This is a genomic window from bacterium (genome assembly GCA_030699905.1).
In the GTDB taxonomy this organism is placed as follows: Bacteria; Patescibacteriota; Minisyncoccia; order Phycocordibacterales.
In genome coordinates this window covers 1-41647 of record JAUYKQ010000029.1, presented here as the reverse complement: position 1 = coordinate 41647, position 41647 = coordinate 1, and the positions used below count along the sequence as shown (strand labels likewise).

The following is a 41647-nucleotide window of genomic DNA, read 5'->3' as shown; positions in this document are numbered from 1 at the left end:
GAGAGCGTTTTTTCTCTGGCGAGACGCCGTCGCGGAAACCGAGCCGTATCGAGATACGGCGAGGTTGAGCGACAAGTCGCAGCCGAGAAAAAACGGTCGCAGTAGCCAAGTTTGTTTATATCTTTATTCATAACGGTTTATAAGCGACATAGAGCGAGAGAAAGGGGAAAATTCTGATTTTCACTTTTCCGAGCCGAGGAGCTTATATGTAATCATATTTTGAGATGGGTTCTAGTAAAGTTGAGAATGGGTGTCTATGTCCAAAAGAATGATACCGCTACTTTCTTCCTCGTAGTGGACTCTCACATCCCCGGTAATATCAATACTTCTTGTTCCCTTAAACTTGCCGACTAAAGCGTGATTATTAAGAGAGTAATGAAACTGGTCTTCAGCAAACACTTCCAGTTTGTCCCAGAACTTGTTTTGGACTTTTTGCTTTTGTTTTCGCAAAGCTTTTTTGAAGTTTCTATGGTACGAGATACGCATGAAGTATTTTAACCCATCAAAGAGCCCTTTATTTCCTCAATATTGCTAAATGGACCGATAACGTTTTTACCTTTAATCGCGTCGCTTTTCGCTTTAAGTAGAACTTTTTCCTTCTTAGTGTTAAATTCCGGAGCAAGAGAAAAAACCAATCTGCGTTCCGCGACAAAATTTTTCAAAGTGGCATTAACCACGGAACTTAAATTGAGTCCCATTTCGGACGCGATTTTGCTGGCCTCTTTTTTTACATCCCTATCTAATTTTATACTTGTTACCGTTTTCATAATACATAGTATATACTTTGTATTTTTAGTGTCAACCATTTGTGTTGCTTTTTTAGTATACAAAAATCCCTCCGACTTGCCAAAATTTTGACAAGGGTCAGAGGGACTGAGATCCAAAGGATCAAAAGAACAGAGTACCCGGGAACTACAGTTTCGGGACGACCACGCGGTGGCGACGCTTGGCAGACCAGACATTGTTGTAGGACAAGGGGCTCAGAGTCACCTTGCTGTCGCCAACCTCGCGCCGGATCACGTGCGCCACGAAGAACTCATCCTTTCCTGTTTCCACATTTCTCACCTTGAAGAGAAAGAGGAACACCGCCCAACCTTCTTCGCGCAAATAATTGTCCGCGTGATCACGGACAAACGTTTTGATCTGCGGTGTCGTGAGACAGAGCCGGTCCAAATTCTGGCCGAAACTACTGAAGATTTTTCGGTAGTCGGCATTCTCAACCTGCTCGTACACTTCAACCGAAGTGTCCGGCGTCGGCTGTTCAACTTTGTCGCATCCAAAATTCTTGAAATCTGGGCCGATCCAACTGAACACGTCGTCCGCCGTCACGAGAGTTTCGGTGCCGTTAGTTGCACCGATTACGATTACGACACTTTTGCCGGTCGAAATGTGCCTGAGACACCCGGCGTTGCCAGAGAAGACCTCCGCAAGAATCGCCTTCACCGTTTTTTTCATGTCATCATCCTTTCTTTTGTTTGCCCGATGTTTTCACAGCAGGCGGTTTTTGTATTTGCCAGAACCAACCACATTAGTAGTCATAGCCAAAAAACTTTGATTTTGAGCTTCTCAAGACCTTTTGGCTATGACCACTCGCCCACCTTCGTTAAAACTTGAGTGTGGTAAACAATTCTTACCTCCTATCAAAGAACTTTACCTACTATCATACACCTAAACGTCATATTTGTCAATAGCTAAAAACTCCTCTTCATTTAATACTTTTACGCCCAACTCTTTGGCTTTATTGAGTTTACTCCCCGGATTTTCTCCTGCCACCACAAAATCGGTATTTTGAGAAACGGCGGATACCACATCGCCCCCAGAGGCCTTAATTTTCTGCTTGGCTTCTTCGCGGGAAAGTGTTTCCAATGTGCCAGTTAAAACAAAAGTTTTACCGAAAAGCGGCAGTTTGGCGCTCTCTTTTTTCGGTTGCAATTTTATTTTTACATACTTAAGAAGTCGTTCAACCTTTTTTTGATTTTCCTTATCCGAAAACCATTCGGCTATTGAATCGGCCATTATTTCGCCTACATTTTCCAAAGCGTCAAGTTCTTCTTTTTTGGCTTTGCGGAGAACGTCAATGTCGCCAAAATGGTCTGCCAAATCCTCTGCCGTCTCTTCTCCCACATGCGGGATAGAAAGTGCGATGATAAAACGCGACAACGTAACCTCTCTGGCTTTATCTATCGCCTCTAAAAGATTGTCCGCGGATTTTTCCGCGAAGCGCGGAAGATTTAAAAGGTCTCCTTTTTTAAGCGCGAAAATGTCGTCAAAATGGGCTATGAGCCCCGCGTCCAAGAGAGCGTCAATGTTTTTTGGCCCCAGATGCTCTATATTGAAGGCCTTTTTAGAAGTGAAATGCGCGAGTTTTCGCCTATGTTGGGCGGAGGAATTTTTATTGACGCATCGCCACGCGGCCTGCCCGGGAATTCTTTCTATCCGTCCGTCCCCGCCACATTCCGGAATACGAGTCGGCCATTCAAACGGCTTCTCCTTGCCAGTTCGCATCTCTATTACCGCTTTTACGATATCGGGAATAACATCGCCAGCTTTTTGGATTATCACGGTATCACCGATGCGGATATCCAACCGTTTTATTTCATCTTCGTTATGCAAAGTGGCGCGGGAAACGGTTGAGCCGGCAACAGAGACGGGACGCAGTGTCGCCACGGGGGTGATAACGCCGGTTCGGCCGATTTGGAAAATTATGTCTTCGAGCACAGTGGTCGCTTGCTCGGCCGCAAATTTTATGGCGATACCGAAGCGCGGGGCCTTGCCCGTGTAACCGAGCGCTTCTTGATAGCTTTTTTCGTTGACTTTCACCACCACTCCGTCTATAAGGTAGTCGCGCTTGGCCGATTTCTTGTAGGCGTCTTTCCAGTAAGCAGTTACTTCGTCAATATCTTTGCAGTGCTTAAATTCGTCGTTTACTTTAAAGCCCAAATTTCGGAGGAGTTTTAGTTCTTCGGATTGGGTTTGGGGGAAAGAAATCCCTCCCTCCTCAGAAGGAGTACTCCCTTTACTCCCACCCCTCACCCTCGCTGACTCGGGAGCTCCCCTCTGGTAGGGGAGCAGGGGAGAATTGCCGATAAGAGCGATGTCGTAAATAAAAGTGTCCAGTTCGCGTTTTGCCGCCACGCGCGGGTCAAGCTGGCGGATGGACCCCGCGGCGGCGTTTCTCGGATTTGCGAAAGGCGGCTCGCCCTCGTCTTTCCTTTTTTTGTTCAGATGTTCCAGTCCGCTTTTGCTCATCCAAACCTCCCCTTCCACGATTATGTCAATCGGATTGTCTAAAAAAATAGGTACCGACTTTATGGTTTTTACGTTATGAGTTACGTCTTCTCCCACCAGACCGTCTCCGCGAGTGGCGGCGGTTTTTAAGACGCCTTTTTCATATTCAAGGACGACTTTTAGGCCGTCAATTTTGAGTTCGGCCGTGTATGTCGGCTTAGCGTTTTCTATTCCCCCCTGCTTCAGGAAACGCCTTACCCGAACGTCAAAGTCCTTTATGTCTTCTTCGGTAAAAGCGTCGTTAAAAGACCACTGCGCCACTTTGTGGGGCGTTTTTTTAAATTCTTTAAGTGGCTCGCCGGCCACGCGAAGAGACGGAGAATCCGGCGTTAAAAGCTCCGGATATTCTTTTTCAAGCTCTGAAAGTTCGCGTTTCAGTGAATCCAAGGCCTCGGCGGAAATGCTCTCCTTGTCCAAAACGTGATATTCATAACGGTATCGGTTTATGGTTTCCTTGAGTTTTTCCGCCCTTTTCTTTGTCTCTGGAGAAGGTTTTGCCATACGAAAACAGTATAACACGTCGGGAGAGGGTAATTAATATATCTTGAATTACGAAATACAGCAGGTGGCCCCCCCACGAGGAAAGCCACAAAAAAGTGACCTGAGCCCAGGGCAAGCGCCCTTGGAGCGCTTCGCCATGCCGTAGCCTTGGCGAAGGATGGGTCACTTTTTTGGGAGCTTTCCCTCGTGGGGGGAAGCAGGTGTTTCGTAATTCACAGTTCTTTAATATTCCGCTTTTATTCCCCTCTCTACCCTGTCGCTTCTCCCCGGCTGAGAACAATATGTGCGTCCCCTTGAATGTATAACCGTTTTGCCTTGTCCTCCAAAGTTTTTAACCACACTTATTACCGCGCATTCTTTTCCGTAGTTCACGACGAATTCCGTTGAAGTCGCGTATCCTCCCGGAACAGGAAACCCTTCGTTGTAATTTGTCCAAGGTACAGCCGAGCCGTTGCATACCAACTGATTGTTATAAGCAGCCGGACTCATGAAGGGACTTTCTTCCATATCGGGGTCCGGAGGAACACGGTCCCACAAAAGAGCGCATTCCATACCGGAGTCGGCGGCGTAAAAGGCGAATTGCGAATCACGACCCGAAGCCGACAATTGGACTTCTTTCAAAGAAATACCCATAATCGCCAGTCCGATTGACAAAAGCAACACGCCGGTCATAAGAGCGACGAGTAAGGTGAATCCTCTGTCTCTTAAGTCGTCGCTTTGAAAATTCAATGGAGATTGTAATTTTTTCATATTAATCCCAGTTCGTCATGTTGCTTTCAACCGTAAACGATTTTTGAGGAAAAGGAGGGGTTACCCATTTTACAACCACGGAAACCTTAACCTCCCCGCCGGTGATGCTTGTAATGTATACTTCACGCCAAAAGTTGGTAACTTCCGGAAGAGAGGAACTGTATCCGTAACGCGCGTTGTCTGAATACCATCCTTCAAAACGCAGACGGCTGTCGCAAGAGGCGGACGGGCATGTCTTGCTTGTCTTTTCTACAGTGTCTAAGGTGCATTTTTTACTGCCGTCGCTTGACGCGCAATTCTGCAAACCCACAAGCCAGTTCCTGCCCCTGAAAATATTTTCATTGCGTACGGCTTTGACAAATTCCAAAGCATCTTGGGCGAGATACGAGGAAATCATTTGATTTTTGGCTTCTCTGGCTCCGGTAAGCCCTTTCTCCGCCACCACCAGAGGCCCCGTGACAGAAAGCGCCAATACTGCCACCGCCACTATGGTTTCTATAAGAGAAAATCCTCTTTTTTTAGATTTATAAAACATATTTAAATTTAATCGGTTTCATCTCTATACCTCTGAACAACATAGGTTTGGAGGTTAAATCTTGTTTCCGCTCTGGGTCCGACTTTGGCTTTGCCTCCGACTGTCACCAATATTCTGGCGGGGTTGTTGTCATCGGAGGCGGCCCCTTCAACAAAAAAACTCAAGGTCTCAACGGTTATGTCTTCTGAAGTTAAAGACAGGCGTCCGTTTGAATCACCTCTCACAATTTCGGTTCCGGAGAGTTCATAAGAAACAATACCTCCCGAAGAAGACCTGAATACCACCGCCGGCTGGCTTTGGGTCTCGCAGTTGGCTGGCAAAGACAGGTTGCCGGACAATCCGCAATGGTAGTTACTGCCCATGCGTAAATTTCTCGCCATGCTTTCAAGAGTGAAATTCAAATTGTTCATGACGGCTTTCATGGCTTGGGCTTGTCTGTTGGCGCTTATGATATAAAGTATGGCGCCGACGGACACCACCATGACAATTGAAAAAATCGCCACCGATACAATGAGTTCCACAAGAGTAAAACCTCTACAATTTAAACGCCCCGCGCATGCCCGAGCGGGAATGTTTAATACCCTTCCCTGAAAATGCTTGTTTTTCCTGTCTCCTTCTTTATTTTTTATGTTCGGTGTCATCTGTCCCATGTTACAAAATTATATATGGGAATGTTGCCGAATATCCATTTTGGCTGATTTCCCCAAAATTCGGCAACAGTCCCTTCATTTTACCGAAATCTGACCGGTTACGAAAATTTCTACCGTTTTTTTCATGCCTTGCGTAGAAGATACTTCTACAGTCGCCTGCCTGTATCTGGAATTCAGCGGACACGTGACTCCGCTTCCGGGCAGATCACTGCTTCTGTTTGAGCGGATGCAAGCGTCCGGCTCCGGACGCTTAAACATTATATCAAGGTAACTGATGTCACATTCATTTATCCTCGTGGGCAGTGAAGCGATGACGTCCACCCCGCAAACAGAGAGCGTATTGTCGCCAATCAAGGAAAATACCTTTACGCATTCACTTGAACCGCTACAGCTTGAACCGACACTGCCATCGTATTTTCCATTGCCATTTACATCGGCAAACAAGACAAAAGAGCTTTTTGAACTGGCGTTAAAGTGGATTCCGTAGGCATACTCAAACTGCCCCGTACCAAACTGTCTGGAACTTATGCCGTAACTTTGGGCTTGTCTTATGGAAAGCGCCGTATCGTAAGCGGCATTGGTCACAAGCACCGAACCGCGAAAACGGCTATGACTTATAATCACGATGGTAATGATAAGTATCGTGATGGCAATGACAATCAGAAGTTCTATAATGGAAAAACCTCCGGTATTTTTTCTTTGGTATTTCAAAGGCGCGAACATTTAATATTTAATACCATCTCCAATTAACGCTTTCACATTAACAAATTCTTGAATTTCCGGCGAAAAACGAGCTGGAGCGCGAGCCATATTGAGATATGGCGAGCGCGAAGCGAAGTTTTGCAGCCAAAATTCATGGATTTGTGTGAAATGGTTAATTGGAGATGGTATAAGCTGTCCTTTAAACGAGTAAAAGCGCTACGTCACCAACAGAAGTTTTGACACCAGAACGGTAATATCTATTCCCCATATATAAACAAGAAACATTCCGATAATCAGAAAAGGAGCGAAAGGAATCTCACTCTTCATTGTATGATGTTTGTCGCCATAAGACAAAGCATAAAACTCGCTTATCCTGCCTAAAGAAACGACGGCAATACCCCAAATGGCGCCGATCCAGAAAGCCAGCAAAATGGCCGAAAAAGCAGGCCAGAGCCCGAGATAAAAACCCAAACCCAAGGCGATTTTTGCGTCCCCCAGTCCCATCCATCTGCCACCCGATGCAAGCCATATCAGAGCAAAAGGAGTGGCGAGAACAGGACCGGACAAAAGCCACGTTGAGAACTCCCCACCGATAAATGTCTCAAAAAAAGAAAAATGGCTCGCGGGTAAATTCCAGACCTCAGAGAAGCTCCAGCCGTTTGCGCTTAAAAACAAAAAAAGTCCCTGAAAAAAAGACAGCCCCACAAACGACCAGACCAGACCGTCGGGAATTATTTTATGACGCATGTCGTAAACAACAATGGCGATAAGCAAAGACCAGATAGCCAAGGAAGCAAGCAGGTTCAAAACGTCAAAAAAAGAAAAGGAACCGGAAAACTCTTGAGCAAAGACAAAAATAAAAACAATACCGGTTAAAAACTCTACAGCGGGGTATTGCCAGGAAATTTTTGAATTGCAAGAAGCGCATTTGCCCTTTTGAAGGAAAAAACTGAGGATTGGAACGAGTTCACTCCAAGCTAAAGTTTTCCCGCAGGAAAAACACATGGAGCGTCCGTCCGATATCTTGCCCGTATTATACCGAAGCACCACGACGTTCAAAAAACTGCCGATGACCGCGCCCAACGCAAAGACAAAAAAAAGTGAAATGAAATCCATTTTTAAATTTTAGCACTTAAAGGGACTTTTGCCGAATAGGCTTTTGAGGTGATTTTTTCAAAATTCGTGCGAGGCGAAGTTTCAAATTTTTGGCTTAATACTGGAAGTATTGGCCAAAAATTTGAAACAAGCCGTAGCCGAATTTTGGGGAAATCAGCCAAAATGGATATTCGGCAACAGTCCCCTAAAGACCACCAAAAACAGGAAAAACTCCCCGCGAGACGCGGAGAGTTTAATATAGTCCGAAGGTTAGGGCTGTACTCTGTATTCAAAATCCGATGTTACGTTGGTGCTCGTGCATTGGGTCTTAGCGAAACTGTTGCTTGCTTCAAGTCCAACCCCCAGACAATACGAGCTGTTGTCCAATGAAACATCGTAAGTGTATTCTTCGGCTTCTCCTCCGACCGGAGCGGTTGGAATCGGGTCCATATAAGTACCCAATGTCACACCGGAGCAACCATTATCAGCCAATGGGTCCAACAAGTCCGGATATTCACCACAAGAGTCAACATATTGCGCCAGAGCAAGCTGGATTTGCCCGATTTCGGCAATTCTTTTGACATCACGCGCTTTTTCGCGGGCGGCGCCGAGAGAGGTCAAGACAATTGAAGATAAAATACCGATTATGGCGATAACAACCAAAAGCTCAATGAGCGTAAAACCTTTATTTTTCATAATCATGAGTTGCAATTTTCTTAATTTTAATCAAATCTCAAATAAACCCCGTCCACGCTGCTAAATTATTATACAGGTTTTTCTCACACCGCGCGTGAATACCTTGTGGATAAACCAGAGTCGGCAGATTTCTTAAAAACCGGCGGAAATGTTGTATATGGGCAAAAGAACGGAAGTCAAAAGAAACGCCACGCCGAGACCCAAAAGAATGACAAGAACCGGCTCTATAAGCCCTATTAGAGTATCAACGGCGGTTAAAACTTCCCGCCTGTAGAATCTTGCGAGTGTTTTCAAAATATCTCCGATACTTCCTGTTTCTTCCCCCACTTTCATCATTTGTATCATGATGCCGGGGATTTCGGGGTTTCTTGACAGAGAAGTTGAAACGGGACTGCCTGCCTTGACCGCCTCAACGGCATCCAAGAGAATTTTCTCGTAGACGGCGTTGTCCACCACTTCGGCCGTTATTTCAAGCGCCTTAACAATCGGAATGGCGGAAGCAAGCATGGTATTCAGGTTGTCAGCAATGCGAGACAGATAAAGTTTTGTGTAAAGTGTACCCACATAAGGAATGGAAATCTTGCTTCTGGCCAATCCTCTTTTACCATTTTGTGTCCGAGCCCATCTAACAAAGAAAAATCCTCCTATTATTAAAGCTACCAGCATGTACAAACCGTAATTGACAAACAAATCGCTGATTCCCATGACTATTCTCGTATAAATAGGCAATTCTTGTCCGCTTTCTATCAGAATTCTGGAAAGATTCGGAATTACGGTTGTAAGCATAAGCACCATAACGCCAACAAAAGCGATTATGACAAAAACGGGATATATAAAAGCGTTTTTAGCTTTGGAAGTAAGTTCGTGCGTCCTTTCCATGTGGTCGGCGAGATAAAGAAACGTTTCGTCCAATTTGCCCGACTCTTCTCCCGCCTTTACCATGCTTATATAGAACTTTGAAAAAATTTTTGGATGTTTTGAAAGCGCTTTGGAAATGGAACTGCCACCTTGCAAGTCATCCGCCACTTCGGTCAGTATCCTTCCTATGACCGGCTTTTCGCTCTCCGCCGCCAAAAGCCGAAAAATACGCAAAGCCGATACTTGGGCCTCAAACAGCGTGGAAATTTGCCGAGACAATAGAACGATATTTTTTGAGCCCACTCTCTCAAAAAAGGAGATGCGCATGTCAAAAATCCCGCTCTTTTCTGCGGACACTATTGAAGCCACGACCATTCCCCGCCTTTGCAGTGAGGAAATGGCGACATCTTCGTTTATGGCTTCAATGCTTCCCGGCGCCTCTTTGCCGGTGCTGTCTATAGAAGTGTATTTGAAAAGCATAGAGTATAAAGTATAACGTGTAGCGTGTAGCGTGTAGCGTCAAAATCGTGTAGCGTGAAGCGTATAGCGCGAAGCGTATAACGTGTAGCGTCAGAGTATTTCTTTTCCGGCGTTACACGTTACAAGTTACACGTTTCATATTATGGCGTTACATGTTTCGTGATTACATCATCCTCTCCAGTATTTTCGGATTCGTAGAATAAAGCATGGCATTTTCGGCAGTTATTTCTCCGCTTCGCACCAGATCGGCCAGAGTACGGTTTAATGATATCATGCCCTCGTCAAGACCTGTTTCTATAACAGTGTTTATCTCGTGGCTTCTCTTTTCACGAATAAGGTTGGAAACCGCGTTGTTTGCTATAAGCAACTCGTAAGCCGGAATAAGTCCGCCGGAGATACGTGGCAAAAGACGCTGTGAAAAAATGCCGGACAAACTGGATGCCAGCTGTACCCGTATCTGGTCTTGTTGGGCGGCGGGGAAAGAATCTATTATACGGTCTATTGTCTGAGCGGCGTTGTTGGTGTGAAGAGTTGAAAAAACAAGGTGTCCCGTTTCAGCCGCCGTAACTGCCGCTGAAATCGTTTCGGTATCTCTCATTTCTCCGATAAGCAGAACGTCAACATCCTGCCTGAACATACTGCTTAAAGCGGAATGAAAGTCCTTTGCGTCTATCCTGACTTCTCTCTGGTCCACGATTGACTGTTTCTGTTCATAAACGAATTCTATCGGATCTTCAATTGTCATTATGTGTTCCGGCCGTGTCTGATTTACAAGCTCTATCATTGAAGCCAAAGTGGTGGTTTTTCCGTGTCCTATCGGACCGACAACCAGAAAAAACCCTTGTTGCTTCTGGGTGAATGTCTCCAGTATCGGAGGCAAGTTCAGCTCGGAAATTGTTTTAATCTCCTTGGGTATAAGACGTAAAACGATACTTACCGCCCCTTGCTGGAAAAAGGCATTTCCTCTGAAACGGACTTTGTCCTTATAGCCGTAAGAAAAATCAACCACCTGTTCTCGCATAAAAAGTTCTTTGTTTGCCGGAGCCAAAAGCTCGTCAAGAAAACCCATAGTGTCTTTATGGGTCAAAACCGCCTTGCTTACAAGGGGCACGAGAAAACCGGACACTCTGATGGTGGGATTCTTGTTTTCCGATATGTGCAGATCCGACCCTCCTTCTTTAATGACGTCTTCTATCAGATTGAATAATTCTTTTTTATAGTCCATGTTCAAATCGTAACCCCAATACCGCAAACAAACGAGAAGCCGTTTTAAATTGGCGAGACACGCTCTCGCGTCGCGCCGGTGTCATTTGCAGATTGGAATCGTATTTTATTTTTTTAAAATTTTTCTTACCTCCTCTACCACTTCCGAAGGGATAGTGGAGGCCTTGACTATATATCCTTTAACACCGAGCTTTTCCGCCTCTTCCATATCAGTGGGCTGGCTTTGGTTTGTCAGGGCTATAGAAGCGGCATTCGGCAAAAGGTTTTCTTTTTTCATCACTCTCAAAAATTCCAGCCCATCCATAGAAGGCATGACTATATCAAAGACCACCCCGTCGGCCTGCAGACCATTCCTTATTTTACCCAAGGCCTCTTGGCCGTTATTCGCCGTTTCCACTTCAAACCCTTCGGATTTGAATTTGGCCGAATACATATTCACCAGAAACTTATCGTCATCCACTATTAGTAGTTTTTTTCCAGTTTGCGAATCCTTCATAGATATATTGTAGCAAAGTAAATAAAGTTTGTATCCACAGCTCGGATTTTCAATGGACTTTTTCTGACTTTCAAACAGAAATTTACAATTTGTTGACTTCCTCCCATGGTATTTTCTTCTCAAACGATTTTATTATGGCATCTTCTTTCATGGTAAGCATGCCCTGCGCGCGAGCCACTTCCATAAGAGCCGCTTCTGTCGGATTTTCCAAAATGACTTTTTCAACCGCGCGATCCATTGCCAATATTTCAAACACCGCCAAACGTCCCCGCGTGCCTTTTGGACACTCTTCGCTCGGAACCGCCTCCAAGACCTCTTTTTCAAAAACAATGTCTTTTTTAAACTCTTCAGGCACATCGGCAAACTGTTTGTCTATAGTGGCCTTAATGCTTCCTTCCACCGGAATCGGCTTGCCTGTTTGGGGACATATTTGTTTTACCAGACGCTGGGCGATTGCCAATATAAGAGTCGGCGCGATAAGGTACGGGTCAACACCCATGTCTATAAGACGAGGAATTACACCTACAGAGTTGTTGGTGTGTATGGTGGAAAGAACCAAGTGACCGGTCAGAGCCGCTTGAACGGCCAGTTGTGCGGTTTCTTTGTCTCTTATCTCGCCAACCATTATCACGTCAGGGTCTTGACGGAGAGTGCTTCTGAGTCCGGAGGCAAACGTGTAGCCGATTTCCGGACGAACTTGGGACTGACTCATGCCGGGGATGTTGTATTCCACCGGATCTTCAAGAGAAAGAACGTTCTTTTTTTCCTTGTCCAGCTCGTTAATCATGGAGTAAAGAGTGGTTGATTTTCCCGAACCGGTAGGTCCCGATATGAGTATCATGCCGTACGGTCTGTTAATCGCTTCTTTTATCATTTTCAAATTTCTCTCTGAAATACCCATTTTATCCGTGGGCAAGACGCCTTTTTCCGTATCCAAAATACGCATGACTATTTTCTCGCCGTAATAAGAAGGAAAAGTGGAAACGCGAAAGTCAATTTTTCTTCCGGCGATTTTGGCCGAAAATCTGCCGTCCTGCGGTTTTCTTTTCTCGTCAAGACGCATATTGGAGAGTATTTTTATGCGGGCGATTACAGCCGCGTGCACCTTGACCGGCAATATCAAACTGGTATTTAAAATACCGTCAACCCTAAAACGAACGCGGACTTTGTCTCCCACATGTTCCACATGAATATCCGAGGCCTGTCCTTCGGTGGCGTAGTGAAGCATGGTGGCGACTATTTTAGTAACGGGCGCTTCTTCTATTATTCTGGTTTCGCCATCGGCGGTCTTTTGAACCGACGCTTGCACGACTTCTTCTTCTGACAGTTCCGACTCCAGCTCGGTAAGAGCCCTCGTAACCTCGCTTGAAAGTCCTTTGTACGTCTGCATGACTTTGTCAAAGTCCGTTTTTGTTATCAAAAATATTTTGAAAGGCAGGTTTACTTTGGCCGATATAAAATTCAAAGCGTCCCGAGCTTCTATATTGTCAGGGTCCACGATGCCCACCTCCAAAACACCGTCGGCAAGTCCGATAGGAACAAATCGGTAGTAAAGAGCCGACTCTTCCGGCACGTATTTCAGGGTCTCAAAAGGAATGTTTTGGCTGTTTAAAACCCTTTTTGGAATATCAAAATAGGAGGACTTGGCCTCTAACAAAACCGCCTCTGAAACTCCGCGTTTTATTAGCGCGTCGTCAAGATCTTTGCCACTTTTCTGAATTTCGCTTTTAATGGCGGCAATATCTTTTTTCTCTAATATTTTTTTTTCTATCAGGTTTTCTAAAAAAGTCATGAATGAAATGCAACTTAGAGCCCATAAACTTTCCTACCACAAAGATAAAAGAAGAAACGTTCGCGCCGAATTTTGTCGTCTCGTAACTTTTGTCGCCTATATCTCCAAACCGCCGGCAGTAGCGCTTTCCGTACTTGTAGCATTGACATCGCTCCCAAAGGGCGCGAACGGGTTGTTTCTTCCTAAGGGCTGCGGGTCTATAGGCACGCTAAGGTCGTTTAAACCGTCAAACAAAGGAGAATCAAAAATACTTTTGTCTATTCTTATGGCCTTCATTTCGGCAAGAAGAGCAAGAAGCTCTCTGCCGACTATTATGTCCACAGGATTAAAAACCGTTTCAGTGACAAAAGAAGTCCCGGGGGACAGTTGAGGTGAATCGGACCCTCCCCTGAAAAACAAAAAATATACAGTGAAGAGAAGTGCCGCTATCACAAATCCAAGCTGAACCTTTTTGTTTTTTATAATTTGCATAAATTTTAAAATTTTACTTCAAAAAATACGTTTCTATGTCAACTTTGTACTCATAGTCGGCTTCGCTGTCAGCCGAAAAAGAAAGAGAAACGATATTCAAAACGCGCAAGCTTCTCTCCAGAGCCATCATGAAATTTTTAAAATTGTCGTACGAACCGGAAACGGTAAAGCCCAAGTTTACCGAACCGACCCCTGTTTGACCCCCGACATTTCCGTATGTTTGCGTTTCCCCAGCCGGTCCTCCCGCGGAGGCCGATGACGGAGAGTTGTTTTCCCCCGTGCCGTTGCCCGCCAAAGAACTGTTGGAAATGGCAATATCCCTTACAGAAAGAGAGTGGGAGAAGGCGGCGGCGCTTAAATCTATGGCAAGTCGCACAGAATCAACATGGTCAGGCAAAAGCTGTTTTACTTTGTCCCTGTCCTCTTGCGAAATGCCGTTAAATTCCTCCCACAACTCTTTCCTTCGTTTTTCTATTTCCGCTGTTTTGTCTAATGCTTGAGCGTATTGCTCTTTTTCCGCTTGAAGTTCTTTTATGCTTTTGTCTTTGAATTCCGCCCCGAAAGTCGCCCCCGAGTATTTCGGGTTTACATACATAAAGAAAAGTCCGACAGAAGCCAATATTAAAATTGCGGGTATTATGATGTTACTCTTCATTGATTGATTCTTTAAAAGATATCACGGAAAGAGGAATTGAAGCGGTAAAGCCGAAAGAAACCGTGCCCGTTTCCGTAAACTGGAAATTGGAAAAAACCGGATTTTTTACGAGCTTGTTGTTACCGAATTCATCCGACTGCAGAGCCACGGCATTGAAATCTACAGCTTCGCCGGAAAGAGACACTGACGCTTCGCTTCCTCCGGAAAAAGAATAGGTGAAAGAAGAAAAACGCACAGTTTTCAAAGTGCCTTCTTCAAAAATTTTGAAGATGTTTGACATTGCCGTATGAGAGTCCAAAATTTTTATGGACTCGCCGACGCGCTTGCTGAAACGGCTTATCTCCTCTATGGTTTGGGGTTCAAACTCTTTTTTGGCGCGAACCAGTTGGTCGTTCATTTCTTGAAGTTCTCCGACGAGCGCTTTGTGGTAAAAGAATGCGCCGGCGGAAGCAGCCAAAGATACTATGAAAACAATAGTGGCAAGCAAGGAAAAAATGCTCATGGTCGGTTTGCGAAAACCGGACACCGGAGCGACTGGCGCCCTTTGAGGAATAAACGAAGTTTTAAAACGCGGTTCCATGACAAAAAGTTTAACCCGAACGCCAGATAGCTATTTATACGAACAAGCGCGCGAACAATATCCTGACGTTGCAAATCTACGACATTTTTTACTCACAACTTCTGCCTAAAGTTTCTCGCCATTCAATTTGCATTTGTTGGCGATATTCGTATTTCGCTTTTAAATTATACAGCCAAACCGCCGTCATTAACACCCGCAACATGTGCATAGCCGAATTCTTATTTGCAGGGACTGTTGCCGAATATCCATTTTGGCTGATTTTCACAAAATCCTATTCGGCAACAGTCCCTTATTAACTTTGAGTTACGAAACTCCAAGTTATTGAGTTTCTTGGAGTTTCCTCAAAGCGACTCCAAGCGACACGGCAAATTCCGGCCCCGCCCCTTTCAACATATCTTCAAAAAAAGCCGGCGCTTCCACTTTTGAAAACGGGTCCGCTCTAAGAACAGGCAGTTTGGTCTTTTCGGCGGCAAGTTTTTCAAAATTTTTCAAGTTTACTCCACCTCCGGACAAAACAACCTTGCCAACCGCCTTGTTGTACTTGCGCTCGTAATTGCTTATTACCCTGTTTGCCTCGGCGAATATATATTGGACGGTACCGGCAATAAGTCCTGCCGCGGCGCGGGAATCTTGTATTGAACCCAGCCCTTTTTCTCTTTTTAAAACTTCCGCTTCCTTGGCGGAAATGTTTAAGGACCTTGAAATAGCCATTGTTATTTCCTGCGAACCTCGGTTTACGGTGTGGGAATTTCTTACTATGCCTTGTTCTATTATATAAAGTTTGGTGGCCGCCGCTCCCATATCAAAAATCAAAACCGGCTCTTTTTCGTTATCAAGCGAAGACCTTAACGTGCTCCATATTTCTATTTCATAAAAACTGACTTCCAATCCGGCATTTTTGGAAATATACTGGTATTTGTTCATAGCGTCGTTATGAATGGCGGCTATAAGTATTTCAACGGTCTTAAAGGGCGTTCCTCCGGCTGGTTTTACAGAAGTATCCGACTGACCTTGAAAAGAGCCGGGTGGCGGAGAGTTGCCGGCTGAATTTTCGGGGATAACAGACCAATCAAGCATCACTTCTGATATAGGCACGGGGATATACTTGCGAGCTTCTATGGGTATCATTGAAGCCAATTTATCTTCCGGCAAGTCAGGCATCGGCATTATGGAAAGCAAACTGGACCGCAAAGGAATGGCTATTCCGCATTTTTTCGTCGTAACATGGGACTCTCGCAAAACATCAATCAACGCCTCGCTTAACCTGACGTCGGGCAAACTGGCGGCGCGACCAACTTCGTGTCCGGCGTAAGGACCTAAAGCCAGTTCTCCGTAAGTTTCCAAAATAGCTCGGCCCCCTTTTTTCTTAAGTTGAACGATTTTAATGGCGGAAGATCCGACATCAATGCCTAAAACGCTTTCGCCACCTGAAGAAAACAGACCGGTGAGTTTTTTAAAAATAGCCATATATTAAAAATCCAAACCTAAACGCCTTAAAACGATTTGTTTGACTTTCGTTTTTTCCATTTGCTATCGTTTGTAGTTCGTAATGTAAATTGTATCATATAAATATGTTCCGAAAGGCCATTATTTTGTTGTTTGACCTTTTACTTCCCGAACCGCCTCAAGTTCGGCAGTTGCAAACCCTTTCCGTGTCTGAACTTGGCGAAAGAATAAAGAAAAGCCCGCCTGTGGAAAACGTCGGCATACAAGCGATATTTGACTACCGCGATCCTCTGATGAAACGCTTGATTTGGGAAATAAAGTACAGAGGAAATCGGCAGTTTATAAAAAAAGCAGCCGCGCTTTTTTACGACGAGCTGGTGGACATTTTGGCGGAGGAGAAAACGTGGCGAAATTTCAAAAATCCCTCGCTGGTCCCGATTCCACTTTCAAAGAAAAGGTTCAGAGAACGCGGTTTCAATCAATGCGAAGAAATATGCAAAGAACTGGCGACTCTTGATACAGGAGCCTTTTTCTCACTTGACCTTTTTCTGGTAAGAACCAGGCACACGGAAAAACAAACGGGGGCCTCCAAAAAAGACCGTGAAAAAAACTTGCATGGATGTTTTGCCGTCGCAGAGGGTTTGAGCGTGAAAGATAAAAATATTATTCTGTTTGATGACGTGACAACGACGGGCGCAACCTTAAAAGAGGCGGTTGAAACACTTAAAAAAGCCGGCGCGAGAAAAATTATCGCTTTGGCTTTGGCCCATTGACGGCTGACAAAACAAAACACCGAAACGCAAGAGGGTGATTTTCTTTGAGTTACGAAACTCGCTTCCGATGGATTTCTTTTCAATTTCGAGCGAGGCGAAGCAAAAATTATGAGGCATATACAGAGTATCTGTTGAATAATTTTTGCGAAGCCGTAGCCGAAATTGAAAAGAAAGACGCGGATTTGGAGTTTCGTAATTCAAAGATTCAAGCTAAGCCCCATGCGAGTGTCCGTGATGTATATCGGATTTGCCGGCATGGTCTTTTAGAAAATAGACGGCGAAGGCGGTTACTATCGGCACGGTCAGTATGAGTCCTATGCTCCCCGCTATTACACGCACAATTTCAGTGGCGATAACTTCCATGTTTATAAGAGAACTGAAATCGGGAGATGAAACGTAAAGAAGCATAAGAAGAGGCAACGCCGCTCCGGTATAAGCCAGAACCAAAGTGTTCACAAGAGCTCCGACATGCTCGCGTCCCACGCGCAAAGCTCTTTGGTATGCTTCCGCCCTTCTCATATCCGGTTTGCTGTCGTAAAGCTCGTCAACGACCGCCGATTGAGTTATGGCAATATCGTCCAAGACGCCTAAAGCTCCGATAATTATAGCCCCCAAAAGCAGAGCGGTGAAATTTAATCCGCCATCGGTGTTAAAATTCAAATAGACGGACTCCTCGGCCGCGAACCCTGAAAGGTTCGTGGCTTTCACGGCTAAAACGGCAAAGAATCCGGTAAGCGCTACGGCAAAAACAGTTCCGCCGAAAGCGACCGACGATACCCTGTTAAATCCGTGAGTGAAAAATATTGCCGCGAAAAGAATACCGGACGCCACGACAAAGCTCGCGAAAAACGGATTCCATCCGTTCAAAAGTCCGGGTATGAGGAGATAAAATATTATTAAAAAACTGCCCAAAAGCGCGAGCAGGGAACGCAGTCCCTGCATACGGCCAAAAACCAAGACCACTCCGACAAAAAGAGCCACGAGAACAAAAAGCGCGGCTCTTCTGTCAATTCCGGTTACAGTGTAACTTTCAGGTCCGTCCAAACCGGGGATTTTTTTAAAATAAAAAACGTCACCTTTATCAAGTTTTACATAATCATTCAAAATATTTACCTCCGTTTTGCGTCCCTCTCCGTCTAAAATTTCGGCTTTTATCACCTGATACAAATGCATCGTCCCCGTACCGGGGATTTCTTTTACTTCTTCGCTTACTATTTCCAATATCCTCGCTCTCTGCGGTTCTTGAGGCGATTCATATTCCACGTCTACCGCCATGGCGAAAACCGGCGACAAAAAAATCGCGACGACAGAAGACAGAAAAACATAAAGCGCGATGTTCTTTTTCATCTCTACATGGAAATCGGCCGATTGTCGTTTTGCTTCTTTTTAAACATGACAGCGCCGAGGACTATAAGAAGAAATGCCGACAAGGCCATCATTGGTATTGTAATATAACCGAAATTCATGACAAAACGCTGTGAACAAGAGGCCGAATATCCAACGGCGGTGCAGGGGAAAATAGATATTCCTGTTGTTTGCAAAATATAGTGAGAAAAAGCGATAAAAGCGCCAATAATACTTAAAATAATCGCTGATTTGATGAGTTCTTTTTTCTCGGACGCAAAAAGAGCGAGACCCAAAATCACAACCTGCGGATACATAAAAATGCGCTGAAACCAGCAGAGTTTGCACGGCTCGTACCCTATAATTTCAGAATATATCAAACTTCCGACGGTGGCCAAAAAAGCGGCGGCAAAAGCTAAGACCAGTCCGTATTTTTGGAAAAAGCCGGTCAGACGATTTTCTTTCCTTTTGAAAAAAAGAGAAATTACGGCAAGCGCCACAAGTATCTGCGCGACAACGGTCAAAAACGAAAAAGAATTGTTTACAAAAAGAATCATTTTTATGCAGGAAGTTCACAGCCGGTTTTTTCCGCCAAAGTTGAGAGAGGTACTTCACCGGAAAGACGCGACCCGTCCTCAAATTCCCATGTCGGATAGCCGGTGATTTCCTTATCAATACAAACTTGCAGTTGGTTTTTGCCATCAGGTGTTGAACATTCAACATAAGGCAGACGCTTTTGCGAACGACCAAACATCATTTTTTGATTTTGACAGTGTGGACACCAAAAAGCTCCGTAAAAAGTCGCGCCCTTATCGCCAAGGCATTGGGCAAACGCATCAAGAGGCGCGGGCCTCTTTGCCGCCATAGTCAGAAGAAAAAATCCGCCGGCGACGGCAACCACTACTACTCCCCAAAGGGCCAAAGTTTTTGTTTTACCGGTCATATTACTTCTAATTATATCCACTAAACTTTCAAAAGCAAGGGTGAGTGCTGATAATAACGGCGAAACGACCCGAAAATTCACTTTGATAATTTTGTAAAGAGAAAGGGCGACCTTGGCTATTGCCTTGGTCGCCCTGAAATTTCTCAACGCTTCCCGATTACTTTCGTTGTGCGGTAGGAGCGTCAATACTGATCCACCCCTTCCGGTCCGAAGTCCGGAACCAGCCCTTGACCTTGGCAGTCAGAGGACGGCCGACGCAGTATCCCTCGAAGCACCAGCTATCTCCGGAGCCGTCTTCCCAGGAGATGCTGTTGATGACGACCTCGACCTGTTTTCTGGAGCCACCGGGGTCTTGGATGGTGAAATTCACCGACTGCCGACCAGGGTTTGGCTTAAGGAAAAAAGCCACTATGAGGTCGCATTTGGACGGGGCGTTTATTATAATGTTGTGTGTCATACGACACCTTTCTTTGAACAGTAGGTTAGATGGAGAACCCACATACTCCCTTATCTCCCACCTTTCGGTGCAAGAGACGACTTAGTCATACGACTAAGAATCTCTTATTATTTTAGCACAATGACAGATGTCTGTCAATAGGAATTTTGCTTCCGATTTTCCTAACCGAAAATCTTTAAAACCCCCAGTATTACTTATCGAAATCATTAAAGCGTGGGACAACTCTGACTTCCCTCCTTGCGAACTTCGTCCAATTGGCGGTGTACTCGGGTATGGTACCCCACACTCCAAGCCTTGTAAGGCTATTTTAGCGCATTTGGGATGAGAAGAAAAAGGTTTGTGGGTCGCTAGTCCATTTTCCAAAATGCGACAAATGCGACAGTCCTTTGAGTATCCCGAAATCCATCTTGAGGTGGCTTATCCACGAGCCGGCCCCTTGCGCTCTTTTACCCGGGTCCGCTATGATTTAGATACAAAAGAATAAGTCGTCCTTACGGGAGTACCGAGGGACAAGTCTAACGGCTTGGTCTGCGTACTCTCTGTCCTTACGGAAGAACCGCGGGGCAAGCCACAAGAAAGGCTTGTCTCTTTTGCTTTATAAGCAGGTTAACCGTAAAAATATGAACGACAAAATTCATATCGTGGAAGTTCCGATCAATGAACTTCGGGGTTCAGAGTACAACCCAAGAAAGCACTCCAAGGAGCAAGCGGATCAGCTAAAAGAATCGATCCGCAGATTCGGTCTAGTCGATCCGATCATCGCTAACTCCGCAATCGAACGAAAGAGTGTTGTCATCGGCGGACACTTTCGGTTGGAAGTTTCTAAAGAGCTGGGATTCGAAACAGTACCAGTCGTGTACGTAAACATTCCTGACCTCGACAAAGAAAAGGAATTAAACGTTCGTCTTAACAAAAACACTGGAGAGTTTGATCTAGAACTTCTCGCAGAATTTGACGAAGAGTTTCTCAAAGATGTTGGTTTCAACAGCGAGGAGATAGACAACATATTTCCCACAGAAGAAAACATCGAGCAATTCGATCTCAAGAAAGAGCTTGAAAAATTGGATATCCAAACCATCACCGTTCAAAAGGGAGATATCTACGAACTCGATGGATCACGATTGCTATGTGGTGACTCAACCATCGAGGCAGACATGCTTAAGCTTATGGACGAACACAAAGCCGACATGTGCTTTACCGATCCGCCATACATCCTCGACTACCTTAAAGGAAAAACGAAGCAGAAGGACGGCGTAACAACGGGCTTTGGTGCCAAGAAAAATCGGAGGTATCTGGAAACGGATGTTCTGCCGGATAATTTCACTGAACTATGGATGGGAAATGTCCACAAGATCGCAAAAGAAAGTTTCTCGATAATCGTGTACGAGAACTGGAAAAACATTCGCACGATTTGGAGTGAGATGGAAAAGTATTGGAAGGTAAAGAACATGATTGTTTGGCATGTGCCGAATCGGAATCAGGGATTCGCGGCGAAGAATAAATTCTTCTCAAAGCATGACATCGCTATGGTCGGTGCTACCGATGATGTGTCTGTTCAAAGTATCGATGAGGACGAATTGCTTGAAAACGAGTACGAAACCGCCCTCTATGCGATATCCGGCAAACCGCATTGGGAATCATACGGACAGGGAAAGAAAATCTGCCCAACCGACTTCATCGACTACAAATCGGCAGACGAAAAGTCATCAGGCCAAGGAATTATCTTCGGTACTAAGCCGCTTGAGATTCTCATCCCGTACATCAAGGTGCTCACCAAGCGCGATGACTTGATCGTGGAGCCATTCGGCGGAAGTGGATCGACGCTTATCGCCGCCGTAAAAATGAACCGCAGGTGCTTCCTGATAGAGAAAAGCCCTACGTACGCTCAGGTCATCCTGCATCGCTGGGAAAAAGAAACCGGCAAGAAGCCACTAAAGATCAACTAGCATGATAGACCTTGAGACAAAAGAAAAGCTTCTCAAGGAGATCGAGAAAAGCGGTAACGTGTATTTATCGTGCATGAAAACTGGCATTGATAAGGCAACATTTTACCGCTGGAAAAAAGATGATAAACAATTCAACAAGAAAGCCACCGAAGCAATAAAGAGAGGAAGAGAAAACAATTGTGAACTCGCTGAGCACGCTCTGATGTTGAACGTCAAAGAAAAGAAAATGGATGCAATTAAATATGTCTTGAGCCATCAGTCTAAGATATACAGACCTAAAGACAGGAAAGTATTTCTCGTTCACTCAAACACCAAAACCAGTGACAAAGCAATTAGCGCAAAAAAGAAAGAGGATATCCGCTCATATACCACTGGGTATACAGACGCCATGAAAGAGTTTATGGAAAACGAACGAGATGTGTATGAGAAAGAGAAACACCCATCTACTGAAGAAGAGGTTGTGGATAGACTTGAGGACGTTCGTAGCGGAAAAGCTGAAGTCCCAGACGACAATCTTATGGAAGAAGCAAAAAGACACTATGCCAAAAGGAACGGAGAAGTCCTCGATGACGAAGAAAAGACTGTTAAACAAAATCTTCCGCCACCCAAAGACGAGGCTGAATCAGGCGGTCAGGTGGTGAATAAGATTGTCCTCGATCTACCCGGAGATGACGACGAGTAAAATTAGGAAAACAAAGACGTTATTGGCACTGAGGACTCAAATCCCGATCATACTTAGCGAGCAATTCTTCCAGCGTGTTGAACGACTCAAGATACTTCAGATCTTGCCAGCCATCACAAGAATCGAGGTAGTAGTACTTGGACGTACCATATGAGGAGGTGTGGTATTTGCCGGTTGTTTGAGTATCTGTATCAGAGGATACGGGGTCGGCCACGCCGTTGCAGGTGTTCGGTGACCATAATCCCTTTCCGACATTTTGCGCGGCGAGTTGGGCCACCTTGAACTCTGCCTGATACTTATACGCTTTGTCGTATGTGTACTCGTAGGCATACCCATCGGCGACCATGGCTTTGTTGAAGAACAAGCCGTCATCGCGATAGATGTAGACGAGAAGCCGTCCGTACCTGTCGCGTGTGTCCTGGGTCGGGTCGGCTTCAATGCGAACCTTCTGACCGGAGAGTAATGCTTTTGCACGGTTAGATGCTTCGGTGCCGAAACATTGTACGGGCTTCCGTGGATCAACGGTCTCTGGAGTATCGATGCCGATAAGCCGGAGCGTTTCCACTGTGCCATTCATATTTATCTTGAGCGTGTCACCGTCAACAACATCAGTGACTGCATAGTATTGAAATTGGGGCTGAGTCTGAACCGGAACAGAAGGAGGTTTCTGTGTTTGCTCGACAGCCGGTTGATGAACTTCTGTAGTTTTCTGTTCAGGTTCCGGTGTTGAAGCTATAGGTTCGTTTACCTCAACCTCTGCTGTTGTTTCTTCTTGCGCTACGATGGGTGTTTGTTGTATTGGAGTAGGTTCAGGTGATGGAGCAAAGATCCCGATAAGGATAAATAGCCCGATGACACCCCCTACGCCGTAGAGGATTTTTTTAACCATATGTTGATCGCGATTTGTTGCTAAAACTCGATGTTCAGGTACACAAAAACCCGGACACCAAGGTGAGCCTTGCGGCCCCTACCAGAGTTTCCCCTGATAACGCGATCAACGCCCCTGATGCCGGGGTTTTTACGTTGATCGCGCTTTGAGGCCATGCCGGAGCCGAAGCTGCCGGTTTAGGCCCTAGCCCCTTTCGGGGCACATATTCAATTGTACAAGTACATGATAGCAATTTTTGCTATCACTTGGAACCTTAGCTCGGATTCGAGAGGTTGCGAAGAGGGGTTATCAACTCCGATAATATACCGCCCAGAGCTCTTATTCTTTGTATTGCATCCGGAGAGGAGATATAATTGAAATGATGGCCGTCGCTACAACACAAGAGATACAGAAATTATTTTCAACACTTAAACCACGAGAGGATTGGTCTTTTCGTGACGCAGGTCGCTCGCAGACTACAGCTTTCACGCATGACTATCATCGGTATCCAGCAAAATTCATTCCACAGATTGTTCGTAAATTGATTGAAGACTATGCACCGGGCAACGCACAAGTTGTCTGCGATCCATTTGGAGGTTGTGGCACCACTCTAGTGGAAGCAAAACTCTTAGGGCATCACAGCATTGGTTTCGATATTAATCCGGTTGCAAAGCTCATCACTCAAACAAAGACTACTGCAATAAATCCTCGCACTCTCGCAAACCACAGGCAAAGATTCCTGGGGTACTACGATGTCGCACCACACGTTTCTTACCAGCACCATCCCCGCATTAACTACTGGTTCGATGAAGAGACTATTGCCGAACTCGATAAAATCTATTATGCGATTAAGAAGATTAAAAACCACAATGTTCGAAGATTTTTCCTCTGCGCTTTTTCACACAATCTAAAAAATTGCTCACGTTGGTTGATGAAAAGTATCAAGCCAACAATCGACAAGGAGAAGATAATTCCTGTCCCGAAGCAATCCTTTCTCCGGCACCTTGATTCGATGATCAGAAAGAACGATTTATTTTATGCAAGACTTGCGGAATCAGGACGTATTACTGTGCCAGCTAAAATGTATCGAAGGGATTCCACAAAGAAATTCCCAATCAATTCAGAATCCGTCGATCTTATTGTTACCTCGCCACCCTATGTCACTTCGTACGAATATGCTGACCTCCACCAGCTCTCACTTCTTTGGTTCGGAGACGATCCGAAACACTTCAAGAAATGGCATCATTTCAGTAATGATTTTATTGATTTCCGACGCACTTTCATAGGTACAAGCTCCAAGGCAAAAAAGACAGGTGATTTCAATAGCGTTATAGGCAAACAGATTGTGGATGATCTCATGCTTGTAGAGAGGCCTCTCGCAATTGATGTTGCCAATTATTTTCTCGATATGCAGAAGGTCTTTGCTGAAACACACCGTATCCTCAAAAAAGGAGGAAAGGCTTGCGTCATCATTGGCAATACTAGTCTCCGGGGTGTCGAGATATTGAACGCCCAAGTTGCAGCTGAGCAAATGCAAGCGGCTGGTTTTACAAAGGTGGATTTCATCAAACGGGAAATACCCAACAAGATGATCACACCTTGGCGCGACATAGAGAGCGGAAAATTTACAGGGATGGACAATCCGTCCAAGACGCGCGCTTACGAATTTGAGTACGTGGTTGTGATGGAGAAGTAACTAGCGAAGTAACTTCTTGATATTTTGGATAGTCATTTTTGAGGCGGCACGGATTGCCTTCTCAAACACCTCTTCACGCGGGTCCGTGGTGCTGGTGCCCCCGTTGTTATTAAGTGTCAGATCCTTGAACTCCAAAAACATCCATACTGAATTTATATAGATTTGCTTAAGAAGCACGTCCTTTGCTACCTCTCTGTCGTTAACCGATATTTTTCGTAGATCTTCGAAAGGTTTGGAATCCACGTTTATTTTAATACGCTTCAAGTCTTTCCAGGAAGGAATTCTTGCTACACAGTGTTCATCCCAGACAGGGGTATCGTTTTCCCAATTTGCCCGCTCAACTCTCTCTGGTTTAGGCAAATCTACTTGAGGGTCCGTATCGGGAGGAATGATTTCAATCGGGATTGAAATTTCAAAAACATTCTTTTTGTCTTTGATGGCAATTACAACGTCTTCAACTTTGCGAACATTGTCGTTTTTGTAACGCAACTTAATAGAAAGATCGCCTTCCCGTAGTTTTGGTTTTCCAAAATCAATATCTTCATGTGGCTGTATTATTATTGACCCTGCATCAATGACTCTTGTGAAATAGTCATCAGTCGCGTCGGTGTTGATCCTCAACCGGATTGATTCTCCGATGGGGATGCGAAGTGATTTTTTTGTTGGATTGAAAAAAGTTGGAAACTCTTTACCTATATAAGGCACTCTTTCCTTGAGCGAGAGTGTGACCGTTCCGTTCATTTCGATGGATTTTGACGGCACTCTTAGATGAAAAATCAGCGCCTCCTCTTTCGGTGCCTTAGCATCAGGATTTGGATCGACGCGGAAAGTCACCTTTCCATTTTTGTACGAAGCAAAGGCGATCTGAAAACTCTCTGATTTACCCCAATCATACTCTCCGCGATCGTCTCGACGTTCAAAAAGCTTAGAGTCTGCCCCAGTGTCAAAGGATATTTTGCAATAAGAACCCTCTTCAACTTCACGCGGGTCAGAACCCACTAGATCAAATTTCTCGGGTAGATATGTGCCCTCATATTCAGGATCAACGGGCGGTTCGTCTCCCTCGTCTTCTTTAACTGGGAAGTCGTCTCCGAGGTCGAACAGCTCTCGTAATTCAGGCTGACTCTCGATTTCTTTCATCAGTTCCTTGCGTAATGCTTCATCCTTAAACGAGTCCTCTGAAGTGAATGCTAGTCGTGCATATTCTTTGTCCAACTCCTTGAATGTCTCGTTGGCAAAAAATATCTTCAATCGTTCGAGTGCGAGTCTTGTGGTTGCATTATTCTTGAACTTTTCGCGACCAGAGTGGAGCATCTGTGCAATGGGTGGATTGATATTAGAAATATCAATAAACGCAAAAAGATAGGGGGATAGGTCGACGAGTTCGCATTCGTTCCTCAGCCACGAAAGACTTTCTGTATGCAAGACGAGTCCATCTTTAATAAAAAAGATTTTCTCGGTGGTATCGAGGTATGAACTGAGATCCGACTCGACCTCCGTTTTATGCTTAATTACAAAAACTTCAATTTCTTTTTTACCAATCTCACCAAGATCTACGGGCAGCTTTTGCGGGTATGCATCTCTGAGTATCTCTTCTTTTCTTAGAAGTTTTTCGTGCAAGCCGAAAATTGTGTAATCAATTCCGCCCTTATATTCGCGTAATTCTTTTAGATAAATTGGTAGTGGTGCATCGGGGAGTTTTTTCTCCATAAATTCGTTGAGTCCCCTAAACACAATGTTGCCGCGTTGTGGAAGTTGGTAGTCGTACAGCCGGACAAGACACCCTTCTTCGAAATCGAAATTGTCGACCTTGATGGGTTCATCTGCAGGGAAAGAGAATATGTCTTCGGTCGACTTCTCAACCAAATATTCGTATATGAATTTTTCAGAAGGATAGTCGAATCGCTTTCTAACTACAGTAAAGCCGAAATGGTCATAGTTCGCGTCTCTAACTTTATCTTCAATAGACGGAGGTCTCCTACACAAAATAAGCTGCACATAATTAAAATCGTATGTATTTGGGTTGCCGGCGAAGCCTAAAGGACTGGAACCTCCCTGGTTGTAAGTTCCGTAAACAAACGGAATTTTTTCCTTAATGTTTTGGTTCAAGCTAACGACGGTACTTTTTATGTTATTGGGTTGTTGCCCCTCACCCTTATCAATGATGGTGATTGTCGGGCGATCTTTCTTACCTTCTGCAGTTACGCGTAGCCATTCCTTTGCAAACTCCGAGCGCTTTTCACGAAGTTTATCCTTGCCACCGAAAAACCGTTCTATAGCCTCGGCCATATTTTTTGGTGCAGTATCCCGGTCACGGGGGTCTATACCTTCTTCGTAGCATCGGCGCATTAATATCGCGTCGATGGAATTCGTAACCTTTTCCATCAGGGCGTTGTCTGCATCATGCATCTGCCCATCTACGGTACCAACATTGTTCGATCGTCCACCATAAAATAACCACCCCTCCTCATCAAGTTTTTCCGCCTTGATTATCTTCTCAATCTCTTCTGAGGTCTGACATTTCAGAATATCCAGGAAGATTTGTTTATTTTTCTTGTGGTTCATGGGTTTAAAGTTTAAATTCTCGCTTCTTAGGGAAGTGGAATTTTGCCTTGATCTCCTTCACCCTCCTGTCAATCTCTGAGAAAATTTTATCGACATCTTCTTCGTCATACTCGTATGCTTGTCGATTAGAACAATTACCCAAGACCTTGAGTCGTTGAAGGACTCCATTTGTTCGGAGTGTTGCTAAGCGTTTGAATCGGTCTCTAGGGGTCTCTCCTTTTTCTGTTCCTTTACTCATATTTTTAATATATATCATACCCTTGTAAGGGATACAAGTGCTTGCATAGGATATTCGTTACTTCAACACAGATCAGTATTACCGGCTAGATTAATCAATTTCAACAAAAAAGTTACCAACTTCTTACCTACTCGGGACGCTCTAGACTCCTAGAGCGAGTTGCGTCATTCATTGGGCTGTATGAAAAACGCAACAATACAAGCGCCACAAGGGATGGTGGCCAAACAAGAAGCAATCCCCATAAGGGTTCGATACTGCCTTTATGCGAGAAAAAGTACTGAGTCAGAGGAACGGCAGGTGCTGTCTATAGACAGCCAAATTAAAGAGATGCTCCAGCTCGCTGAACGAGAGGGTCTGGAAGTAGTGACTATGAAGCGAGAGAGTCACTCGGCTAAGGAGACCGGACAACGGCCGGTGTTCAACGAGATAGTTGAGGAACTGGGAGATGGAAAGTTCAACGGCATCCTGACATGGGCACCCGACCGCATATCAAGAAACGCTGGCGACCTTGGTAAGATAGTGGACTTAATGGATGCAGGAAAGCTTCATGAAATACGCACCTATGGACAGAGTTTTAGGAATAATCCAAACGAGAAGTTCTTGCTGATGATTCTCGGAAGTCAGGCAAAACTTGAGAACGACAACCGAGGGATCAATGTTAAGCGAGGACTACGGACAAGAGTTGAGATGGGACTGTGGCCGGGAATGGCACCACTTGGGTACCTCAATCAGAAACTGATGGATCGCAAATGCCGGATTGCTATAGACCCAGAACGTGCGCCGGTCGTGAAGCAAATGTTCGAGAAAGTCGCATACGAACACTGGAGTGGTCGCAAAGTATACAACTGGTTGCGCTTCGACCTCAACTTCCATACACGCGGTAACAGACCTTTGACACTCTCTGGCGTATACCGGATGCTTCAAATGCCAATCTACTATGGACCTTTCGAGTATCCGAAAAAATCAGGACAGTGGTATCAAGGAGCACACGAACCAATCATCACCGAAGAACTCTTTAAGAAAGTGCAGGAACAACTGAAGCGCGACAAGATAGTCAGAGAAAACCGAGAGTTCGCCTTCACCAAACTCTTCACCTGCGGTATGTGTGGATCGGGCATCACAGCACAAGAGAAATACAAAGATCTCAAAGACGGTACGAACGCAAAGTACGTCTACTACTCCTGCTCGAAGGCGAGGGATCGCAACTGCAAGAACAAGTACATCCGCGAGGAAGAACTGATTGAGGAGCTGTTCAAGGTCATCGACAAAGTGAGTATCAACGAGCTGGGTATGCGGATGAAGCTTGAGGAAGAGATCAAGCGGTTCAACCGACTGCAACGACTAGCGGTCAAAGGAAAACCTAAGATGCAGATTGACGAGGATGATATTGCTACGCGCGAATATGCGAAGTATGTTCTGCGCGAGGGCACGCCACTGGAGAAGCGTGAGCTGATGGGACATCTGCGATCGAGACTCGTGCTGAACGACAAGAAGATTACGCTACTGAACGAATAGAGGTCTTTCGGATAGAAATCGCAAACCACCTTAACCGGTGGTTTTTGTTATAATTTGCACGATATGCCACCAAATCTTCCATTACCCAAAACTGCGGATGGTACGTTGCCGGAGATCATTGCACTCTGTCAGAAAGTTGCACCCGGACAGAAAGCTGTGTACTTGGAGATCGAACCTGTCGAGGAAGCTATCGTGAATGAGTGCTATGGCAATGTAGATAAGGCTATCCATAAATCTGGTGGTTCCATTCAATACGGTTGGCAGATATGGGAGACGATGCCAGACGTTATGGCAGAAGCAGAATTCCATGCGGTGTGGAAAGATACTGATGGGAATTTGCACGATGTGACCCCTAAAGAAATGCCAGGTATCACAAGGATTCTCTTTTTACCCGATCCCACGCGAAACTACTCAGGCAGGCAGATAGACAACATTCGTATCGCACTGAAGGATGATCCGCTTGTGCATTCATTCATAACAAATGCGGAGTCGTATTTCGAGGTGACCAATAGGGGTGAGCTAGCGGATTATCATGGAGAGATTGATCTAACTCCTGAGATGAAAGATTTGATGCGAAAAAACGCCGAGCTGTTTCTCGCTATTGTTCAAAAATACTATTAAATTTAAACCCGTAAGTAGCTTTGTGGGTCACATCTCGGCGTCGAGCTTGCGGGACACAAAACTAACAGGTTGTCAATGCGGTGGGAGTGAGATTCGAACTCACGAGGCCTTTCGACCTGGCGGTTTTCAAGACCGCTCGTTTAAACCGCTCACGCATCCCACCCTAACTACTAACAGTTAATCCAAAAAATTCTACCATATTAAAGGCCTTTAGGCGATAGAAACATTCGTAACCCCTCACACTCTTATTCCGAAGAGCCACGGGATTTTTAAATCCTCCGTCACATAAGAATAGGTAAGAAAATTTTCACTGCATCAAATTCGTAGCCAATATTCGTCCCACCTTGATTGTTTCTTTGTTTGAAAATTGATTTATTGAAAATTGATTGAAAATTGCCTGCCCCGTGAGAGCGAAGCGATTTTACGGGGAAAATTGCAAAATTGAAAATTCCCTCACCATTTCCCCAAATCCTCCGTCACATAAGAATGTGCCACCTCCTTTAAAAAGGAGGAATAAAGCCACTTTCTGATAGGTGTAAGGGGTTACAAACACCCTTCATCAATTCCCCATTGTGTGTTGAGTAAATTGATATATAATAGAACATAGTAACAAAGGATATAATAAGTAATGTTGAACATTCCGCGATATTATTATTCACCACGTTAGAGGTTTAGCTTCACACACCCCACAAACACCAATGAACCCAAGATACTACATTATAATAATCGTACTTATTGTCATTGTCGTCGGCGGGATTTTACTTTTCAACAACACTGACGACGGTTCGGAAACGGACGTGGATAACGAGCCGGTGGCTTGCGCCGCCGATGTCCGAGAGTGTTCAGACGGCTCGTTTGTATCGCGTGTGGCGCCCAGCTGTCAATTCGCGTCATGCCCCACCGGATCCACCATTATAGAACCTGATTCCACCGAAAGTGGCGATAACCAGTCGTCTGAAGAAATGACCGACGCGATCACAGTCCGATACACAGGCAGTCAGTTTTCGCCAAAAACAGTCACAATAAAACAAGGTCAGACCGTTCTATTTATAAACGACAGCGACAGGCCGATGTGGGTGGGTTCTGATATTCACCCGACACATTCGCTTTACCCTGAAAAATCCGACTCCGACTGTCTTGGAAGTTCGTTTGACCAATGCGGTTCCGGCGGACGCGGCACCGAATATGAATTTACTTTTGAAAGAACGGGCGTATGGGGATATCACAATCACGTAGCGCCGGGACATACGGGGACTATTACCGTTCAATAGGAATTGAACGGAATTCCTAATTCACCTAATTGCCTAATTAACCTAATAAAATTCTAAATTAAAAATTTCCAATTAGAGATAAATAAGACAACTATCCATGGATTTAAAAAGAGAAAAAATCGCTATGCTTTTTCTTCGCTTAGGCGTTGCTTTTTCTTTTACATACGCGGCAATTTCAGGTTTTCTGAATCCTATCGATTGGGTCGGTTTTTTTCCCGCCTTTATGCTGGACTATATCCCCGGCCCCACACTTCTCATAATCTGGGGTGTTATTGAAATTATTTTGGCGATTTGGATACTTTTTGGCAGGAAAATTTTCATTCCTTCGGTTATCGCTTCGCTCTCTCTTGCCGGTCTTATATTTTGGAACTGGGGAGCGCTAGACATCATATTCCGCGATGTTACCATTTTAATGACGACTTTGGCTTTGGTTGTTTTTAGTTACAGGAAATAGTAGGCGGAGATTTGAAATTTACGAATTTTGGCAGACGCCGTATAAAAAGGCCGGAGGCATTGTCTTTGGCGTTTTTTGGTTTAGTTCGGCTCATTTGTGAGTTCCGGAAATCTCACATACAATAGACCGCATGGATAGTAACCACCTCATAGAAGAAACATTTCGCCTTCTGGAACCGCAGAAAAAAGCATTGAAAAAACTCGGCCTCACGACCATCCGTGATTTGCTTTACCACTTCCCCGTCCGGTACGGAGACGTGTCGGAAATGAAAAATATCGGTTCTCTTTCCGCCGGAGAAACGGCGGTGGTTTTCGGGCGAATTGGAAACTTGAAAACTAGCAAGGCCTACCGTAAAAAAATCCCGATGGCCGAGGCCCGAGTTGAAGACGAAACGGGAAATATAAAAGTGATTTGGTTTAACCAGCCATATATTGCCAAAATGATTCTTGAGGGCTCGCTTGTTCGCATAGAGGGTAAAATCTCGCAAAGACGTCCTTCTCCCCATTCAGCGAACTATACACCGAGCGCTACACCCATTTTGTATTTTAGCAATCCAAAGATTGAAAAGGTGGACAAAATACCGACAGGCGTGGGGGATTCTCTTTTTGGTAAAAGTGCGAAAGACGAGCACACCTTGTATCCGGTTTATCCGGAATCACGAGGCATCACTTCAAATTGGTTTTATCACGCCATCTCCAAAGTGTTTAAATCAGGAATTTTAGATAAACTTTCCGACCCTTTGCCCGAGGAGATTTTGAAAAAATACAATTTGCCCTCATTTAAAACATCTCTCCTCTGGATACATGCCCCGAAAAACCAAAATGACGCGTTGGCCGCCAGAAAACGATTTGCTTTTGAAGAAGTTTTTTTGATACAGCTTGAAAGGCAGAAAGTTAAAAAAGAGTATCGGAAAAATCCGGCATTCGTTATTGAACCGGAGGAACGACACGTGGAAGAGTTTATAAAACGTTTTTCTTTTGAAGCGACAGAAGCCCAAAGAGGCGCCATTAAAACAATTCTGGACGATTTTAAAAAAGGCCACGCGATGTCTCGTCTTTTGGAAGGAGATGTCGGAAGCGGTAAAACGGCCGTGGCGGCTACGACCGCTTTTGCCGCCGTTACCACCCGACCCAAATCCCAGGACTTTGGAACATTGCAAGTGGCATATATGTGTCCCACCGAAATACTGGCAAAACAGCAGTTTGAAAACTTTATTCAATATTTCGCTTATCTTGGCGTAAACATAGGGCTCATAACAGGCGAAAAATGCCGAAAATTCCCTTCTAAAGTGAACCCCAAAGGATGGACGGATATTTCAAGAGCGCAACTTTTAAAATGGGTAGAGAGTGGCGAAATAGCCGTCCTTATCGGCACTCACGCTCTTATTCAAAAAACCGTTCGTTTCAAACACCTCTCCTATGTCATCATAGACGAGCAACACAGGTTTGGAATCAACCAGCGCAAAGCGTTGGTTCGCAGATCTAATGCGGATGAAACGCGGATCAACGCAGGTGTAAGAGAAGCAGATATTCACTCCAACGGTGATTTATTATATAAAGATCTAACATATAGAATCAGAAATGCTATTTTTAAAGTAGCTAATGGACTAGGACTTGGCCATAAAGAAATTATCTATCAAAAAGCGTTGGTAGAAGAATTTGCCGAATGCGGACTGTCCTACTCAAGAGAAAAGCAAATTCCAATTTACTACAGAAACAAAAAAATGGGGGTTTATCGACCCGACTTTGTTATTGAAGATAAAATAATCTTAGAACTCAAGGCACTTCCATTTGTCGGTAATACGGAAAAGAAACAATTATGGGGATACCTGAAGGGATCTGAATACAGATTAGCTTTATTGGTAAACTTTAGCCCGAAAAAAGTAGATATTCAGAGAATTATATATGAATCTGCAAGAAAATCTGCGTTTCATCCGCGAGAATCTGCGTGCCATCCGCATTTGCTGACGATGACGGCCACCCCTATCCCGCGCACGTTGGCCTTAACTATTTTCGGCGACCTTGACCTGACTTTAATTGACCAGATGCCACTGGGCCGAAAACCGATTATGACCGAGATGGTTTTGCCGAGCGGACGCGATAAAACTTACGAAAAAATTCGCGAAGAATTGAAAAACGGAAGGCAGGTTTATGTAATATGTCCTCGGATTGACGAACCCGACCCGACAAAAGAGATGGCTGTGCAAGCTAAATCAGCAAAAGCGGAAGCCAAACGGCTCAAGGAAAAAGTTTTTAAAGAATATGAAGTCGGCGTACTCCACAGCAAGATGCTACCGAAAGAAAAAGAGGAAGTTATGAAAGATTTTGCCGAAGGTAAAACGCATATTTTAGTGGCGACATCCGTGGTGGAGGTGGGAGTGAATGTTCCAAACGCCACCGTCATTGTTATTGAAGGGGCGGAACGTTTCGGTCTCGCCCAATTGCATCAGTTACGCGGACGAGTCATAAGAAGCAACCATCAAGCGCGCTGTTTTGTGTTTACGGAAAGCTCAAGTTCTAAAACCTTGGCTCGGCTTCGGGCCTTGAAAACAGCTAAAAACGGCTTTGAACTGGCCGAGGAGGATTTGAAAATTCGCGGTCCCGGCGAGCTCTCCGGCGTAAAACAGTGGGGCATTACGGATATCGGCATGGAAGCTCTTAAAAATATCAAAATGGTGGAAGCGGCGCGCGCCGAGGCGGCGCGACTTCTTGATGACGATGAGACGCTCTCAAGCTACCCACTGCTTAAATCACACCTTGCCTCCCGCGAAAAATCGGAAATTCATTTTGAGTAGGGCGGATAGCAGTAACGAAATTTAAGTATTGATATACCTCTTGTTGATAGCAACCGAAGCGTATCCGAGTCCAATGAACACGAAACCAAGCATCACGAGAGAAATCGGCCATCCTAAAGAGTCCGCAAAATACTCACCCGTGATATACGAAACGTGCGCGATGAGAAAAAGAGTGCTCATGATGAGAACGATACGGCTTTTCATATACACCGACAGAAACAGACCGCAAAGCACAATCAAGAAATAGAGCAATTGCCACGGCAAAGAATTGAAAACTTGCGAGAACGCGGCGGCGAGAAATCCACCGCTACCAAAGAAACAGAGAACTCCGATAAGATTTTTGTTCCAACTTTCACGGAAAGAGTGAGCGAGCAATAGATAGCTCGCGCCCACCACCATCGTCAAGTAAGCATATAAATCTTCATGCATATAGGAAGGACCTTCAACGATTGCCTCAACAATGAGATAAATAAATGCCGTGCCGTTTGCAATAGCGAAAAAAGTTAGAACCGGGTGTTTATGAACCGAGTTTAGCAATAAATAGAACGCAAAAATAACTCCAAATGTAATAGTGACAGGCCACAAAGATACGAAACCTATTCCAAGTTCGTGGAGCGTAACAAGAACACCGCTCGGAATGAGCATACCGCCGATAAAATGGAAAATCGGGCCTATATTGTCATCCGGTTTTTGATTCAACAGTACTGAACCTATTGCGGTAAACAGCAAACCGAGACCCAAAGTTACCGCTATTCTGCCAAATGAACCGACATCTTCCCAAATTTGAGCGACAAAAATGACAATGCCGATTATTACTATCGCCGCGCCCAAAACATACAACATTTTCGTTACGGAAAAAGTAGACAGTTTTTTCGTTCCTTCTCCACTTGCCTCTCGTGTCGCGGGCGCCAAGTTAAGTCGGCTGATTATTTCATCGCCACTGATTTCCCCGCTTCTTACTTTGGCTGAAAGTTCTTGTAATAGTTCTTCTTTGTTCATATTTGTATCCGGTTAATTTCTACCGGGCAAAATCCACCCGATAAATTGGAAATTGTCTTGGTAATAATACCGATCACCGCGATTTATAAGATTGAGTTTGCTCCTGCTTCTTCCTTTTGTAAGGTAATAACCATACGAGGAAGAACCTCCGCCAAAAGGAAAGAAGAAATCGCCCCCGTTATTATAATAACTTGAAACCGTAACTCCATCAGGAGAAGTCAAAAGTCCGCTTAACGACAGCGTCTCTGCTTCTTCTAATGTAATTTCTCGGCTTTCGTTTTTTTCTGTGTCATGCAAAAAAATGCGGGAAGTGTAATTTACAACATCAGCAATCCCGTCTCCATCCGTGTCTTTGAGTGGGTTAGAATTAACTACAACGGGGTCAACGGCATTCGTGACAAGTTTTCCTTGAACAACAGAGTAACGTTTCTGCAGATAATCATCACAGTTATAAGGGTAGCGATTCGCTCCGAATTCGCAAGTGGAATATATAAAGTTGTAGTCGGTGGAAAGAAAGACAGAGGGCAAATAAACGCTTAAAGCCAAGACGACTATTAGCGCGACAGGCAAGGTGAAAGCCAACACTATGGCAAAATTTTTCTTTAAAAATTCTTTCATATTTTTATTATACCACAATATTTTATTCGCCAACATGGCCTCTTTTTTAAGGCGAGGTATGGACTTTTCCATTTTGGTGCGCCTGCTTGGACTCGAACCAAGGACCCCGGAGGTATAAGCTCCGTGCTCTAACCAACTGAGCTACAGGCGCGTTTTACAGCATTATCATATACCAAAACAAAAAATTATAAAAGAAAAGTCGGCTCGCCTAAAGCGAATCGGCCGTAAAAAAGCGTAGCCACTAAATCCTTAACAACCGGCAGTCCTTACGTTTCAACTTGGACAAGAATCGCTTTGCACGATGTTTCTGCCGGAAGAATGCAGATTAATGGCAAACAAAAAAAACTTTTGCCAATAAAAAACTAATGTACAAAACCAAATACATGGTATACACTTAATAGTTATATGACAGGGTACCAAGAGAGTCCTTTTATCATACGAGCGGCAGGCACTATGTTTGCAATCATTTTCCTTCTCTTGTTCGTCGCTTCTATACCGCTTGTGTTTTGGGGAGTTCTTTTCGTCCCTTTGTTGGGGCTATTTGGTTTTTTTCTTTCTTTTTTTATAAAAAAAGGCAATAAGCATATTACTTCTTTGGGGTTAGCGATCTTTCTTATCTTGTTTTTGCTGTTATTGACGCAATCGTATATTGAATTTAGGTTAGGAATGCATCTTCCTGTATATCACGGTATCTCTGTTTTCCAGTGGTTAGTTATTATTTCATTTTCAGCTGAAATCGTCTTGCTGTGGCTTTCTCTGCGATTGCTGAACCGACAGCCAGAATTCATTCAATCACACACTCCAAAGATTGGTTTATTTGTATTATCCCTAATCGGTATCGGGTTAATAGTTCTTTCTACTGTGTTAAATCCATATATACATGAATATATACGACACGATTACGCGGATTACAAAATATATGCGGAAATAGAACGTAACATACGAAAGAATCCCGAAGGAATCACAGTCCTTTATTTAGATGGTACCGGCAAGAGCATATCGAGTCCGCGAATTAGAAATCTGTTTTTTGAAAGGATTTCCAAATTCAACAATTTACGGGAGTTAAACATCGGCGGACTTAAGCTGACTTCTTTTCCCGTAGGTATTGGCGAACTTAGTAGCTTGGAAACATTAAATATTGCCGGTAATCAAATAACCTCGGTGCCAAATGAGATAGGAAAACTGGAAAATCTGAAAACGATTGTTATCACCGACAACCCCTTATCCAACGCGGAAATTATGCAAATTCAACAAATGCTTCCTCATACCGAAGTTATTTATTAACTAGGGTTTCTTTCAACTTATGAAACTTGTTTTTTTAACACTTGGTTTGTATTCTCTCGCTATATTATCTCTTCTGTTTTCTGGGACATTGGGGATCGTGGGCTTAATTGTCTATATCTTTATTGCACAAGCCGTTATCTACCGCGAAGCAAAGACAGTTGCTATCCCTTCAGAAAATCCTATGTTTGTAAATTCATACATAGGTATTCTTTCAGGTTTGGTTTTCAGCGTATTTTACGGTATGTGGTTTTTATTAGAAAAATACCGTTTTCGCGACAGTTTCTTTGATGTTGGTGGTCTTATTTACATGTCAATTGCAATTATGGGATTGGTGGCTTTTTTATTTGCCTTTTGGAAAAATCGTCTTATTATCAAAAAAAGAATGACTATGATACAGCATGATCCAAACTCTACCGATGCAAGCGCTCGTAGAGACCGACTGTGGAAAAGGATTATGCCGGTTATCGGTATAACTATTGTTTTTTGGGGAATTGCATACGCCGGTGAAGTGACCTATTCCCTCGCAGTGAACAAAGTCCAATATGAGTACTGCGGTCATCTTTTCTCGTCTGCAACTTCTCAAGTTTTCAGTAAAGAAAGGAAAGTCCAATGTTATAAAGATGTTCGACAAGAATTAACCGATACCAACGAAATTGTAGCAGTGTGTTCCAATATGTGTAACTTTTTAAGTGACGGCAGAACATATACCTACACTTATGAATGTTCATTATCACAGTATGAATGTTTTAATGATCTCGCTCAGCAAAAGAACGATGTTTCTTTCTGTTTGGATGGCGCAATGGCTCATTCCATGAAAATGGATGATTGTGTGGTTGAACTCGCTTATGAGACAGATAATGCTGAATTGTGCCAATACTTAGACGGTGGCTCCCGTCATGACTCTACCTTGAGCGAGTGGCGAAAATACACTACAAATTTGTGGGCTCAAAATCCGATGTCAAAGCATATCTGCGAGGACAAAATGTATAAGAAATGGAAAGAACAATTGCGTTATCTTGATTCCGATATTAAAAAACAACCTCAGAATGCGACTCTATACGAACAGCGACGACAAGAAATAGAAGCTTTAATTGCAAAACTGTTTGACGGAACTGGTTTATATCAGTTTAGGATTGATAATTGACTTCGTGGTTGCGCCAGATAATTAAGAAAGACATCTTAGGTTAATTTTGAGAGTCGGGAATTAGGAATTTTATCAGAAATTAGGTGAATTATCTTGAATTACGAAATACAGTAGGCGACCCCCCCACGAGGAAAGTCACAAAAAAGTGACCTAAGCCCAGGGCAAGCGCCCTTGGAGCGGTCACTTTTTTGGGAGCTTTCCCTCGTGGGGGGGCAGGTGTTTCATAATTCACAGTGAATTACGGCTCGACTCCGCTCGCCATTTTGAGCATGTAGAGGAAGAAATTAGAAATTCCAAGAATAAGCAGAGCTTATTCTTGATGCTCAATATCCTGTTTCCTTTTAGGCATTATTCCGTGCGCTATTATTATCTTTTCGTACTCTTCTCTTTCTATCGTCTCCGTCTCTATAAGTCGCTCTGAAATGGCATCAAGGGCCGCTTTGTGTTTTGTGATGATATCTATGGCTTTTTGGCGCGCCTCGTTCATGATACGGGAAACCTCCGCGTCTATGTCGCCTCCGACTTTTTCCGAATATTCATGCGAGTTCATTCTGCCACCAAATGGGGAAAGCCCTCCCGCGCCCTCCAAAGCCACCGGCCCTATCTTTTCCGACATGCCGTATTTTGTAACCATATCGCGAGCCAAGGCGGTTGAAACCTGCAAATCATTTGAGGCGCCGGTCGTTAGGTCGTCAAAAACCATTTGTTCCGTAACATACCCTCCGAGAGACATGGCAATATCGTCCAAAAATTCTTTGCGCGATTGCAACCGCCTGTCTTCAAAAGGCAATTTCAAAGTGTAGCCGGCGGCTCGCCCACGTGAAATTATTGAAATTTTATGCACAGGGTCGGCGTAAGGCAAAACGGAAGCCACCAGAGCGTGTCCCGCTTCGTGATATGCCGTAATCTCTTTTTCTTTTTTGGAAAGCACGTGGCTCTTGCGCTCCGGACCGAGCATTACTTTTTCAATGGAGCGAATAAGGTCGTACTGGGAAATTTTGTTGCGATTTTCTCGCGCCGCCAAAATTGCCGCTTCGTTCATTAAAGAATACAAATCGGCGCCGGAAAAGCCCGGGGTACGCTCCGCGATAACCTTTAAATCAACGTCTTCGGCAAACGGTTTGCCCACCGAGTGGATTTTTAAAATCTCTCCCCTATCGTTTCTGTCCGGCAAATCCAAAACCACTCGCCTGTCAAATCGTCCCGGGCGTACGAGAGCAGGGTCTAAAACATCCGGGCGATTAGTTGCTGCCATTATGATAATTTTTTCATTCGGCTCAAAACCGTCCATTTCAACAAGTATCTGATTGAGGGTCTGCTCCCTTTCATCGTTGCCTCCGCCCACTCCCGTGCCACGGACGCGCCCCACCGCATCTATTTCGTCTATGAATATAATGGCTGGGGCCGCCTTCTTGGCCATCTGGAATAAATCCCGGACCCGCGAAGCGCCGACACCCACAAACATCTCCACAAATTCCGAACCGGAAATTGAGAAAAAAGCCACGCCCGCCTCGCCCGCCACGCCTCTTGCCAAAAGCGTTTTTCCGGTTCCCGCGGGACCCATAAGCAACACACCCTTGGGGATACGCGCGCCTATTTCCAAAAACTTTTTAGGATTTTTCAGAAAATCCACTATTTCTTTGAGTTCCTCTTTGGCCTCTTTATTACCGGCGATGTCTTTGAATTTAATCTGCTGTTTTTTGTCATGCGGAAAAGTAATGCGCGCCTTGGACTGGCCGAAAGAAAAGGCCTGCATACCCGCCCCCTTGACTTGCCTTGTCAAAAACCAAATAAACAAAATGATAAAAATCAAAGGAATGAGAAACGGAGCCAACTGAAAAAACCAGAAACCCAAACCTCCGGGCCTTTTGACTTCAATGGTGACGGCAGACAACACCTCTGACTCTATGCCGTAGTTTTTAAGTGTTTCCGTGAGAGAACTTTGAACTTCTTTTTGGGACTCTTTCGTGGAGCCGTCTTTGTATTCTATATTCAGGTTCTCGCCATCAACGGAAATTTTCTCCACTTGCCCGAGAGAAATATCGCCGGCAAGCTGTGAAAGAGGAATTTCCTCAAGACCCTTGTTTCTCTCCGCGATGAAAGAGTACAAGGTCATTACAACAAGCAGAACCAAAAAACCGGTTATGAGCTGGTTGGTGAATTTTGAGTTCTTGGGAGCTTTTCTGTTGTTTTTGGCTGACATGCTTCTTGGAGATAATATCAGAATATTATGAAAAAATACAGGACTTTATGAAAATGGGAGTTTTGTAATTCAAAGTACCAAATAGTAATATTTAATGCCAAACATCGTCCTCTCTGGTATCATAAAAGAATGCTTTTGGAAAATAAAAAAGCTCGGTTTAATTATGAAATCACTGAAACGGTTGAAGCCGGAATGGAGCTCGTGGGGCAAGAGGTTAAGTCCCTGAGAGAAAAGCATGGTGTCCTTGAAGGTTCGCATGTTGTCATTCGCGGTGGCGAGGCGTTTTTGGTAGGCGCAACAATCCCTCCGTATCAGCCGAAAAACGCGCCGGATTACGACCCCGAAAGAAACAGACGGCTTCTTTTAACCAAGAAAGAAATCGCTAAGTTGTCCGAAGTTGAAAAAATAAGGGGATTGACAATAGTACCCCTAAAGGTGTATAATAAGAAGAATAAGATAAAGATAGCTATAGGAATAGCCCGCGGTAAAAAGAAGTACGACAAACGCGAAGATATGAAAAGGCGGGATACGGAAAGAGAAATAGCCAGGGACATCAAAGTTCGTTGACAATCACGATCATTCGCCTAAAGCATGCCTACGAAGGCGTGTTTTAGGGGGATGATCGGCCTAGACAATTGGAAAACCATTTGAAATCGCAAAGTAGCGCTGCGGAAACGCTTTAAAAGTCCGCAACACGATAACTGCCAAATCAGTTGTTGCAAAAGCAAAATCAATCGCTTCTCCGTATTTCGGAGGAGCGGAATTTGCTCCCGCTTACGCTTTAGCCTAAGCGGCATCGCTTCAGGTAAGGCTTCATAGCCCGAAAGCGGTGTAATCAATGAAGCTTAAAGACGCTTACCGCTTCGTCTGCGTCTTGAAATAAAAGGAGCTAAGGTTTTGGCGTATTTTGTCCGTTTAAAGCGCCGAGACCTAAAAATCAAAACGAACTAGACCTTGTAGACGTTTCAATGGATTCTTTTTGCACGGCGGTTCGATTCCGCCCATCTCCACAT

Annotated in this window: 41 protein-coding genes, 2 tRNA genes and 1 other RNA gene; 14 read left to right on the top strand and 30 right to left on the bottom strand. The window is 44.5% G+C overall.

Going from position 1 to position 41647, the window contains the following annotated elements; translation table 11 throughout:
• Nucleotides 1-231: 231 nt before the first annotated feature.
• The 9 genes from Q8P86_04085 to Q8P86_04045 all read right to left on the bottom strand — a co-directional run bounded on the left by Q8P86_04085 (nt 232) and on the right by Q8P86_04045 (nt 7542).
• Nucleotides 232-486 (bottom strand): type II toxin-antitoxin system mRNA interferase toxin, RelE/StbE family, encoded by a 255-nt coding sequence (locus Q8P86_04085; protein MDP3996842.1) that lies wholly within the window; start codon nt 484-486, stop codon nt 232-234.
• Between the two features lie 8 nt (nt 487-494).
• Entirely contained in the window at nt 495-767 is a 273-nt protein-coding gene (locus Q8P86_04080) for a type II toxin-antitoxin system RelB/DinJ family antitoxin (GenBank protein MDP3996841.1), read from the bottom strand.
• Between the two features lie 145 nt (nt 768-912).
• The gene (locus Q8P86_04075) at nt 913-1455 is read right to left on the bottom strand and encodes a hypothetical protein (protein ID MDP3996840.1); all 543 of its coding nucleotides are present in this window, start codon (nt 1453-1455) and stop codon (nt 913-915) included.
• 213 nt (nt 1456-1668) lie between these two features.
• Nucleotides 1669-3789, bottom strand: coding sequence for an NAD-dependent DNA ligase LigA (gene ligA / locus Q8P86_04070; GenBank protein ID MDP3996839.1), 2121 nt, complete (start codon nt 3787-3789; stop codon nt 1669-1671).
• Between the two features lie 222 nt (nt 3790-4011).
• On the bottom strand, nt 4012-4539 hold the full coding sequence (locus tag Q8P86_04065) for a pilus assembly PilX N-terminal domain-containing protein (protein ID MDP3996838.1): 528 nt from the start codon (nt 4537-4539) through the stop codon (nt 4012-4014).
• A gap of 1 nt (nt 4540) precedes the next feature.
• Entirely contained in the window at nt 4541-5074 is a 534-nt protein-coding gene (locus Q8P86_04060; protein ID MDP3996837.1) for a prepilin-type N-terminal cleavage/methylation domain-containing protein, read from the bottom strand.
• An 8-nt stretch (nt 5075-5082) separates the two neighbouring features.
• Complete coding sequence (locus Q8P86_04055) at nt 5083-5715, bottom strand: type II secretion system protein (GenBank protein ID MDP3996836.1); 633 nt, start codon at nt 5713-5715, stop codon at nt 5083-5085.
• Nucleotides 5716-5799: 84 nt separating this feature from the next.
• The gene (locus Q8P86_04050; protein MDP3996835.1) at nt 5800-6435 is read right to left on the bottom strand and encodes a hypothetical protein; all 636 of its coding nucleotides are present in this window, start codon (nt 6433-6435) and stop codon (nt 5800-5802) included.
• A 207-nt stretch (nt 6436-6642) separates the two neighbouring features.
• Nucleotides 6643-7542 carry a prepilin peptidase gene (locus Q8P86_04045; GenBank protein MDP3996834.1) on the bottom strand — a complete coding sequence of 300 codons (900 nt, stop codon included), beginning with the start codon at nt 7540-7542 and terminating at the stop codon, nt 6643-6645.
• A gap of 109 nt (nt 7543-7651) precedes the next feature.
• On the opposite strand from Q8P86_04045, the gene Q8P86_04040 reads away from it, so the two are divergent.
• Nucleotides 7652-7783: a hypothetical protein gene (locus Q8P86_04040; GenBank protein ID MDP3996833.1), complete on the top strand. Its 132-nt coding sequence runs from the start codon at nt 7652-7654 to the stop codon at nt 7781-7783.
• An 8-nt stretch (nt 7784-7791) separates the two neighbouring features.
• Here Q8P86_04040 and Q8P86_04035 read toward each other — a convergent pair whose 3' ends face one another.
• From Q8P86_04035 to pilM, 9 genes are all read right to left on the bottom strand, one after another.
• Nucleotides 7792-8217, bottom strand: coding sequence for a type II secretion system protein (locus Q8P86_04035; GenBank protein MDP3996832.1), 426 nt, complete (start codon nt 8215-8217; stop codon nt 7792-7794).
• Nucleotides 8218-8349: 132 nt separating this feature from the next.
• The gene (locus Q8P86_04030; protein ID MDP3996831.1) at nt 8350-9555 is read right to left on the bottom strand and encodes a type II secretion system F family protein; all 1206 of its coding nucleotides are present in this window, start codon (nt 9553-9555) and stop codon (nt 8350-8352) included.
• 163 nt (nt 9556-9718) lie between these two features.
• A complete protein-coding gene (locus Q8P86_04025) occupies nt 9719-10780 on the bottom strand; it encodes a PilT/PilU family type 4a pilus ATPase (protein ID MDP3996830.1) in 1062 nt (353 codons plus the stop codon).
• Nucleotides 10781-10885: 105 nt separating this feature from the next.
• Nucleotides 10886-11275, bottom strand: a complete 390-nt coding sequence (locus Q8P86_04020) for a response regulator (protein ID MDP3996829.1) — start codon at nt 11273-11275, stop codon at nt 10886-10888.
• An 82-nt stretch (nt 11276-11357) separates the two neighbouring features.
• Complete coding sequence (locus Q8P86_04015; protein ID MDP3996828.1) at nt 11358-13067, bottom strand: GspE/PulE family protein; 1710 nt, start codon at nt 13065-13067, stop codon at nt 11358-11360.
• Between the two features lie 96 nt (nt 13068-13163).
• Nucleotides 13164-13538 carry a hypothetical protein gene (locus Q8P86_04010; GenBank protein MDP3996827.1) on the bottom strand — a complete coding sequence of 125 codons (375 nt, stop codon included), beginning with the start codon at nt 13536-13538 and terminating at the stop codon, nt 13164-13166.
• Nucleotides 13539-13551: 13 nt separating this feature from the next.
• Complete coding sequence (locus Q8P86_04005) at nt 13552-14193, bottom strand: hypothetical protein (GenBank protein ID MDP3996826.1); 642 nt, start codon at nt 14191-14193, stop codon at nt 13552-13554.
• On the bottom strand, nt 14183-14695 hold the full coding sequence (locus tag Q8P86_04000; protein MDP3996825.1) for a hypothetical protein: 513 nt from the start codon (nt 14693-14695) through the stop codon (nt 14183-14185). Before Q8P86_04000 ends, Q8P86_04005 begins: the two co-directional genes overlap by 11 nt.
• Before the next feature lie 396 nt (nt 14696-15091).
• Nucleotides 15092-16240: a pilus assembly protein PilM gene (gene pilM / locus Q8P86_03995; GenBank protein ID MDP3996824.1), complete on the bottom strand. Its 1149-nt coding sequence runs from the start codon at nt 16238-16240 to the stop codon at nt 15092-15094.
• A gap of 104 nt (nt 16241-16344) precedes the next feature.
• Here pilM and Q8P86_03990 point away from each other — a divergent pair, with 104 nt between their 5' ends.
• Nucleotides 16345-16992 (top strand): ComF family protein, encoded by a 648-nt coding sequence (locus tag Q8P86_03990; GenBank protein ID MDP3996823.1) that lies wholly within the window; start codon nt 16345-16347, stop codon nt 16990-16992.
• 210 nt (nt 16993-17202) lie between these two features.
• On the opposite strand, the gene Q8P86_03985 is transcribed toward Q8P86_03990, so the two are convergent.
• The 4 genes from Q8P86_03985 to Q8P86_03970 are packed head-to-tail and all read right to left on the bottom strand — an operon-like array spanning nt 17203 to nt 19736.
• Complete coding sequence (locus Q8P86_03985) at nt 17203-18339, bottom strand: YibE/F family protein (protein ID MDP3996822.1); 1137 nt, start codon at nt 18337-18339, stop codon at nt 17203-17205.
• 2 nt (nt 18340-18341) lie between these two features.
• On the bottom strand, nt 18342-18893 hold the full coding sequence (locus tag Q8P86_03980) for a disulfide bond formation protein B (GenBank protein MDP3996821.1): 552 nt from the start codon (nt 18891-18893) through the stop codon (nt 18342-18344).
• A 2-nt stretch (nt 18894-18895) separates the two neighbouring features.
• Nucleotides 18896-19426, bottom strand: coding sequence for a hypothetical protein (locus Q8P86_03975; protein ID MDP3996820.1), 531 nt, complete (start codon nt 19424-19426; stop codon nt 18896-18898).
• 10 nt (nt 19427-19436) lie between these two features.
• Nucleotides 19437-19736 carry a hypothetical protein gene (locus Q8P86_03970; GenBank protein MDP3996819.1) on the bottom strand — a complete coding sequence of 100 codons (300 nt, stop codon included), beginning with the start codon at nt 19734-19736 and terminating at the stop codon, nt 19437-19439.
• Nucleotides 19737-20356: 620 nt separating this feature from the next.
• On the opposite strand from Q8P86_03970, the gene Q8P86_03965 reads away from it, so the two are divergent.
• On the top strand, nt 20357-21682 hold the full coding sequence (locus Q8P86_03965; protein ID MDP3996818.1) for a DNA modification methylase: 1326 nt from the start codon (nt 20357-20359) through the stop codon (nt 21680-21682).
• Between the two features lies 1 nt (nt 21683).
• Nucleotides 21684-22364: a hypothetical protein gene (locus Q8P86_03960; protein MDP3996817.1), complete on the top strand. Its 681-nt coding sequence runs from the start codon at nt 21684-21686 to the stop codon at nt 22362-22364.
• A gap of 19 nt (nt 22365-22383) precedes the next feature.
• On the opposite strand, the gene Q8P86_03955 is transcribed toward Q8P86_03960, so the two are convergent.
• A complete protein-coding gene (locus tag Q8P86_03955; GenBank protein ID MDP3996816.1) occupies nt 22384-23253 on the bottom strand; it encodes a thermonuclease family protein in 870 nt (289 codons plus the stop codon).
• Between the two features lie 358 nt (nt 23254-23611).
• On the opposite strand from Q8P86_03955, the gene Q8P86_03950 reads away from it, so the two are divergent.
• The gene (locus tag Q8P86_03950; GenBank protein MDP3996815.1) at nt 23612-24928 is read left to right on the top strand and encodes a DNA methyltransferase; all 1317 of its coding nucleotides are present in this window, start codon (nt 23612-23614) and stop codon (nt 24926-24928) included.
• Here Q8P86_03950 and Q8P86_03945 read toward each other — a convergent pair whose 3' ends face one another.
• Entirely contained in the window at nt 24929-27493 is a 2565-nt protein-coding gene (locus Q8P86_03945) for a hypothetical protein (GenBank protein MDP3996814.1), read from the bottom strand.
• Between the two features lie 4 nt (nt 27494-27497).
• Complete coding sequence (locus Q8P86_03940) at nt 27498-27731, bottom strand: hypothetical protein (protein ID MDP3996813.1); 234 nt, start codon at nt 27729-27731, stop codon at nt 27498-27500.
• Between the two features lie 180 nt (nt 27732-27911).
• Here Q8P86_03940 and Q8P86_03935 point away from each other — a divergent pair, with 180 nt between their 5' ends.
• The gene (locus Q8P86_03935; GenBank protein MDP3996812.1) at nt 27912-29246 is read left to right on the top strand and encodes a recombinase family protein; all 1335 of its coding nucleotides are present in this window, start codon (nt 27912-27914) and stop codon (nt 29244-29246) included.
• 63 nt (nt 29247-29309) lie between these two features.
• On the top strand, nt 29310-29867 hold the full coding sequence (locus Q8P86_03930; protein ID MDP3996811.1) for a zinc chelation protein SecC: 558 nt from the start codon (nt 29310-29312) through the stop codon (nt 29865-29867).
• A gap of 78 nt (nt 29868-29945) precedes the next feature.
• On the opposite strand, the gene Q8P86_03925 is transcribed toward Q8P86_03930, so the two are convergent.
• A tRNA-Ser gene (locus Q8P86_03925) sits at nt 29946-30030 on the bottom strand.
• A 535-nt stretch (nt 30031-30565) separates the two neighbouring features.
• On the opposite strand from Q8P86_03925, the gene Q8P86_03920 reads away from it, so the two are divergent.
• The 3 genes from Q8P86_03920 (at nt 30566) to Q8P86_03910 (ending at nt 34386) form a co-directional block, all read left to right on the top strand.
• Complete coding sequence (locus Q8P86_03920; GenBank protein ID MDP3996810.1) at nt 30566-31138, top strand: hypothetical protein; 573 nt, start codon at nt 30566-30568, stop codon at nt 31136-31138.
• Nucleotides 31139-31235: 97 nt separating this feature from the next.
• Entirely contained in the window at nt 31236-31592 is a 357-nt protein-coding gene (locus tag Q8P86_03915) for a hypothetical protein (GenBank protein MDP3996809.1), read from the top strand.
• Between the two features lie 130 nt (nt 31593-31722).
• Nucleotides 31723-34386: a GxxExxY protein gene (locus Q8P86_03910; protein MDP3996808.1), complete on the top strand. Its 2664-nt coding sequence runs from the start codon at nt 31723-31725 to the stop codon at nt 34384-34386.
• A gap of 21 nt (nt 34387-34407) precedes the next feature.
• Here Q8P86_03910 and Q8P86_03905 read toward each other — a convergent pair whose 3' ends face one another.
• From Q8P86_03905 to Q8P86_03895, 3 genes are all read right to left on the bottom strand, one after another.
• On the bottom strand, nt 34408-35385 hold the full coding sequence (locus tag Q8P86_03905) for a hypothetical protein (protein MDP3996807.1): 978 nt from the start codon (nt 35383-35385) through the stop codon (nt 34408-34410).
• A 12-nt stretch (nt 35386-35397) separates the two neighbouring features.
• Entirely contained in the window at nt 35398-36003 is a 606-nt protein-coding gene (locus tag Q8P86_03900; GenBank protein MDP3996806.1) for a hypothetical protein, read from the bottom strand.
• A gap of 74 nt (nt 36004-36077) precedes the next feature.
• Nucleotides 36078-36154, bottom strand: a tRNA-Ile gene (locus Q8P86_03895).
• A gap of 254 nt (nt 36155-36408) precedes the next feature.
• Here Q8P86_03895 and Q8P86_03890 point away from each other — a divergent pair.
• Both Q8P86_03890 and Q8P86_03885 read left to right on the top strand, forming a co-directional pair.
• Entirely contained in the window at nt 36409-37287 is an 879-nt protein-coding gene (locus tag Q8P86_03890) for a hypothetical protein (GenBank protein MDP3996805.1), read from the top strand.
• Nucleotides 37288-37306: 19 nt separating this feature from the next.
• On the top strand, nt 37307-38431 hold the full coding sequence (locus Q8P86_03885; GenBank protein ID MDP3996804.1) for a hypothetical protein: 1125 nt from the start codon (nt 37307-37309) through the stop codon (nt 38429-38431).
• 310 nt (nt 38432-38741) lie between these two features.
• On the opposite strand, the gene ftsH is transcribed toward Q8P86_03885, so the two are convergent.
• Nucleotides 38742-40634 (bottom strand): ATP-dependent zinc metalloprotease FtsH, encoded by a 1893-nt coding sequence (gene ftsH / locus Q8P86_03880; protein MDP3996803.1) that lies wholly within the window; start codon nt 40632-40634, stop codon nt 38742-38744.
• A gap of 129 nt (nt 40635-40763) precedes the next feature.
• Here ftsH and smpB point away from each other — a divergent pair, with 129 nt between their 5' ends.
• Nucleotides 40764-41201: an SsrA-binding protein SmpB gene (gene smpB, locus Q8P86_03875; protein ID MDP3996802.1), complete on the top strand. Its 438-nt coding sequence runs from the start codon at nt 40764-40766 to the stop codon at nt 41199-41201.
• Between the two features lie 47 nt (nt 41202-41248).
• Nucleotides 41249-41647: a transfer-messenger RNA gene (ssrA, locus tag Q8P86_03870) on the top strand.

Bases quoted from the DNA above. Each gene is read 5' to 3' on its own strand.
- Q8P86_04085 (MDP3996842.1), bottom strand. From the start codon at position 486: ATGCGTATCTCGTACCATAGAAACTTCAAAAAAGCTTTGCGAAAACAA.
- Q8P86_04080 (MDP3996841.1), bottom strand. From the start codon at position 767: ATGAAAACGGTAACAAGTATAAAATTAGATAGGGATGTAAAAAAAGAG.
- Q8P86_04075 (MDP3996840.1), bottom strand. From the start codon at position 1,455: ATGAAAAAAACGGTGAAGGCGATTCTTGCGGAGGTCTTCTCTGGCAAC.
- ligA (MDP3996839.1), bottom strand. From the start codon at position 3,789: ATGGCAAAACCTTCTCCAGAGACAAAGAAAAGGGCGGAAAAACTCAAG.
- Q8P86_04065 (MDP3996838.1), bottom strand. From the start codon at position 4,539: ATGAAAAAATTACAATCTCCATTGAATTTTCAAAGCGACGACTTAAGA.
- Q8P86_04060 (MDP3996837.1), bottom strand. From the start codon at position 5,074: ATGTTTTATAAATCTAAAAAAAGAGGATTTTCTCTTATAGAAACCATA.
- Q8P86_04055 (MDP3996836.1), bottom strand. From the start codon at position 5,715: ATGACACCGAACATAAAAAATAAAGAAGGAGACAGGAAAAACAAGCAT.
- Q8P86_04045 (MDP3996834.1), bottom strand. From the start codon at position 7,542: ATGGATTTCATTTCACTTTTTTTTGTCTTTGCGTTGGGCGCGGTCATC.
- Q8P86_04035 (MDP3996832.1), bottom strand. From the start codon at position 8,217: ATGAAAAATAAAGGTTTTACGCTCATTGAGCTTTTGGTTGTTATCGCC.
- Q8P86_04030 (MDP3996831.1), bottom strand. From the start codon at position 9,555: ATGCTTTTCAAATACACTTCTATAGACAGCACCGGCAAAGAGGCGCCG.
- Q8P86_04025 (MDP3996830.1), bottom strand. From the start codon at position 10,780: ATGGACTATAAAAAAGAATTATTCAATCTGATAGAAGACGTCATTAAA.
- Q8P86_04020 (MDP3996829.1), bottom strand. From the start codon at position 11,275: ATGAAGGATTCGCAAACTGGAAAAAAACTACTAATAGTGGATGACGAT.
- Q8P86_04015 (MDP3996828.1), bottom strand. From the start codon at position 13,067: ATGACTTTTTTAGAAAACCTGATAGAAAAAAAAATATTAGAGAAAAAA.
- Q8P86_04010 (MDP3996827.1), bottom strand. From the start codon at position 13,538: ATGCAAATTATAAAAAACAAAAAGGTTCAGCTTGGATTTGTGATAGCG.
- Q8P86_04005 (MDP3996826.1), bottom strand. From the start codon at position 14,193: ATGAAGAGTAACATCATAATACCCGCAATTTTAATATTGGCTTCTGTC.
- Q8P86_04000 (MDP3996825.1), bottom strand. From the start codon at position 14,695: ATGAGCATTTTTTCCTTGCTTGCCACTATTGTTTTCATAGTATCTTTG.
- pilM (MDP3996824.1), bottom strand. From the start codon at position 16,240: ATGGCTATTTTTAAAAAACTCACCGGTCTGTTTTCTTCAGGTGGCGAA.
- Q8P86_03990 (MDP3996823.1), top strand. From the start codon at position 16,345: ATGTTCCGAAAGGCCATTATTTTGTTGTTTGACCTTTTACTTCCCGAA.
- Q8P86_03985 (MDP3996822.1), bottom strand. From the start codon at position 18,339: ATGAAAAAGAACATCGCGCTTTATGTTTTTCTGTCTTCTGTCGTCGCG.
- Q8P86_03980 (MDP3996821.1), bottom strand. From the start codon at position 18,893: ATGATTCTTTTTGTAAACAATTCTTTTTCGTTTTTGACCGTTGTCGCG.
- Q8P86_03970 (MDP3996819.1), bottom strand. From the start codon at position 19,736: ATGACACACAACATTATAATAAACGCCCCGTCCAAATGCGACCTCATA.
- Q8P86_03965 (MDP3996818.1), top strand. From the start codon at position 20,357: ATGAACGACAAAATTCATATCGTGGAAGTTCCGATCAATGAACTTCGG.
- Q8P86_03960 (MDP3996817.1), top strand. From the start codon at position 21,684: ATGATAGACCTTGAGACAAAAGAAAAGCTTCTCAAGGAGATCGAGAAA.
- Q8P86_03955 (MDP3996816.1), bottom strand. From the start codon at position 23,253: ATGGTTAAAAAAATCCTCTACGGCGTAGGGGGTGTCATCGGGCTATTT.
- Q8P86_03950 (MDP3996815.1), top strand. From the start codon at position 23,612: ATGATGGCCGTCGCTACAACACAAGAGATACAGAAATTATTTTCAACA.
- Q8P86_03945 (MDP3996814.1), bottom strand. From the start codon at position 27,493: ATGAACCACAAGAAAAATAAACAAATCTTCCTGGATATTCTGAAATGT.
- Q8P86_03940 (MDP3996813.1), bottom strand. From the start codon at position 27,731: ATGAGTAAAGGAACAGAAAAAGGAGAGACCCCTAGAGACCGATTCAAA.
- Q8P86_03935 (MDP3996812.1), top strand. From the start codon at position 27,912: ATGAAAAACGCAACAATACAAGCGCCACAAGGGATGGTGGCCAAACAA.
- Q8P86_03930 (MDP3996811.1), top strand. From the start codon at position 29,310: ATGCCACCAAATCTTCCATTACCCAAAACTGCGGATGGTACGTTGCCG.
- Q8P86_03920 (MDP3996810.1), top strand. From the start codon at position 30,566: ATGAACCCAAGATACTACATTATAATAATCGTACTTATTGTCATTGTC.
- Q8P86_03915 (MDP3996809.1), top strand. From the start codon at position 31,236: ATGGATTTAAAAAGAGAAAAAATCGCTATGCTTTTTCTTCGCTTAGGC.
- Q8P86_03910 (MDP3996808.1), top strand. From the start codon at position 31,723: ATGGATAGTAACCACCTCATAGAAGAAACATTTCGCCTTCTGGAACCG.
- Q8P86_03905 (MDP3996807.1), bottom strand. From the start codon at position 35,385: ATGAACAAAGAAGAACTATTACAAGAACTTTCAGCCAAAGTAAGAAGC.
- Q8P86_03900 (MDP3996806.1), bottom strand. From the start codon at position 36,003: ATGAAAGAATTTTTAAAGAAAAATTTTGCCATAGTGTTGGCTTTCACC.
- Q8P86_03890 (MDP3996805.1), top strand. From the start codon at position 36,409: ATGACAGGGTACCAAGAGAGTCCTTTTATCATACGAGCGGCAGGCACT.
- Q8P86_03885 (MDP3996804.1), top strand. From the start codon at position 37,307: ATGAAACTTGTTTTTTTAACACTTGGTTTGTATTCTCTCGCTATATTA.
- ftsH (MDP3996803.1), bottom strand. From the start codon at position 40,634: ATGTCAGCCAAAAACAACAGAAAAGCTCCCAAGAACTCAAAATTCACC.
- smpB (MDP3996802.1), top strand. From the start codon at position 40,764: ATGCTTTTGGAAAATAAAAAAGCTCGGTTTAATTATGAAATCACTGAA.